This is a genomic window from Rhodococcus sp. NPDC060090, from assembly GCF_042729855.1.
Taxonomy (GTDB): Bacteria; Actinomycetota; Actinomycetes; order Mycobacteriales; family Mycobacteriaceae; genus Rhodococcus.
This window is the reverse complement of the sequence record NZ_JBHWXB010000006.1, coordinates 1-57,671: the sequence shown is the minus strand read 5'-3', so window position 1 is coordinate 57,671 and position 57,671 is coordinate 1. Positions and strand designations below refer to the sequence as shown.

General features: G+C 65.2%; 49 protein-coding genes, 1 tRNA gene and 1 other RNA gene (1 of these 51 running past the window's edge). 28 read left to right on the top strand and 23 right to left on the bottom strand.

What is annotated here, in order from left to right:
• The 6 genes from ACFWCF_RS09950 to aceE all read right to left on the bottom strand — a co-directional run.
• Nucleotides 1-1,209: the 5' portion of an acyl-CoA carboxylase subunit beta gene (locus ACFWCF_RS09950; RefSeq protein ID WP_378560398.1), read on the bottom strand. The gene continues 225 nt to the left of window position 1, outside the view; 1,209 of the gene's 1,434 nt are visible here — the first part of the coding sequence; its start codon is at nt 1,207-1,209; its stop codon lies beyond the left edge, outside the window.
• Between the two features lie 90 nt (nt 1,210-1,299).
• Nucleotides 1,300-2,553, bottom strand: coding sequence for a KasA/KasB family beta-ketoacyl-ACP synthase (locus tag ACFWCF_RS09945; RefSeq protein WP_378560395.1), 1,254 nt, complete (start codon nt 2,551-2,553; stop codon nt 1,300-1,302).
• The gene (gene acpM / locus ACFWCF_RS09940) at nt 2,550-2,828 is read right to left on the bottom strand and encodes a meromycolate extension acyl carrier protein AcpM (protein ID WP_169686267.1); all 279 of its coding nucleotides are present in this window, start codon (nt 2,826-2,828) and stop codon (nt 2,550-2,552) included. The genes ACFWCF_RS09945 and acpM overlap by 4 nt, the downstream gene beginning before the upstream one ends.
• A gap of 128 nt (nt 2,829-2,956) precedes the next feature.
• On the bottom strand, nt 2,957-3,874 hold the full coding sequence (locus tag ACFWCF_RS09935; RefSeq protein WP_378560391.1) for an ACP S-malonyltransferase: 918 nt from the start codon (nt 3,872-3,874) through the stop codon (nt 2,957-2,959).
• Nucleotides 3,875-4,002: 128 nt separating this feature from the next.
• Nucleotides 4,003-5,253 carry a PucR family transcriptional regulator gene (locus ACFWCF_RS09930; protein WP_378560388.1) on the bottom strand — a complete coding sequence of 417 codons (1,251 nt, stop codon included), beginning with the start codon at nt 5,251-5,253 and terminating at the stop codon, nt 4,003-4,005.
• Between the two features lie 132 nt (nt 5,254-5,385).
• Nucleotides 5,386-8,256 carry a pyruvate dehydrogenase (acetyl-transferring), homodimeric type gene (aceE, locus tag ACFWCF_RS09925; RefSeq protein ID WP_378560385.1) on the bottom strand — a complete coding sequence of 957 codons (2,871 nt, stop codon included), beginning with the start codon at nt 8,254-8,256 and terminating at the stop codon, nt 5,386-5,388.
• Between the two features lie 332 nt (nt 8,257-8,588).
• Here aceE and ACFWCF_RS09920 point away from each other — a divergent pair, with 332 nt between their 5' ends.
• From ACFWCF_RS09920 to ACFWCF_RS09910, 3 genes are all read left to right on the top strand, one after another.
• On the top strand, nt 8,589-9,011 hold the full coding sequence (locus ACFWCF_RS09920) for a DUF3052 domain-containing protein (protein ID WP_378489832.1): 423 nt from the start codon (nt 8,589-8,591) through the stop codon (nt 9,009-9,011).
• Between the two features lie 34 nt (nt 9,012-9,045).
• Complete coding sequence (locus ACFWCF_RS09915; RefSeq protein WP_378560382.1) at nt 9,046-9,510, top strand: peroxiredoxin; 465 nt, start codon at nt 9,046-9,048, stop codon at nt 9,508-9,510.
• 33 nt (nt 9,511-9,543) lie between these two features.
• Nucleotides 9,544-9,618: transfer RNA gene (locus ACFWCF_RS09910), tRNA-Val, on the top strand.
• Nucleotides 9,619-9,725: 107 nt separating this feature from the next.
• Here the strand turns inward: ACFWCF_RS09910 and ACFWCF_RS09905 are convergent.
• Nucleotides 9,726-11,063 (bottom strand): tyrosine-type recombinase/integrase, encoded by a 1,338-nt coding sequence (locus ACFWCF_RS09905; RefSeq protein WP_378560379.1) that lies wholly within the window; start codon nt 11,061-11,063, stop codon nt 9,726-9,728.
• 243 nt (nt 11,064-11,306) lie between these two features.
• Here ACFWCF_RS09905 and ACFWCF_RS09900 point away from each other — a divergent pair, with 243 nt between their 5' ends.
• The 6 genes from ACFWCF_RS09900 (at nt 11,307) to ACFWCF_RS09875 (ending at nt 18,679) form a co-directional block, all read left to right on the top strand.
• Complete coding sequence (locus ACFWCF_RS09900) at nt 11,307-11,573, top strand: hypothetical protein (protein ID WP_378560376.1); 267 nt, start codon at nt 11,307-11,309, stop codon at nt 11,571-11,573.
• Between the two features lie 101 nt (nt 11,574-11,674).
• A complete protein-coding gene (locus ACFWCF_RS09895; protein WP_378560373.1) occupies nt 11,675-14,386 on the top strand; it encodes a phage/plasmid primase, P4 family in 2,712 nt (903 codons plus the stop codon).
• 202 nt (nt 14,387-14,588) lie between these two features.
• Nucleotides 14,589-15,356 (top strand): HNH endonuclease signature motif containing protein, encoded by a 768-nt coding sequence (locus ACFWCF_RS09890; RefSeq protein ID WP_378560370.1) that lies wholly within the window; start codon nt 14,589-14,591, stop codon nt 15,354-15,356.
• Nucleotides 15,357-16,464: 1,108 nt separating this feature from the next.
• On the top strand, nt 16,465-16,815 hold the full coding sequence (locus ACFWCF_RS09885; protein WP_378560367.1) for a hypothetical protein: 351 nt from the start codon (nt 16,465-16,467) through the stop codon (nt 16,813-16,815).
• On the top strand, nt 16,812-17,555 hold the full coding sequence (locus tag ACFWCF_RS09880; RefSeq protein ID WP_378560365.1) for a hypothetical protein: 744 nt from the start codon (nt 16,812-16,814) through the stop codon (nt 17,553-17,555). Before ACFWCF_RS09885 ends, ACFWCF_RS09880 begins: the two co-directional genes overlap by 4 nt.
• Nucleotides 17,556-18,106: 551 nt before the next feature.
• On the top strand, nt 18,107-18,679 hold the full coding sequence (locus ACFWCF_RS09875) for a hypothetical protein (protein WP_378560362.1): 573 nt from the start codon (nt 18,107-18,109) through the stop codon (nt 18,677-18,679).
• A 28-nt stretch (nt 18,680-18,707) separates the two neighbouring features.
• Here the strand turns inward: ACFWCF_RS09875 and ACFWCF_RS09870 are convergent, their stop codons facing one another.
• From ACFWCF_RS09870 to ACFWCF_RS09860, 3 genes are all read right to left on the bottom strand, one after another.
• Entirely contained in the window at nt 18,708-19,838 is a 1,131-nt protein-coding gene (locus ACFWCF_RS09870; protein ID WP_378560359.1) for a DUF4238 domain-containing protein, read from the bottom strand.
• Between the two features lie 373 nt (nt 19,839-20,211).
• Nucleotides 20,212-21,072, bottom strand: coding sequence for an ABC transporter permease (locus ACFWCF_RS09865; protein WP_378560356.1), 861 nt, complete (start codon nt 21,070-21,072; stop codon nt 20,212-20,214).
• Nucleotides 21,069-22,034, bottom strand: a complete 966-nt coding sequence (locus tag ACFWCF_RS09860; RefSeq protein ID WP_378560353.1) for an ATP-binding cassette domain-containing protein — start codon at nt 22,032-22,034, stop codon at nt 21,069-21,071. Before ACFWCF_RS09860 ends, ACFWCF_RS09865 begins: the two co-directional genes overlap by 4 nt.
• Nucleotides 22,035-22,141: 107 nt before the next feature.
• On the opposite strand from ACFWCF_RS09860, the gene ACFWCF_RS09855 reads away from it, so the two are divergent.
• Entirely contained in the window at nt 22,142-22,876 is a 735-nt protein-coding gene (locus ACFWCF_RS09855) for a TetR/AcrR family transcriptional regulator (protein WP_378560350.1), read from the top strand.
• 37 nt (nt 22,877-22,913) lie between these two features.
• Here ACFWCF_RS09855 and ACFWCF_RS09850 read toward each other — a convergent pair whose 3' ends face one another.
• From ACFWCF_RS09850 to ACFWCF_RS09840, 3 genes are all read right to left on the bottom strand, one after another.
• Complete coding sequence (locus ACFWCF_RS09850; RefSeq protein WP_378560347.1) at nt 22,914-23,288, bottom strand: DUF5655 domain-containing protein; 375 nt, start codon at nt 23,286-23,288, stop codon at nt 22,914-22,916.
• A gap of 53 nt (nt 23,289-23,341) precedes the next feature.
• Nucleotides 23,342-24,226, bottom strand: coding sequence for an SURF1 family protein (locus tag ACFWCF_RS09845; protein WP_378560344.1), 885 nt, complete (start codon nt 24,224-24,226; stop codon nt 23,342-23,344).
• Nucleotides 24,227-24,384: 158 nt separating this feature from the next.
• Nucleotides 24,385-25,098 (bottom strand): HAD hydrolase-like protein, encoded by a 714-nt coding sequence (locus ACFWCF_RS09840; protein ID WP_378560341.1) that lies wholly within the window; start codon nt 25,096-25,098, stop codon nt 24,385-24,387.
• Nucleotides 25,099-25,187: 89 nt separating this feature from the next.
• Here ACFWCF_RS09840 and ACFWCF_RS09835 point away from each other — a divergent pair, with 89 nt between their 5' ends.
• The 4 genes from ACFWCF_RS09835 to ACFWCF_RS09820 all read left to right on the top strand — a co-directional run bounded on the left by ACFWCF_RS09835 (nt 25,188) and on the right by ACFWCF_RS09820 (nt 28,952).
• The gene (locus tag ACFWCF_RS09835) at nt 25,188-26,327 is read left to right on the top strand and encodes a Nif3-like dinuclear metal center hexameric protein (RefSeq protein WP_378560338.1); all 1,140 of its coding nucleotides are present in this window, start codon (nt 25,188-25,190) and stop codon (nt 26,325-26,327) included.
• An 89-nt stretch (nt 26,328-26,416) separates the two neighbouring features.
• Nucleotides 26,417-27,154 carry a zinc ribbon domain-containing protein gene (locus ACFWCF_RS09830; RefSeq protein WP_378560335.1) on the top strand — a complete coding sequence of 246 codons (738 nt, stop codon included), beginning with the start codon at nt 26,417-26,419 and terminating at the stop codon, nt 27,152-27,154.
• The gene (locus tag ACFWCF_RS09825; protein WP_378560332.1) at nt 27,151-28,230 is read left to right on the top strand and encodes a bifunctional RNase H/acid phosphatase; all 1,080 of its coding nucleotides are present in this window, start codon (nt 27,151-27,153) and stop codon (nt 28,228-28,230) included. Before ACFWCF_RS09830 ends, ACFWCF_RS09825 begins: the two co-directional genes overlap by 4 nt.
• 215 nt (nt 28,231-28,445) lie before the next feature.
• The gene (locus ACFWCF_RS09820) at nt 28,446-28,952 is read left to right on the top strand and encodes a hypothetical protein (protein WP_378560329.1); all 507 of its coding nucleotides are present in this window, start codon (nt 28,446-28,448) and stop codon (nt 28,950-28,952) included.
• Nucleotides 28,953-28,959: 7 nt separating this feature from the next.
• On the opposite strand, the gene ACFWCF_RS09815 is transcribed toward ACFWCF_RS09820, so the two are convergent.
• The gene (locus ACFWCF_RS09815) at nt 28,960-29,481 is read right to left on the bottom strand and encodes a DUF1697 domain-containing protein (protein ID WP_378560326.1); all 522 of its coding nucleotides are present in this window, start codon (nt 29,479-29,481) and stop codon (nt 28,960-28,962) included.
• 57 nt (nt 29,482-29,538) lie between these two features.
• On the opposite strand from ACFWCF_RS09815, the gene rnpB reads away from it, so the two are divergent.
• The 4 genes from rnpB to ACFWCF_RS09795 all read left to right on the top strand — a co-directional run bounded on the left by rnpB (nt 29,539) and on the right by ACFWCF_RS09795 (nt 32,447).
• An RNA gene (gene rnpB, locus ACFWCF_RS09810) (RNase P RNA component class A) lies at nt 29,539-29,960 on the top strand.
• A 257-nt stretch (nt 29,961-30,217) separates the two neighbouring features.
• On the top strand, nt 30,218-30,397 hold the full coding sequence (locus ACFWCF_RS09805) for a hypothetical protein (protein ID WP_054807486.1): 180 nt from the start codon (nt 30,218-30,220) through the stop codon (nt 30,395-30,397).
• Nucleotides 30,398-30,442: 45 nt separating this feature from the next.
• The gene (locus tag ACFWCF_RS09800) at nt 30,443-31,852 is read left to right on the top strand and encodes an RNB domain-containing ribonuclease (protein WP_378560323.1); all 1,410 of its coding nucleotides are present in this window, start codon (nt 30,443-30,445) and stop codon (nt 31,850-31,852) included.
• Entirely contained in the window at nt 31,842-32,447 is a 606-nt protein-coding gene (locus ACFWCF_RS09795; RefSeq protein ID WP_378560320.1) for a CHAP domain-containing protein, read from the top strand. The genes ACFWCF_RS09800 and ACFWCF_RS09795 overlap by 11 nt, the downstream gene beginning before the upstream one ends.
• A 49-nt stretch (nt 32,448-32,496) precedes the next feature.
• On the opposite strand, the gene pip is transcribed toward ACFWCF_RS09795, so the two are convergent.
• The 3 genes from pip to panB form a co-directional block, all read right to left on the bottom strand.
• Entirely contained in the window at nt 32,497-33,459 is a 963-nt protein-coding gene (pip, locus tag ACFWCF_RS09790) for a prolyl aminopeptidase (protein WP_378560317.1), read from the bottom strand.
• A 3-nt stretch (nt 33,460-33,462) separates the two neighbouring features.
• Nucleotides 33,463-33,876 carry a hypothetical protein gene (locus ACFWCF_RS09785; RefSeq protein WP_378560314.1) on the bottom strand — a complete coding sequence of 138 codons (414 nt, stop codon included), beginning with the start codon at nt 33,874-33,876 and terminating at the stop codon, nt 33,463-33,465.
• Between the two features lie 135 nt (nt 33,877-34,011).
• Complete coding sequence (gene panB, locus ACFWCF_RS09780; RefSeq protein WP_378560859.1) at nt 34,012-34,863, bottom strand: 3-methyl-2-oxobutanoate hydroxymethyltransferase; 852 nt, start codon at nt 34,861-34,863, stop codon at nt 34,012-34,014.
• Between the two features lie 153 nt (nt 34,864-35,016).
• On the opposite strand from panB, the gene ACFWCF_RS09775 reads away from it, so the two are divergent.
• The 3 genes from ACFWCF_RS09775 (at nt 35,017) to ACFWCF_RS09765 (ending at nt 41,024) form a co-directional block, all read left to right on the top strand.
• Nucleotides 35,017-36,567: an alpha/beta hydrolase gene (locus tag ACFWCF_RS09775; protein ID WP_378560310.1), complete on the top strand. Its 1,551-nt coding sequence runs from the start codon at nt 35,017-35,019 to the stop codon at nt 36,565-36,567.
• An 84-nt stretch (nt 36,568-36,651) separates the two neighbouring features.
• Nucleotides 36,652-37,989: a glutamine synthetase family protein gene (locus ACFWCF_RS09770; RefSeq protein ID WP_378489848.1), complete on the top strand. Its 1,338-nt coding sequence runs from the start codon at nt 36,652-36,654 to the stop codon at nt 37,987-37,989.
• 5 nt (nt 37,990-37,994) lie between these two features.
• On the top strand, nt 37,995-41,024 hold the full coding sequence (locus ACFWCF_RS09765) for a bifunctional [glutamine synthetase] adenylyltransferase/[glutamine synthetase]-adenylyl-L-tyrosine phosphorylase (protein ID WP_378560307.1): 3,030 nt from the start codon (nt 37,995-37,997) through the stop codon (nt 41,022-41,024).
• An 18-nt stretch (nt 41,025-41,042) separates the two neighbouring features.
• Here the strand turns inward: ACFWCF_RS09765 and ACFWCF_RS09760 are convergent, their stop codons facing one another.
• The gene (locus ACFWCF_RS09760; RefSeq protein WP_378560304.1) at nt 41,043-41,732 is read right to left on the bottom strand and encodes a GntR family transcriptional regulator; all 690 of its coding nucleotides are present in this window, start codon (nt 41,730-41,732) and stop codon (nt 41,043-41,045) included.
• A 91-nt stretch (nt 41,733-41,823) separates the two neighbouring features.
• On the opposite strand from ACFWCF_RS09760, the gene ACFWCF_RS09755 reads away from it, so the two are divergent.
• The 3 genes from ACFWCF_RS09755 (at nt 41,824) to ACFWCF_RS09745 (ending at nt 44,789) form a co-directional block, all read left to right on the top strand.
• Entirely contained in the window at nt 41,824-42,753 is a 930-nt protein-coding gene (locus ACFWCF_RS09755) for a sulfurtransferase (RefSeq protein WP_378560301.1), read from the top strand.
• A 72-nt stretch (nt 42,754-42,825) separates the two neighbouring features.
• Nucleotides 42,826-43,680 (top strand): hydroxyethylthiazole kinase, encoded by an 855-nt coding sequence (thiM, locus tag ACFWCF_RS09750; RefSeq protein ID WP_378560298.1) that lies wholly within the window; start codon nt 42,826-42,828, stop codon nt 43,678-43,680.
• On the top strand, nt 43,680-44,789 hold the full coding sequence (locus ACFWCF_RS09745) for an LLM class flavin-dependent oxidoreductase (RefSeq protein WP_378560295.1): 1,110 nt from the start codon (nt 43,680-43,682) through the stop codon (nt 44,787-44,789). Before thiM ends, ACFWCF_RS09745 begins: the two co-directional genes overlap by 1 nt.
• Nucleotides 44,790-44,858: 69 nt before the next feature.
• Here ACFWCF_RS09745 and ACFWCF_RS09740 read toward each other — a convergent pair whose 3' ends face one another.
• Nucleotides 44,859-45,188, bottom strand: a complete 330-nt coding sequence (locus ACFWCF_RS09740) for a hypothetical protein (protein ID WP_378489854.1) — start codon at nt 45,186-45,188, stop codon at nt 44,859-44,861.
• A gap of 480 nt (nt 45,189-45,668) precedes the next feature.
• On the opposite strand from ACFWCF_RS09740, the gene ACFWCF_RS09735 reads away from it, so the two are divergent.
• Nucleotides 45,669-49,130: an indolepyruvate ferredoxin oxidoreductase family protein gene (locus ACFWCF_RS09735; protein WP_378560292.1), complete on the top strand. Its 3,462-nt coding sequence runs from the start codon at nt 45,669-45,671 to the stop codon at nt 49,128-49,130.
• A 49-nt stretch (nt 49,131-49,179) separates the two neighbouring features.
• Nucleotides 49,180-50,271 (top strand): Glu/Leu/Phe/Val dehydrogenase, encoded by a 1,092-nt coding sequence (locus tag ACFWCF_RS09730; protein ID WP_378560289.1) that lies wholly within the window; start codon nt 49,180-49,182, stop codon nt 50,269-50,271.
• A 64-nt stretch (nt 50,272-50,335) separates the two neighbouring features.
• Here ACFWCF_RS09730 and ACFWCF_RS09725 read toward each other — a convergent pair whose 3' ends face one another.
• The gene (locus tag ACFWCF_RS09725; RefSeq protein WP_378489869.1) at nt 50,336-50,842 is read right to left on the bottom strand and encodes an Lrp/AsnC family transcriptional regulator; all 507 of its coding nucleotides are present in this window, start codon (nt 50,840-50,842) and stop codon (nt 50,336-50,338) included.
• Nucleotides 50,843-51,058: 216 nt separating this feature from the next.
• On the opposite strand from ACFWCF_RS09725, the gene ACFWCF_RS09720 reads away from it, so the two are divergent.
• Nucleotides 51,059-52,594, top strand: coding sequence for an amino acid permease (locus tag ACFWCF_RS09720; protein WP_378560286.1), 1,536 nt, complete (start codon nt 51,059-51,061; stop codon nt 52,592-52,594).
• Between the two features lie 91 nt (nt 52,595-52,685).
• On the opposite strand, the gene ACFWCF_RS09715 is transcribed toward ACFWCF_RS09720, so the two are convergent.
• From ACFWCF_RS09715 to glnA, 3 genes are all read right to left on the bottom strand, one after another.
• Complete coding sequence (locus tag ACFWCF_RS09715) at nt 52,686-53,918, bottom strand: DUF222 domain-containing protein (RefSeq protein WP_378560283.1); 1,233 nt, start codon at nt 53,916-53,918, stop codon at nt 52,686-52,688.
• Between the two features lie 86 nt (nt 53,919-54,004).
• Nucleotides 54,005-55,321, bottom strand: a complete 1,317-nt coding sequence (locus tag ACFWCF_RS09710; RefSeq protein WP_378560280.1) for a ClC family H(+)/Cl(-) exchange transporter — start codon at nt 55,319-55,321, stop codon at nt 54,005-54,007.
• Nucleotides 55,322-55,485: 164 nt separating this feature from the next.
• The gene (gene glnA, locus ACFWCF_RS09705) at nt 55,486-56,922 is read right to left on the bottom strand and encodes a type I glutamate--ammonia ligase (RefSeq protein ID WP_378560277.1); all 1,437 of its coding nucleotides are present in this window, start codon (nt 56,920-56,922) and stop codon (nt 55,486-55,488) included.
• Between the two features lie 213 nt (nt 56,923-57,135).
• On the opposite strand from glnA, the gene ACFWCF_RS09700 reads away from it, so the two are divergent.
• Nucleotides 57,136-57,612 carry an RDD family protein gene (locus ACFWCF_RS09700; protein WP_378560274.1) on the top strand — a complete coding sequence of 159 codons (477 nt, stop codon included), beginning with the start codon at nt 57,136-57,138 and terminating at the stop codon, nt 57,610-57,612.
• The last annotated feature ends 59 nt before the right edge of the window (nt 57,613-57,671 follow it).

Sequence of the window (57,671 nt, the reverse complement as noted above, 5' to 3'; positions counted from 1 at the left end):
GCCCACGGCAGCCTTGGCGCCCATGACAGCCACCTCCGACTCGGGCCACGCGAACACTGCGGTTGCGCCCAGTGCACGCGAGTTCATGGCGATGTAGGCGCCGCCGTAGATCTTGCGGGTCACAAGTGTCACGCGCGGCACCGTGGCCTCGGCGAAAGCGTGCAGAAGTTTGGCACCGCGCCGCACGACTCCGTTCCATTCCTGGCTCACGCCGGGCAGATAACCGGGAACATCGACGACCACCACGAGCGGCACGCCGAACGCATTGCACATGCGCACGAACCGGGCCGACTTCTCGGCGCTCTCGGAATTGAGGCAGCCGCCGAGACGCAGCGGATTGTTGGCGATGACACCGACCGTGCGGCCCCCGAGTCGTCCGAAGCCTGTGACGACGCTGCGCGCCCAGCCGCCCTGGAGTTCTTCGAAACTCGATTCGCCGTCGACATTGTCGAGCAGTTCGTGGACGATCGGACGCACATCGTAGGCGCGACGCGCGGACTCGGGCATCAATGCACGGAGATCGGTGTCGCCGAGTTCGGCGGCAGCAACATCGAACTCGCCCTGCTCCGTGAGCATCGACACCAGGCGGCGCGCGCGATAGAGCGCATCCTCCTGATCGTGTGCCGCTATGTGTGCGACACCGGACTTCTTGGTATGGGTGTCGGGCCCGCCGAGCGACTCCATGTCGACCTGCTCACCGGTGACGCTCCGCACCACGTCGGGACCGGTGACGAACACGCGGCCTTCCGGAGCCATGATGACGATGTCGGTGAGAGCAGGACCGTACGCGGCGCCGCCCGCGGCGAATCCGAGGACGACGGAAATCTGAGGGATGTATCCCGATGCGCGGACCATTGCCTCGAAGACGAGGCCGACCGCGTGGAGCGCCTCGACTCCTTCGGCGAGGCGCGCGCCGCCGGAATGGAACAGGCCGACGATCGGATGTTCGTTGTCGATCGCGTTGTCGATGGCGTCGACGATGTGCCGGCACCCTTCGACGCCCATCGCACCGCCCATGACGGTCGCGTCGGAGCAGTAGGCGACGGTGCGGACACCGTCGATGCGACCGATCGCGGCAAGGACGCCGGAGTTGTCGCGTGGATGGAGCAGCTCCACCGAGCCCGGATCGAACAGCTTCTCGAGGCGGGCCAGCGGATCACGTGGGTCCACTGCGCTGTCGCGCTGCGTGGCCGGATCCAGAATTGTCATCGGGTGCTCCTCGGGCGAAACGCGGTGGTGTGGTGCGGTGGAGGCTCCGAGGGGGAACCTCCACCGCGTGCGCGGCGTAAGCCGGTCGGGTCAGGCCCGACCGAACGCGAGGGCAACGTTGTGCCCACCGAAACCGAACGAGTTGTTCAACGCGAAATCGATCTGTCCATAGCGCGGCTCGCCGTGGACCACATCCAGGTCGATGTCTGGATCCTGGTTCTCGAGGTTCAGCGTGGGGGGGATGACTCCCTCACGCAGGGCCAGGACCGTGAGTGCTGCCTCGAGCGCACCGACAGCGCCGATCGAATGTCCGAGCGCGGACTTCGGTGCGTAGATCGCGGCGTGATTTCCCACCGCTGCGCCGATGGCCTTGGCCTCGGCGACGTCTCCGATCGGGGTAGCCGTCGCATGTGCGTTGACGTGCCCGATGTCGGACTTGGACAACCCGGCGGTTTCGATCGCCCGGGTCATCGCACGGGCAGCGCCCGTACCGTTCGGATCGGGGGCCACGATGTGGAACCCGTCCGAGGTGATACCGGAGCCGAGTACGCGAGCGTGAATCGTCGCGCCCCGGGCCTTCGCGTGCTCCTCCGATTCGAGGACCATCAGTGCGCCGGCTTCGCCGAAGACGAATCCGTCGCGGTCCTTGTCGAAGGGACGGGATGCGCCCTGAGGGTCGTCGTTGCGGGTGCTCAGCGCGCGCATCATCGCGAAGCTGGCGGTGGCAACCGCATCGAGTCGTCCCTCGACGCCGCCGGTGACGACGATGTCGGCGTCGCCCATGGCGATCATCCGGTGGGCGTTCGCGATGGCCTCGGATCCGGACGAGCATGCCGAGACAGGTGTCAGGACCCCTGCACGAGCACCGAGTTCGAGGCCGACCGTGGCCGCCGGGCCATTGGGCATGACCATCTGCACCACGAACGGCGACACCTTGCGGTATCCGCCGTCGCGAAGCTTGTCGACGGCGTCGATGAGGGCATCGCCGCCGCCGAGTCCGGTGCCGATGACGACACCGAGACGGTCCTGGTCGACCTCCGGGCTACCGGCGTTCGACCAGACCGTGCGGGACAGCGTCAGTGCGAGCCGTTCGACGAAACTCATCCGCCGGATCTCGACCCGCGACAGCGACTCGTCGGGGTCGACCTTCAGCGTGCCGCCGATGCGGACGGGAAGGTCGAACTCGTCGACGAATCCACTGAGGGTGCCGATCCCGCTCTCGCCGGCGAGGAGTCCCTTCCATGTGGCATCCACATCACCTGCGATCGACGTCGTGGTCGCGAGAGCCGTGACGACGACGTTTCGTAGAGTCCGAGGAGAAGGGGAGGTCACGGCTGTGCTCATTCGCCGTCGTTGGTGGCCTGAACGCCCTCGGCCTCGAGCTTCTGGATGTACGAGACAGCGTCACCGACGGTGCGCAGGCTGGCGAGATCCTCGTCGGGGATCTTCACGCCGTACTTGTCTTCGGTCTGGACAGCGATCTCGACCATCGAGAGCGAGTCGATGTCGAGGTCGTCAACGAAGGACTTCTCGATGGTCACCTCGGAGGGCTCAATACCGGTGACCTCTTCGATGATCTCAGCGAGACCGGTGATGATTTCTTCCTGGGTGGCGGCCACTGCGTGGCTCCCTTCTGGGGTTTGTCGACTGTGTCGTGTGAAACCGGTCCGTACGGATGTCCGTCCCGGTGCCCGGGATGTCCCGGAGTTCTTGAGGTGCCCGTACTGCGCACGGCGCGCGCAGCAACCTAACCGAGAACCAGCGTTTCGGCCAATGTGTCGATGTCCTCAGGGGTCTTGAGCGCGGTGTTGGGGGTGCCGCGCATCTCGCGCTTGGCGATACCCACCAGCGTTCCTGCCGGAGGCAATTCCACCACGGCGGACACCTGGGCGGACTTCAGGTAGGCAGTGCACAGGTCCCAGCGGACAGGTCGGGTGACCTGTGCTGCGATCCGTTCGAGGGCGTCGGCCCCGGAGGTGGCGAGTGCACCGTCGAAGTTGGACAGCAGAGGGCGCGTCGGATCACTGGGTGTGATCTTCGCCGCTGCTGCGGTGACGGCGTCCTGTGCCGGGGCCATGAACCGTGTGTGGAAGGCACCGGCGACCGGAAGCGACCGGATGCGTGCCTTCGCGGGCGGGTTCGCTGCGAGTTCTTCGAGCGCATCGAGGCGTCCTGCAGCGACGATCTGGCCTGCCGCGTTCATGTTGGCAGGTGTCAGGTCGAGCTCTCCGAGCCGGGCGAGCACCTCGTCCTCGGCGCCGCCGAGGACGGCGGACATCCCGGTCGGTTCGAGAGCGCATGCCTTGGCCATTTCGGCGCCACGGATCGCGGCGAGGGAGACGGCCTCGTCGGCGGTGATGACCCCTGCAACGGCGGCGGCGGCGAGTTCACCGACCGAATGGCCGGCCGAGATCGTGTCCGCAGCGATCAGGCCACGAGCTTCGAGCGCCTCGAATGCCAGCAGCGCCGTGGCAACGACGAGCGGTTGGGTCACGGCGGTGTCGGTGATCTCCTCGGCGGTGGCGGTGGTGCCGAGCCGTTCGAGATCGAGCCCCGACGCTTTCGACCAGAGCTCGATTCGATCACGAGCGCCGGCCTGCTCCAACCACGGAGCCAGCATTCCTGGTGTCTGAGACCCCTGACCCGGGGAAAGCAGCGAAATCACGATGATCAGAGAACACCCTGAAGGCACTCCTCCGAGATGTCGGTGGGAATGAAAGGTGAGAGCAGGATTTGTAGGGTTCCTACAAATTCCCACGTCGGCGTTCTCCATCGGAAGCTCGCCCGTAACCGTTACGTGTCCTGTTCTCGGAATGTGAATCGTGTGACTGGTGGTGTGGGCGATCTTAGTTCGTTATGACTTTGTGCCAGTCGACCTACGGTTGCCGCGACTCGGAGCACGTACGCATCACGCGGATTTGTCGGGTCCCGACCTGTTACCTCGGTGATTCGCCTCAATCTGTACCGGACGGTATTTGGATGAACAAACAGCTTTCGGGAGCAGGACTCGACAGCACCCCCACTGTCGAGGTAGGCGTCCAACGTGTCGGAAAGGGACGAACCGGCGGCGGCGAGGGGTGCCACGACTTCGTCCTCGAGCGCCGTGATCGCCCCCGGATCCCCCAGGAGCGCACGTTCGGGTAGCAACTCGGTCGCGTGCACCGGACGAGGAGCACCCGGCCAGCCGACCACGGCCTCCATTCCAGCCATCGCCTCGACCGCCGACGCGTGTGCCGACGCGAGCGTCGGTGTGGTCGGGCCGATGACGACGGGACGGCCCGAGAAGCTGTACATGAGCTCGTTCCGGAACGCGACGGCCTCCGGACCGCCGTGGAGCTCCCCGCTGACCACCATCACCAGATGCTCGCCCTGCACGACCGCCAATGCCGCGCGGCCGTGTGCCCGGGCGATCGTATGCACCGTCGTCACCGCGGACACGCCTTCCTCGGGCGGGGGAGAGCCGATGAGGACGGTGGCAGGTGCGGTCGCATCCCAGTTGAGGGTGGCGGCACGGGACTGCATGTCGGATCCTGTGTCCCCGCGGACCACCGCGTCGACCACCAGTGCCTCGAGGCGGGTGTCCCAGGCGCCCCGCGACTCCGCGGCGCTCGCGTACACCGAGGCAGCCGCGAACCCCAGCTCACGGCCGTACCGGAGAATTGCCTCGGTCAGGGCGATGAGTTGTTCCTCGTTGCGGGCGAGCGCCGGCAGCCACTGTTCGAAGAACTCCATGGCTGCACGAACCATGTCGACGGTCTGCCGGAAGGTGAGCTTCCGCGCCAGATCCTGCGGAATGGCCTGGAAGGCGTCGAGGCTGAACGTGATGTCGCTGTCGGGGTTGCGCACCCATTCGAGGAAATCGACCACCGACGTCTGGATGATCAACTGAACATTCGAACGCTGCGACGCGTCGAGGTCTGCGAAGAACGGCAACTGTTCCTGCATGACGTGCACGGCCTCGGTGGACATACGCCCCGAGAACTGCTTGACGCGCCGCAACAGAGCATCGGGCAGCGGTGCCGGTTCCGGGCGTTGCGGTGGCATCGGACGTCCAGTGAAGGCGCCCGATGTACGCGTCACCCGGCGCGGTTCCCGCTCGTCGACCATGCGGTGAACCTACCCGGACAGAGTCCGGATAGGTTCACCGATGCTCGAGTGACGGGAAACGAGTGGGCGTCAGGCCACGCCCGGATCCGAGGTCGGCGCCCCAGCGGCCGTGACATCGTCGATCCGGTACTTCGCCGCTGCCTCGACCGCGCGAGCCGCGTCGATCGCACCTTCGCGGCCGAGCGCTGCGAGCACCGCGACGACCGTCGACTCCGCGTCGATGTTGAACACACGACGCGCTGCGGGGCGGGTATCGGAGAACCCGAACCCGTCGGCCCCGAGCACGGTGTAGTCGCCCGGCACCCACTGGCGGATCTGGTCGGGCACCGCACGCATCCAGTCGGACACCGCTATGAACGGGCCTGCCGCGTCGTCGAGCACCCGCTGCACGTACGGGACTGCGGGGTCCTGGCCGGGGTTGAGCAGGGCCTGGCGGTCGCACTCGATACCTTCGCGGCGGAGTTCACCCCACGAGGTCACCGACCACACGTCGGCCGAGACGCCCCACTCGTCGGCGAGGATCTGCTGGGCACGCAGCGCTTCGGGCATGATCACGCCCGAAGTGAGGATCTGCGCCTTCGGGCCCGATTCTGCGCCACGCTGGTAAAGGTAGATGCCCTTGAGCAAGCCCTCGACGTCGAGGTTCTCGGGCTCGGCCGGCTGTGTGTACGGCTCGTTGTAGATGGTGATGTAGTAGAAGATGTTCTCGCCACCGAAGCCCGGCTCGAGCGTTCCGTCAGACGCCATCGTGCCGCCGTACATGCGGCGCAAGCCGTCGCGCATGATGTGGGCGATCTCGTACGAGAACGCAGGGTCGTACGTCACGGCTGCCGGGTTGGTGGAGGCGAGAAGCAGCGAGTGCCCATCGGCGTGCTGCAGGCCTTCACCAGTGAGCGTGGTGCGTCCGGCGGTGGCGCCGAGCACGAACCCGCGAGCCATCTGGTCGGCCGCTGCCCACAGACCGTCGCCGGTGCGCTGGAAGCCGAACATCGAGTAGAAGATGTACACCGGGATCATCGGCTCGCCGTGCGTCGCGTACGAGGTTCCGACCGCGGTGAACGACGCCGTCGATCCGGCCTCGTTGATGCCCTCGTGCAAGATCTGGCCGATCTCGCTCTCCTTGTAGGCGAGCATGAGATCCGCGTCCACAGACGTGTACAGCTGACCGTTGCGGTTGTAGATCTTCAGCGACGGGAACCACGAGTCCATACCGAACGTACGGGCCTCGTCCGGGATGATAGGCACGATGCGCTTGCCGATCTCCTTGTCGCGAAGAAGCTCCTTGAGCACGCGCACGACCGCCATGGTGGTGGCAACCTGCTGCTTGCCGGAGCCCTTGCGGACCACGTCGTACGTCTTGGCTTCGGGCTGCTTCAACGGTGCCGCATTCGTACGTCGCTCGGGGATGAACCCGCCGAGGTTCCGACGACGCTCGAGCATGTACTCGATCTCGGGTGCGTCGAAACCCGGATGGTAATACGGCGGTGCCGTCGGATCCTTCTCCAGTTCCGCGTCGGAAATGGGGATGCGCTGCACGTCGCGGAAGTACTTCAGGTCTTCGAGGGTGAGCTTCTTCATCTGGTGGGTCGCATTGCGGCCCTCGAAGTGCTTGCCGAGCGTGTAGCCCTTGATGGTGTGGGCGAGGATCACCGTCGGCTGACCCTTGTGCTCCAGCGCGGCCTTGTACGCGGCGTGGATCTTGCGGTAGTCGTGCCCGCCGCGCTTGAGGTTCCAGATCTGCTGGTCGCTGAGGTGCTTGACCAGTTCCTTGGTGCGTGGATCGCGCCCGAAGAAGTGCTCGCGGACGAAGGCGCCGTCGTTGGCCTTGTAGGTCTGGTAGTCGCCGTCCGGGGTGACATTCATGAGATTGACCAGCGCGCCGTCCTTGTCGGCATGCAGCAGTGAATCCCACTCGCGGCCCCACACGACCTTGATGACGTTCCAGCCCGCACCGCGGAAGAACGACTCCAGTTCCTGGATGATCTTGCCGTTGCCGCGCACCGGACCGTCGAGACGCTGCAGGTTGCAGTTGACGACGAAGGTGAGATTGTCGAGACCCTCGGTCGCGGCGACATGCGCGAGGCCACGCGATTCGGGTTCGTCCATCTCGCCGTCGCCGAGGAACGCCCACACATGTTGCTTCGAGGTGTCCTTGATGCCGCGATCTTCCAGGTAATGATTGAAACGTGCCTGGTAGATGGCGTTCATCGGGCCGAGGCCCATCGACACCGTCGGGAACTCCCAGAAGTCGGGGAGCAGTCGAGGGTGCGGGTACGACGGCAGGGCGCCGCCCTGGTTCAGGTGGCTGTGCTCCTGACGGAAACCGTCGAGTTGCTCGGCGGGGATACGACCCTCGAGGAAGGCGCGTGCGTAGATGCCGGGCGAGGCGTGGCCCTGGATGAAGATCTGGTCGCCGCCACCGGGGTGGTCCTTGCCGCGGAAGAAGTGGTTGAAACCGACTTCGTACAGGGCGGCGGACGAGGCGTAGGTGGAGATGTGGCCACCGACCCCGATACCGGGGCGCTGCGCGCGGGTCACCATGATCGCGGCGTTCCAGCGAATGTAGGCGCGGAAGCGGCGCTCGACCTCTTCGTCACCGGGGAACCACGGTTCGCTCTCGGTGGGAATGGTGTTGACGTAGTCGGTGGAGGTCAATGCCGGAATCGACACGTGGCGCTCGCCGGCGCGCTCGAGCATGCGCAACATCAGGTAACGGGCCCGCGACGGCCCCGCGGCCTCGAGCATTCCGTCGAAGGACTCGAGCCACTCGGAGGTTTCCGCCGGGTCGATGTCCGGCAGGTAGGAAGCCACGCCCTCGCGGATGACCCGAACCCGGTTCCCTGTGGTGGGCGCCTGGTTTTCGGTCGAGGGGCCCGTACCCGAAACGCCCGGTGTGGCGGCGTTCGCTCGGGCTTCGGGGCCGTGGATCAGGTCTGTCAACGTCAGCTCCTCATCGTGGTGGGGCGCGTAGGTGTAGCGCCCACTCCGTTGGTCGGCTCTTGTGGGAGCCGACTCATCGACATCTGAACATGATGCACCCCTCATCTTCCCCTATCGTGCTCGATGTGGCACTGTTCACCCCTCCGATCGACCTTCATGGCAGCCCGGTGGACTGCTTCGATGGAGGGCGCGTAGCGTCGATCCAGAAGATTCTCGGCGGAATCGCAGCGTTTCGGGTTGCGTTCAGGCGCCCGACCATGTTCGCTTTGATCAATCGAACGTCACACCGGTACGCGGAAGCTCCGCGGCCACAATCTTGAGGAGGACCCACCGTGGTCGCGGCGGCGGATGCCAAGAACAGTGTTTCGAAGCTCGGTATCAAGCACGACCACGTGGTGCAAGAACTCGGCTGGGACGAGGACACCGACGAGGAGTTGCGTGCAGCGATCGAGGAGGTCACCGGTACGGAGCTGCTCGACGAGGACTCCGACGAGGTCGTCGACACCGTGCTGCTGTGGTGGCGAGAGAGCGACGGTGACCTCGTGGACACCTTGATGGACGTCGTGAGCCCGCTCGCGGAGGACGGCGTCGTCTGGGTTCTGACTCCCAAGACGGGACGCCCCGACCACGTCGAGCCCAGTGAGATCGCCGAATCGGCGACCACCGCAGGCCTGACGCAGACCTCGGCGACCAATCTCGGCGACTGGATCGGCAGCCGGCTGGTGCAGCCGAAGACCGGCCGTCCGCGTCGCTGAGCCGACACCTCCTCCGAATAAAGGAAACCCTTCGATGGCGATCGCCGTGGGCGCCGAAGCGCCCGATTTCACTCTGAAGGACCAGAACAATCAGGAAGTGACCCTGTCGAGCTTCCGGGGCGTCAAGAACGTGCTGCTGGTGTTCTACCCACTTGCGTTCACCGGTGTGTGCCAGGGCGAGCTGTGCGCCGTGCGCGACGACCTGCCGACCTTCGAGAACGACGGCACCGCGATCCTCGCCGTGTCGGTGGGTGCATCCCCGACCCACAAGATCTGGTCCGCAGAGCAGGGTTACACCTTCCCGCTGCTGTCGGATTTCTGGCCGCACGGTGAGGTGGCCCAGGCGTACGGCGTGTTCAACGACAAGCTCGGCTTCGCGAACCGCGGAACGTTCGTGATCGACAAGGCGGGCGTCGTGCAGTTCGCAGAGGAAAACGGACCCGGAGAACCCCGTGACCAGCAGGCTTGGGTCCGGGCGCTCGCCGCGCTAAAGTCCTGAGGTGAAATCGGCAGCCTCCGGTTGCCGATTTTCGGGCGTGTAGCTCAGTGGTAGAGCTCTGGTTTTACACACCAGCGGTCGGGGGTTCGAAACCCTCCGCGCCCACCAGTGTTAGTGCAGTTCAAGAAGCTTTTTGAGACCTGTTGTTTGCGTTCCGAGCCCCTCGGGACCGCAGTGAGACCGCAGGGATTCCACTGGGGCTTATTTCTAGGTGTTCAGACCGTAGCTTGTGCGGTCTCGGAAACGTCCGCTGAGGCGTCGACGTCGTCGCTGTCAGCTTGCCCTGTCTCCTCAGCTCTGTCGAGTGCCTCGATCGCTGCGTCGAGCCGGTCGGCTGCCGAGTTGAGGTCCTCTTCGAACAGGTACCCGTAAATGTCGAGAGTGATCGACGGGCGGGCGTGGCCGAGCTGCCGTTGCACGACGTAGACGCTGGCTCCCGCGGAGAGTGTCGATGCGGCGTAGCAGTGCCGTAAGTCGTGGACCGTGAGCGGACGCAGTCCGGCCTTATCGACGGCAGGGGTAAACACTCGTTTGGCCCAGTTCGTGCGTCGGATGGGTTGCGACGTACCGGAGGCGTCGAGGCCACCCTGTGGAAACAGGTAGGCGTCGGTGGGGCGTCCGGCCGCCTGGACATGCAGTCGCTCGGTGAGGGACTTCGGGAAGGTCACTGTGCGGGGTTTACCGGACTTGGGTGAGCCGATATGTAGGTGGCCGTCCACCTCGGTGACATTGCGGGAGATCCGCATGGTGCGTTTGGTGAACTCGATGTCTCCTATGCGGAGTCCGGCCAGCTCCCCGAATCGCAGTCCTACGAGACCGAGCGTGAGAATCATCGTCCCGTTCTGCCCGACTTCCGCGCCTTCTGCTTTGCGAGCGAGGGTTCGTAGGTCAGCGAGGGTGATGATGCGTAGGTCGTTGTGCTCGGCGTGGGTTGTTTTGGGGAGTCGTACATCGGTAGCAGGGTTGCGGAGTAGTCGTCCGTCGCGTGTGGCGACCTTGAGTACTTGATTGAGGACGCCCCAGCATGCGGCGATCGACGAGGGGGACTGTCCGGCCTGCCGCAGTTCGGCGACCCACTGAACGATGGCGGCGTGCTCGACGTCGGCGAGACGCACGTTCCCCCATCGTGGTTCGACGTGGGTGGTCCAGCGGTTGAGGTACCCGGCACGGGTAGAGGGCTTCAGCTGCTCGATGTGCGCTTTCCATGTGGCGGCTACCTCGCCCACTGTCATGGCTTGGCGCTCGCCGTGGATGAACTCGCCGCGTGTCACGTCGGCGGTTTGACTGTCCAACCAGCGTTGCGCGTCCGCTCTCTTGGCGAATGACTTGCCGACCTCACGGCCGTCGCGTGTGACGAAGCGGGCTTGCCAGCGCATGCCTTTGCCGTGTCGCGTAGTGGGGGCGCGTTGTTCGCGGCCGTTGCTGTCGAGGATGGGGTTGCCGGCGGCGTCTTTGAGTGTCAGGTGGGAGTACCACCGGTCGACGATCCCGGATCGGACGTTGCGGCGGGTTGGTTTGCGGGTGTGTGGGGGAGTGGGTTCATATTGGCTCACAGACGGATATTAACCTACTGACCGCTGGACTGACTGCGGTCCAAGACAATTATCAAATAACGTTTCCGCAGGTGGGGCTATAAGTGGTGTGACTGGTTGACCAGGATTAGCGCAAATGCCGTTGACCTGCGGTGTTGTCCATCATTAGCGCAACTTTATGTGGGTGCTTGGGTCGTGTTGACGGACCGTCGAGGGACGTATAGAACTGTGACATCCCGTCGGCAATCAGAAAAGAGAATCAACGTGACCGCTACCCCTGTCGCCCACTCTCATGGCGTCATCACCGACATCGACACCGTCACTCCCGACACCCCCGATGACGCGCTTGTCCACCTCCACGTCGCCGCCCGATACGTCGGGCACACCGTCCCGTACATGCGGAACATGCGCGGCGACGACCGCGGCCCACTCAGCTCGTTACGCGCACGCCGCATCGTTTACCGGCTCGGTGACCTCCGCGACTACAACGAACAGCGCTTCCACAACACCAAGTCCGGCGGCAGCTACTAGACCGTCAGCAACACGCACCACCCACCACGGCACCACCCACCATCGACCCGCACTAGCCGGAGCGGGAAAGGAGACCGATACGACACCTGAAAGGCACACCTGTGACCGATACGACGATCAGTTCCAGCGCCCTCCACCCCGAGAGCGTCAACACCGCCAGCGAAGATCCCGAAGCATCGAACGCCCGGCAGCCCCTACGCATTGACTCCGGACTTACCGCCCCGGACCTCACACTCCTCGACGCAGCGAACCTCCTCTCCGAAGGCGGCTTCCACGTCCTCCCCACCACATCTATCCCGACGCAGAGTGCACCCGCAAAGAACGCGTCGAAGAACCCCGGTGGGCTCCTAGGTAAGAGCTGGCAGACCAAGACCAGCCGCGACCCCGAGAAGCTGCGCAACTGGTTCACCGAACAGAGGACTGGCACCCACACTCTCGGGGACATTGAACTGCGTGCCGACGTCTACCGTGAGGTGCCGTTCCACACCGTAGGGCTCGCTGTACACGCGGGGCCGCGCGCCGTCATCATCGACATCGACACCCCCGAACACGTCCCCGACCACATCTGGGCCGAACTCGACACCGCCCCCTACCAGTCATCGTCGAGCACCGACCCGCGCCGCGGCCACTACTACTTCGAGATACTGCCGGGCCGACGGTTCGGCCACACCTCGGCTATCCCCGTCTCCGACGGCATGACCGGCAGCCCGGGCGAAATCCGGCACGGCACCGCCATCGCCGTCTCCGCTCCGTCGATCCACGAAAAGCACGCCATTGGGCGCCGCTATCAGTGGCAGCGCACAGGAATCGTCCCCGTGATGAGTGCGCAGCTCGCCGACTGGTTGGCCTCCAAAACCGAGACCGCCGACTGGCAGGGCCACAACATCGCCGTCACCGAAGCGACCCTCGACAGCATCGAAGCGTTCCGCGATACCTGCACCGCGGCCAGTCATCCCGAGCTGCTCGATGAGCATCTCGACCACATGGTCGAGCAGGCGAACACTCGGGGTCTGCACCCCGCCTGGCTGCCCGGCCTTATCGACTTGATGAAGTACGCGCTTTGCGGGTTCGTGTCGGCTGCCGAGGCTATGGACCGAGCAGGGGACGCGTTCGTTGCACTGCGCACCGATCCGAGCCGCGCGGCGCTCGGCTGCAACGTCCGGGATGAGGAATCCGCCACTCAGGAATACATCGACCTCCTCAAATGGGCTCTCGGCAAGGTCCACGCCAAACTCGACACCGATCGTGCGGCTATCGAAGCCGAGACATATACGAACGCCCATAGATTTTACGGCGTACCGATGCGACCGACAGCCGCCGCGGCATCCGTCAGCACCCCAACCGAGGGGAGCCGCACCAAGACCAGTTCCGGCGCTCCACTCGAAGACGCTCATGTCGCCCAACGCATCGCCGACGAGCACCTGCACGGCACCTACTGCTGGGCATCGGGTCACGGATGGATGCGCTACGACGGCAAACGCTGGCAGCCCGCCCCCGACGCGACCGTCACCGAAGACGTCCGCAAAGCCGTCATCGAGCTACAGCAGCGCGAAGCCCTCGCCGGGGCTGACGTACATCGCATGCGGCAAGTCGCCGGCCTCCTCGCCGCGAATCGCATCGGTGCCGTCGTCCGCCTTGCGCGCGGCATCCTCCACGTCGACAACAACGTGTTCGATCAGCACCCCGACCTGCTGAACTGCGCCAACGGCGTCGTCGACCTCCGCACCGGCATCCTCCAGCCGCACGACCCTGCACTCAGGCTCACCAAACTCACCAACGTGCCGTACACGCCCGGCGCCACGCATCCCGACTGGGACACCGCACTGGAGGCACTGCCCGCGGATAGTCGCCCGTGGATGCAGTACCGCTTCGGGCAAGCCACCACCGGCCATCCCACGCCCGACGACGTCATGCCGGTCCTGCAAGGCGGCGGCGAGAACGGTAAATCGACACTTCTCGTCGCAGTCGAACGCGCTCTCGGTGAGTACGCCACAAAGGTCCCCGAACGGGTCCTCCTCGCCAACCCGAGCGACCACCCCACCGAACTCATGACGCTGCGGGGCGCGCGGCTCGCCATCATCGAAGAAACCCCCGAGGCGCGGCGGCTGAACGTTGCACGTCTGAAAGCGACCGTCGGCACCGACACCATGACCGCCCGCCTCATCGCGAAAGACTCCGTCACCTGGTCTGTCACGCACTCGCTCATGCTCGCCACGAACTATGTGCCGCGAGTCGACGAAACCGACCACGGCACCTGGCGGCGCCTCGCCCTCGTGCGGTTTCCGTACCGCTACCGCAAACCCGGGCAGGCCCTCACAAGTCCCGACGATCGCGCAGGCGACCCCACCCTCCGCGAACGACTCAAACGGGGCACCGGCGGCCGAGCAGAGGCCGTCCTCGCGTGGCTCATCGCCGGAGCCCACACCTACTACAGCGACGGAGAAAAGCTCCCGCTCGCCCCTACGACCGTCGAGGCCGACACTCACGAATGGCGCGCCTCCACCGACGTCATCCTCAAGTTCGTAGAAGAAAAACTCATCTTCGACCGCGACGGGTTCGTCAGTTCCGCCGACCTATTCGCTGTCTTCAACGCCTGGATGACCGACAACGGCCATGCCGAGTGGTCGGACCAGACATTCGTTGCTCGCCTCAGCGACCACAGCTCACTCGCTGACAGCGGGGTCACGAAGAGACGAACCACCAAGACCGAAGGACTATCTCGCCCCGGCTGGCCGCTTCCGCCGCCACGTGGGAGATACACCGCATGGATCGGTTTCCGGTTCCGCACCTCGACTGACGAGACGAGCGATTAACCGAAACGCCCCGACCTGCATTAACACTCAAGTGGACAGGGGTGACAGGGGTACTCCAAAGCTTCCTCGTGAAACCCAAATATTTCTTCCTTTGGACCACCCCTGTCACCCCTGTCCAGTAGCGCCGACAGACCCCTCGGCGCCCTCACCGTGACACCACCTACTCGTTACTTTCGCTAATGAATGTTGGAAAGGCGCCACTATGAGCCCTGCCCCGCAACGACCCATTCACCCCGTCATCGCCGCGCTCACCCCCACCGAGCGTGCCGCGTTCCTCCACCGCTTCCACTCGAAAGTGCAACCAAACCCCGACACCGGATGCCACGAATGGACAGCCGCCGCCTGCCGACTCGGCTACGGACGATTCGGAATCGACAACCGCACCTACCTCGCCCACCGCATCGCCTGGACGATCGCGCACGGCAAAGACATCCCCGACGGCCTACAAATCGACCACCGGTGCCGCAACCCCCGCTGCGTCAACCCCGACCACCTCGACGCCGCCACGCCTCGCGACAACACCCTCGCCAGCAACGCACCCACCGCGCTGAACGCCGCCAAATTCGCCTGCGACCGCGGACACCTCCTCCTCGGCGCCAACCTCATGACCGGTCGCACAGGCAAACGTCGCTGCCGCATCTGCACCAATGCCAACACGCGCCGCTATCAAGCCCGACGCCGCCTGGCCACCGAAGTGGCCGCCTACAACGCGGCCGTAGTGCGCGGCGAAACCCCCGCCCCCGTCCGCATCCACATCCGGCAGCGAGAAACCTCTACCCATCCCGAACCACTAAGGCGTTCCCGCAACGCGCCTACGAGCCGCACAGCGCCAGAAAGGGCCACACGGTGCGCATCATCGACGAACACCAGTCCCCAGACGCCCGCGCAAACCAACAGCGCATCCACGACGCCCTCGCCGACGGGAAGTGGCACAGCCTCGCCGAGATCCGCCGCCACTTGCCGCACCTGACCAACCGAGAAGTCGGCAATATCCTTGCCGGGGGTGCCCAAAAACGCCCACCCCTATGGCAACGCACCAACCTCGGCGATCGCAGCATGTACGCCGCACTGCCTCCGGAACTGCCACGCCACAGGCAACGGCGTCATCCGAAGTGGCCTCCGATGAACCTGCGGATACTGCCCGAGGAAATCCACCGCCGCGCTCAACAGGTAGCACCACGTCACCTCAGTGACCGCACGCGCGACAAATGGGAACGCATGCAAGCCGCGGACCCCCACTTCATGCCACCGCTCCCGCTGGACACGCCACCGCCCCCGACGCCCCCTCCACCCCTCCGGCTGCCACCGCCCATCCCGCGCACCGCTACGGCCAGGCAGAGTGGCCGACGCACTCGAGCCGCACGACGCGCGCGGCACTACCGCAAACAGGCAGACCGTAACCGCCGCATCCGCTCCGGCGACAGCGACGAACACAGCGGTGACGGCCGCGAACGTCCCGATGTCGCTTAACTTCGGGTTAAAGCTCGAGCGCGCGCCCCTGGCAACACTCGGGTAACCGATGTGAATACCCCAACGCCACAGCAGAGTTGCGCTAAATCCGGTCACATCTAGGCACGCACTCCCGGCACCCCCATGCAGCGGGAGGTACTGAAAGTAGTTGTGCTAGTCGAGGGCACGCGCAGTGATGCCGCAGCTCAGACCCATTTTGTCGACGCTGACAAGAATGCCACCGTCCGATTCGGCACCCGCGAGCTCGCGACCGGCAATTCACCCGCCGCTGGAGCGGTAGCCCACGTGAGCCGAAATCCCGACTTGACCAGCCAGTTTTGCGGGCGCCCGTAACCTGGTCGACAGGACCCGGGGCGGCACGGTCGAGTTGGCAGACATCCACCTGACACGCTTCGCCGCATACCTCGTCGCGATGAACAGCATCACTCGCGCTGACATTCGAACCGGCTACGCCGCCAGCACTCGCCGACGCTATCCGACAGTTCACCGACTGCGCGCCGAACGCAGCCCCTGCCTCATTGCCCCTCAAAACGCCGCGCATGGTGTACATTTCGCGCGCGCCCGGTACGATACAAAATATGGTACAAAAGGTGGAGAGGCGCCCCCGCATGGATCGCATCCCCCACGTACCCACCGCTCAACTCCCGCAGCGCCTGCCGGACGACCACCTTCTCGTATGGCTAGCCCAGGCCGCGGGATCCCGTACCGGCTTCACCACCAGCCAGCAGCAGCTGCTCGAACACCCCAAACTCGCCAAGTTCGTTCCCACACTCGCCCGGCTTCACGCCGCAACACGCCGCATCTACCGACGCCGCGGCCCCCTCGGACACGACCACGCTCAATGGCGCGTCGACGCCGCCCTCGTAGACCTCGCCGACCTCTGCACCGCGCAGGAACGCCGCACGCTCAAAGCACGCAAAGCCACTTCACCTCGCCGACCGAACGGACGCACGCCATGACCCCCACGCAGGCTGACCGCTACACCGCCGAAGACGCCCTCGCCGTTCTCGACAGCCTCCTCGCTGCCTCCAGCATCGAACCGACCAAGACGGTGACCGGGGCGCGACACGACATCGCCACCCTCGTGCAGCAGAAGGCATCCGCACTCGCTGAGCTGGCCGCCACCCAACAGCCGGCCGACGTCGACGCACTCGCCGAATCCATCGCCAACGGCGACCCCGGCGCCGTCCAAACCGTCGCCAAGGCACTCGCCCGCAAGGACGCCAAAGAATACAAACGCCTCGTCAACCGGGTGTCCTGGATCTACGACCGCCGCGCCGACGACCGCCTCCGCAAACTCGGCGACCAGCTCATCGCCGACATCCTCGCCCCGTGGATGGACCGCACCATCACCGAACTGGCGCCGCATGCCAACGTCGTCGTCGAGCACGGGCACCGCTCTACACGCCTCGACTCCGAGCCGCACCAGCCTTCCTACGACGAAGCCGAACGCCTCACCGCCCAGGCGCACACGATCTGGCGGCACGCCGCAATCCTCCGCGGACGGGGAGTGCTGCCAGACGTGACGGGGCAGTCGGATCAACGCTGGCTCGCGTTCGGCGCGCCGCACCGCCTCGCCGACGAGAACAAAGCTCATCGTGAGGCATGGTGGCTGTCCTACGCCGTCACCAACGGTGCCAAGCCCGGTGTCTACGCGAGCTACACCGCGGAAGCGCAGCAGCGGGCAGTGCCCGCTTGAACTGGTCCTGCAGCGTTCGTTCCTATGCCAAACTGCCGTGCATGAACAGCGAAGATCACATCGAGCTCAAGACGTCCGTCAGAGATAAGCATGGCTGGTCCCGTCCTGGAGACGTAGACGTTCTCGTAAACGGAACTCGCGTCGGGGGGCTGTCCTTCGGTGTGTATGACGACGATCGCGTAGTCGAGACGCTGCAGTACTCGCTTCCTGAGGAGTTCCGGGGGCAGGGGCTTGGAATCGCTATGTTTGCGGAGATCCTGAAGGAACTGCCCGAGTACGAGGTCCGCGTCAGCGATTGGGAGCCCACATCGGATAGTGCTCGATTGATCAAGGCCATTCGCGAGGGAAATCCGGCCAAGGGGCGGCCACCTCTCCCGTACCATTTTCCTACTTGTTTTCTGCCTGGCAAAGGATGTGAGTGCCCGCTGGGAGGTCGAACTAGGGCTGAAGGAGCAGGTGGAACCATGGGCTAGGGGCAGCCTCTAGGGAGTGATGCTTTTTGACCCATATGCCGGCGCTGAGTGCAAACCTGGGTGTTGTTTCATCATCCTATGAAGGATGACCTACGGGCGCGCACGGTAGACAAGCTCTCTCCAGGGTCCGTCACTCAAGCTTTGATTCAGGCAGGCGCGCTGCTAACTGGATACGAGCTGGTGAAGTCATCGATCCTTGATGGAGTCCGCGACTTCTTCATCATCGGCTTCGACGAGGCTGGGGTGACGATCTCCCCTGAGTACCAGAAGGTCTTAGCCTTGGAGCCCAGGAACAGGTTCAAGGCTTCGGTTGCATGGTTGATCGAGATGGAAGCTCTGAAGCCGGAACATGCCGAGACGCTAGAGCGCATTCGCGATCATCGAGGTGAAGTCGCTCACGAGTTGGCCCGATTGCTCATCGATCCAGATACCGGCGTCGACGTGAGTTTGCTTAAGGACCTCCGCAACTGCATGCATGCCTTGGACCGCTTTTGGGGCAGCATCGAAGTCGATATCAACCCCGATTTCGACGGTACCGAGGTCGATCTCGACGCGATTCGCAGCGGCAGTGGGCTATTGCTGGACTATCTGTGCGATCTCAGTGGTCTCGACAGTGAATCTTCGGAGAGCAAGACACGAGGTGACTCCTGACGACGGTGCCGGATGCCGCTTCGTACGCTCACCAGTGGACCCAGCGCTGAAATGCCCACTCGGGTCCCTCCTCGGTTACCCATCGTGGTGGGGGAGCCACATACTCTGCGAACGTAGAAGACGTGGATGGTTCGAAGTGTGATCGTTGAGGCACGCGTATCGTCTCGGCGATCCCGCTCCCGGGTCTTTCGAACATGTGCTCTAGGGAAGCTGCAGCGACTTCAAAGTTGATTCGGTTCACGTCGTGCGCTGCGAGGCCAAATGGGCCACTTGGGCGGCAGCGTATGCGGTCTGCAATGGCAATCACATGGTGTGGATCGATCGGAAACAGAATCAGTGGCGCGTTGTCCATCGCGTATGCCCGCGGATCGTTTCGCTTCCGCTTGGAGCCGAGATAGATGACCGGTTCATCACACGTTGCAAGGGGTGCCTCGGTAGAGAGAAGCCACCATGAGCGCCTGGTCGACAGGTAGGGGACTACGGCACCCCGCCATACCTCGATTGAACTGTTAAGGATGCGGGCCGCAGCACCGTTGGAAGCCTCACTGATCCGGGTTCGGCGCGCCAACCTGCGCGCCATTCTGCGAGCGATCTCGTCATGATGAGAAGAGTCGTAACGGACACCTTCTATCAGGCATAGCCGCTGCAGCATGTCCGGTTCGGACACCACTTCAGCCACGCCAAATCTCTCGATGGCGGCGTCGATGTTCACCTCCATCTGTCTGCTCCGACGGGATCGCTGGCTCTGAAGACCGATGAAGACTGCCAAGTCGAGAATCAACTTCTTGTCGTGCAGGCGACCCACACGCCTCTCGCTGACCTTCCGAAGCCACCACGCTGCATCGTTCTCCACCCGCGCCATGTGCTCCTCGAACCACATTGTCGGGGTGGCTACGGGGTCGATGTCATCCGCCGACATCTGGTAAAAATCGGGCTCGTATTCGATGGAGTCAGGATTTCGAGATTCAGCCTCCCGGCTGTCTACGTGCGTCCGAAGGACCCGTTTCCGCTCGGGACCAGATTCCGGACGCCAACGCTTTAGATACATCTGTGGCACCACGTGGTGCCTATGGGGCTGTTGCTCAGCCGCCTTGGCGCGAGCTCGATCCTTGGATCGGTTGATCTCGTCATCCGACAGCCATCTGTGGTCGAGGATCATGCGCACACACTAGCGATCGGCCTTGGGGGCTCGCGCGCGTACATGTGCGCGTGTAGGCGCGCAAGTTGGACGATCGGGACCGCAGGGAGACCGCAGCACCCGGCGTTTCCCAGCTTGATCCGTGTGGACGTGGCACACAGCTAGAGCGCCAAATATGGTGCTCTAGCTGTGTACTTGCGTTGATGAATGTGGATGCACCTACGCCCAGCAAATTGCGAGACCGCACGTTTTACACACCAGCGGTCGGCGGTTCGATACCGTCCACGCCCACCAGTATCAGTGCAGGTGAAGGGCACTTTCCGGGAAACCGGGAGGCGCCCTTCCCCTGTATTTGTGGACACACTCCTCAAGGATTCCCCCACTCGTCGGTGACCTACCGGCTCAGCGCCTTGAACTGGCGGACCGCCAATGGCCCGAAGATCAACATGATCACCACAGGCCAGATGATGGCTGCCGGCAGAGCGTGGCCGTCGATCCAGTAGGCCGGCTCCAGATAGTCGATGCCCGGGGTCTGGAACAGTTCGCGGATCGCTGTCGCTGTCGACGAAACCGGGTTCCACGCCGCGATCGCACCCAACCAGCCGGGCATCATCTCAGGCGGGGTGAAGACCGACGAGATGAATCCCAAGGGAAAGGCCACTGCGAAGAGCATTCCAGCGGTTTCAGTATTGGTGATGCACAGCCCCAGGTAGATGCCCACAAGTATCAAAGCCAGTCTCAGCCAGAGCAGCAGCGCGAAGGCCAGCAACGTTGCTCCGAGACTGCCGCCCGATCGCCAGCCGATCAGCAAAGCCACCCCGGCGATGATCACGAGGTCCAGCGCCGCTCGGATGACATCGGACAGTGCGCGCCCGGTCACAGGCGCGGAAGGGGACATCGGCATCGACCGGAATCGATCCATGAAGCCCTTCTCCTTGTTGTGGGTCACCGCATAGGCAGTGTCCATGAACCCCAGCGCCATCGTCATGGCGAACATTCCGGGCATGGCGAAATCCACATAGCCTTCACCGGCGCCCTGGCCGGTGACGTCCATCGCCGAACCGAAAACGTAGACGAACATCAGGACCATTACCACCGGGAAGCCGATTTGCCAGGCGAACGTGCTGGGCTGGCGGATCAGGTGGGTGAACTCTTGGAGCACAATGGTCCAGCAGTCGCGTGCGGCCCAGATCAGACGTGAACCGGTGGTCTCCGGAGCTGTGGTCTCGGCGAGCGCGGGTGTCGTGGTGGTCATCGCGTCTCCTCGAGAGTGCCTTTTGCGGCGGAAGTCAGGTACAGGAATGCCTCGTCGAGAGTCGGACGGCGCAGTCCGATGTCGGCGATGTCGATGTCTTCGGCCCGGATGGCGGCAGCCACTGATGTCAGCGCGGCGACGCCGTCGGGCACCGGGATGCTCAGGCGCCCCTCGGTCTCCTCCACGTCCGCCGCGGCGTTCAGGACGCGGACGATGACCGTGGCGGCCCTGGCCAGTTCGGTCGGATCGTGGGCAACCAGCTCCAGCCGCTCGTCCCCGATCCGCCGTTTCAGCGCGGCGGGGGTGTCCTCGATGAAGTTCCGGCCCTGGTCGATCACACTGATCCGGTCGCACAGCTTGTCGGCCTCGTCCAGATAGTGGGTTGTCAGCAGCACGGTTGTGCCCGCGTCCGCCAGGTTCCGCACTGCCTCCCACACCTCCCGGCGCCCGGCGGGGTCCAGACCGGTGGTCGGCTCGTCGAGGAACAGGACCTGGGGGGCCAGGATCATCGAGGCTGCGAGGTCGAGTCGGCGACGCATGCCACCGGAGAATTTCTTGGGTGATCGGCCGGCGGCGTCGGTGAGTCCGAAGATATCCAGCAGCTCGTCGGCGCGGCGCTGAGCGTCCGTCTTGTCGAGCCGGAAGAGTCTGCCGAACATGGTGAGGTTCTGGCGCGCCGTCATCAGGTCGTCCACGGCGGTCTGCTGGCCTGTCAACCCAATTCTGCGGCGGACTTCGCGGGGCTGGTTCGACACGTCGAATCCCGCCACGCTGGCGGTACCGCCGTCGGCGTCGGTCAGGGTGGCCAGGATTCGCACCGTCGTGGTCTTGCCCGCGCCATTGGGGCCGAGTAGACCGTGGACTGTTCCACGGGGTACGAGGAGGTCGACTCCATCGAGCGCGACCTTGTCTTTGTACCGTTTGATCAGGCCGGTGGCCTGGACGGCCGGTCCTGAATTCATCTCCGCATCTCCCCTCACTGTTGCGTACGACGTACGCCATACGATGCACGCAGCACGGTAGCGTACGGTGTGCGCAGTAGGCAAGGGGTTCAACGCTAGGAGTGTTCGTGACCGATCTGAATCCGCTGGCCAGGAGCCTTCAACTGTTGTGGGAAGGCCTTCCTGAGCGGGCGAAGGGCCCCAAGTCCCGGCTCACGCTGGGGCAGATCGTCACCGCCGGCATCGAACTCGCGGATACCGACGGAATCGAAGCGCTGTCGATGCGAAAACTGGCACAGAAACTCGACGTGGGCACCATGTCGCTGTATCGCTACGTGCCCTCGAAGGCGGAACTGCTGGACTTGATGCTCGATGCCGTGGTCGGCCCTTCGCAAGCGAGGAGGACCGCCGCTGAGCGGGGGTGGCGGGAGTTCTTGGCCACTACCGCTCGCGAGACACGAAAGCTCTACATCACCCACTCGTGGGCGCTGCAGGCGAACTGGAGCCGACCGGTATTGGGGCCCAACAGTGTCGCGGACCTGAATCTGTTCTTGACCGGAGTGAAGAACTTGTCCTTGAGTGACCAGGAGAAGATGAACCTTGCGACGGTGATCGACTCCTACGTCATCGGCACTGTGCGGCAGGAACTCCTGTGGCTCAACGCATCGTCGGAGTCGGGAATGTCGGACGACGAGTTCTGGACCTACCAGCTGCCTACTTTGAATCGAGTGATGAGCTCGGGACGATTCCCGGCAATGGCAGAGCTGTCCGAGAACACGTTCGATTCCACCTGGGAGGAGAACTTCGAATTCGGGCTCGAGTTGATCCTGGACGGACTCGAGACGCGGCTGGGGCGACCGTAGTAGCGGAGGACGTCGCCGGCGCGCCGGATCTTCCGAACTACCCGGCGGTGATCGAGGCAGTGTTGTATGCCTCTGCCAGCAGAGCGCAGAACCCGTCGTCCAAGTCGTCTGCCGACGAGAGACTCAAGCGATGAGTGGTGACCCTGCCGGTCGTGGGGTACGCCTCACGCAAGGTCGGGTGATGGATGCGCCGCGTGAGGTCGAGTGCTGCTTCGAGCCGAGTGGCATACAGGAAAGCCGCAGCGAACACCCGCGGCCCCGACGAAGACATCCGAGCCCAGGAGATCTCCGAGGTGTGCACCGTCTCTTCGACGTCGTCACCCAGTGCGAGGACCAGAGTGCGGAATCGCCGGAACGCGTCGACGGCCGCGGGGTCCTTGTCGGCCAGGTAGTCGTCGACGGTCGAATACATCGGGAACTCCTCGTGTGGTGAAACACCGGGCAGTGACGTGTCGCAGTACGCGGTCACCGGTGTCCGCCGTAGCGGTCGGCCAGCTTGTCGCTGGTGGTGTGAGACGTCGAGGTGGACCGCACGGATCCCGAACGCACGATTTTCGCGTCGTTCGACGGCGGTGTCGTCTCCGCGGGGGCACCCTCATCGGTGCTCCGTGCCTTCGCCTTCCGACGTTCCCGAATTTCCGCCCACACGAAGTATGCGAGCCCGAGGGGCGCCATGATGCCGAATGCGAGCCACTGCAACCCGTACGACAAGTAGGGGCCGGCATCGAGCTGAGGCAGTGCTTTCGCCTCGAGGACACCGGGTTGCTCCGGGTCGAGCTGAAGGTATCCACCGACCAGGTCGAGCCCGGATGCCGCGGCGATCTGGCCGGAGTCGATGAAGTAGACCTGCAGGTAGCCGGCGTCGGTGAACGGATCCTTGCCCTCGACGGTGCCCTCCGACATACGGATTCGGGCATCGAGCGTCACCGGCCCGGTCGGTGCGGGAGGAATTTCCGGCACCGCGGTGCCCTCGACGGGACGCACGTAACCGCGGTCGATGAGGACGGTGCTCCCGTTGTCGAGGACGAACGGTGTGAGGACCTCGTAGGCAGGTTTGGACTCGGTGCTCCGCAGACGCACCAGGACATCCGAATCGGGGAGGTAACTACCGTCGGCGATCACCCGCCGCCATTCGGTCTCGACGGTGGCGCCGCCGTCCCCGAACAGTTCACCCACCGGCACCGGGTCCTGCGACACGGACTCGGCGATGCGATCGTTGCGCTCATCGGTGCTCGTATTCTTGCCGAGCTGCCACGGCGCCAGCACGGTGAAGCATGCGTAAGCGAAACCACCCACTACCAGAGCGAGAACAAGCCAGCTCGGGCGGAGAAGAAATGACAGTCGGCGCACATGTCCACGGTAGACCGTGATGTGTATCTCACTGCTGCCGCACCCGGTCGAGCAGGCCGGGTACGTATGCCCCGATCTGTTCCCGTACCTGCTCGAATGCGTACCCGGCGCATACCGTCGCTGTCATGTTCCCCGGCGCTGTGTCACTGCCTGCCGGGTTACTGCCTGCCGGGTCGCTGCCTGCCGGTCAGGAGGTGCTGGAGGTCCGCGACGGCGGCGACGGACTTCGCAGCAACGGCACCCTCGGATTCGGTGCCGTATCCCCATTCGACGAACAGCGTGGGGATTCCGAACCGACCGGCTCCGTGGATGTCGTGTTCACGGTCGCCGACCATCACGACATCGGCGGTGCCACCGCGCTCGGCGTCGACGGCATCGACACCGAGCGCAGCGAGGCTGTGCGCGACCACGTCGACCTTCGCGCGCCGGACGCCGTCCTCGCTCGCCCCACCGATGAACTCGAAGTGCTGCGCGACTCCGAAATGTTCGAGAATCCGCACGGCGGCCGCCTCGTTCTTCGAGGTTGCCACTGCAAGGCGGCTGCCGGTGTCGCGGACGGCCGCGAGCATGGTGCCGACGCCGTCGAACAGCGCGTTCTCGGACCAGCCCGTCTCCGTGTAGTACTCGCGATAGGCTGCCAGACCCGCCTCGATCGCGTCATCGCCGAGACCGAAGGAACGCAGGGTGTCGAGCATCGGCGGTCCGAGCAGCCACTCGAGGTTCCCGTCTGGAACGGCGAAACCGACGGTCTCGGCTGCGTGGCGGAAACCATTGATCACTCCCGTCGCGGAATCGGTCAGGGTGCCGTCGAGGTCGAACAACACGACCGGGGCGGGCAGCAACAGCGGGTGCGGATCAGCGAGGAGGGTCACGCGGACATTGTCCCCGGTTCTCGAAGAACCGCAGCGTAGGGTCGTCGGCGATACAGGACTGTGAGCGAGAGATTCGAGTAGGAGGACACGTGACGGCCACGCTTCGTGAGGTGATCGACGTACTCGACACGGCGTATCCGCCGTCGTTGGCGGAATCGTGGGATTCCGTGGGTCTGGTCGCGGGCGATCCCGACGACCCGGTCCGCAAGGTGCTGCTCGCTGTCGACGCCACGTCCGCTGTCGTCGATCAGGCTCTCGAATGGGGTGCCGATCTGCTGCTCGTGCACCACCCGTTGTTGCTCCGCGGCGTCGACACCGTCGGCGCCCACACGCCCAAGGGTGCGCTCATCCACCGGCTGATCCGCGGCGGCTGCGCACTGTTCACTGCACACACCAACGCCGACCGGGCCGATCCCGGCGTATCCGATGCGCTGGCGCAGGCCTTGGGTCTGACCGGATTGCGACCACTCGACCCCAAGCCGGAACCTGCCACCGACAAATGGGTGGTGATGGTGCCTGGCGCCGCGTCCGACGCCGTGCGGGACGCGCTGTTCGAGGCCGGAGCCGGGGCCCTCGGCAACTACCGCGAATGCTGTTGGACGGCATCCGGGACCGGACAGTTCCGTCCCATCGACGGCGCCGACCCGACCATCGGGGCAATCGGGGAACTCGAGCAGGTTGCCGAGGACCGCATCGAAATGATCGCCCCTCGCCGCGCCCGCGCCGCGGTGTTTGCGGCGCTGCGCAGCGCTCACCCCTACGAGGAACCTGCGTTCGACGTGTTCGAGCTCGCCGAACTGCCGAGCAGCCGCGGGCTCGGCCGCGTGGGCGAGTTGCCTCACACACAGACACTGCGCGAGTTCACCGAGACCGTCGCTGCGGCGCTGCCCCCCACCGAGTGGGGCGTGCGCGGTGCGGGCGACCCCGAACGCTCTATCCGGACGGTGGCGGTGTGCGGAGGATCGGGCGACTCGTTCCTCGGAAAGGTCTCCGCTCTGGGAGTCGACGCGTATGTGACGGCCGACCTGCGGCATCACCCCGCGGACGAACATCTGCGGACCGGTGGGCCGGCGCTCGTCGACGTCGCACACTGGGCCAGCGAACAGCCATGGTGCGCGCAGGCGAGCGCGATCCTGGACGAGGCGTTCGGTGAGCGCGAAGCCTGGCAGTCCCGCGTGAGTGACCTACGCACCGATCCCTGGACGACAGCGGCACGCGCGGTACGGTAATCAGCTACGAGACCGTCGTCGCGGCTCGGCCGCGACCAGGGCCGTCGCGGCCTTTCCCGAGCGAGAACCCGAAAGCAGGAACCACCCGAGTGAACGTCGAACCCGCAGTGCAGGCAAAGCTCCTCTCCATCGCCTCAGTGGACAACGAGCTCAATCGTCTCGCGCACCGTCGCCGCACCTTGCCGGAACAGCAGGAGGTGGATCGGCTCCAGACCGAGCGGGCGTCCCGGAAGGACGCGGCCGTTGCCGTCGAAATCGTGCTCGACGACCTCGACCGTGACATCCGCAAGATCGAGGGCGAGATCGAGGCCGTGCGACAGCGCGCGCAGCGCGACCGCGCTCTGCTCGAGGGCGGCACCATCGGTTCGAAGCAGCTCACCGAGCTGCAGCATGAGCTCGGCAGTCTCGAACGCCGCCAGGCGGCGCTCGAGGACGACCAGCTCGACGTCATGGAGCGGCGCGAGGCATCGAAGTCCGACCACGATCACGCCGGAGCGCAGGTGTCGCAGATCGACGACGAGCTCGGCGATGCGACCCGTGCCCGCGACGAGGCACTCGCCGATATCGAGGTTGCCGAAGGTCGCTGCCGTAGCGACCGGGAGACCTTGGTTGCGGCATTGCCCACCGAGCTGGTGACGGTCTACGAGAAGCAGCGTGAGCGGTCGGGCATCGGCGCGGCACTGCTGCAGGCCCGCCGTTGCGGCGCATGCCGCATCGAGTTGGACCGCGGCGAGATCGCCCGCATCAAGGCCGCGCCTGCCGACGCGGTCGTCCACTGCCCGGAGTGCAACGCGATCATGGTTCGTACCAAGGAATCAGGTCTGTGAGTCGGGTCGTCGTCGAGGCCGATGGCGGTTCTCGCGGGAATCCGGGTCCCGCCGGTTACGGTGCGGTCGTCTTCGGCTCGGATCACCGGACGGTACTCGCTGAACGCAACGCGAGCATCGGTCGTGCCACCAACAACGTGGCCGAATACCGAGGATTGATCGCAGGGCTGACTGCGGCCGCGGAGCTCGGTGCCGACGACGTCGAGGTCCGGATGGATTCGAAGCTCGTCGTCGAGCAGATGTCGGGGCGCTGGAAGGTCAAGCATCCCGACATGATTCCCCTCGTTGCCCAGGCACAGGAGTGGGGGTCGAAGTTCTCGCGCGTGAACTACACCTGGGTGCCGCGCGCGGAGAACGGATACGCCGACAGGCTCGCGAACGAAGCGATGGATGCGGCCGAGAACCCGGCCGCGACCGCCGATAAGGCGGAGACCCCGAAGGCTCCGGGATGGACCGGCGCGACCGGCACACCAACACGGATGCTGCTGTTGCGTCACGGCCAGACCCCGCTGTCGGTGGAACGTCGTTACTCGGGGCGCGGGAACCCTGAGCTCACCGAGCTGGGTCGTGGCCAGGCCGCCGCGGCCGCACAGATGGTGGCGGGGCGCGGCGGGATTGCCGCGGTGGTGTCGTCGCCGCTGGGGCGGGCGCGGGACACCGCGGCCGCGGCCGCCGACGCGTTGAATCTTCCGGTCGTCGTCCACGACGGACTGATCGAGACGGACTTCGGCGGGTGGGAGGGTCTCACCTTCGCCGAAGCTGCCGAGCGTGACGTCGATCTGCACAGACGGTGGCTCGGCGACACGTCGGTGCGACCGCCCGGCGGGGAGAGCTTCGACGACGTGCGCATGCGTATCGCGGGTGTCCGCGACGACCTGACGACGGACTATCCGGGTGCGACGGTACTCGTGGTCTCGCACGTGACACCGATCAAGACGCTGCTGCAGTTCGCGCTGGATTCCGGTCCGTCGCTGCTGTATCGCCTGCATCTGGATCTGGCGTCGCTGAGTATCGCCGAGTTCTATCCGGACGGCGGGTCGTCGGTGCGCTTGGTCAACGACACGTCGTATCTGTAAGGCCCCAGCACAAACGAAAAGTGGCCGCGCAGACATGTCGGGGGTGTGCCTGCGCGGCCACTCACAAGGTCTATCGGGTGTGCGCCTTGCTCGTTACACACATTCGGAAAGTCCTTTTCGGAAAGTTCCCGTTTCGGCTTACGACCGCATCGTGGTGGCAGAAGGTGTGCGCGTTCTGTCAAGATGGTGTCATCCCGCGAGCAGGAGGTACGGCGATGAACGGCCACCAGGTTCATGCGTATGCCACCGGCCCTGCTGCTCCGGCACCCTTTGCTGTCGTGCCCGCCCCGGACTTCGTCGAGGACCGGCGACCGTGGTGGCGGCGACATCCGATTCTCACCACCGTCGGAGTGCTGTGGTTGATCGGTTTCGCTCAGGAGGAACCGGCGGGCGCGGCGGTGATGCTCCTGCTTGTACTCGCTGTGGCCGGGGTGGGAATCCGCCGGCGCTCCCTCGCCGAGCGTCGCCGCGAGGAAGCCGCGATCGCCGCTCGCGCCGATGCGCAGCACCAGGCGTACCTCAACGGTGACCCTGTCGGCATCTACGGGTTCCCGGCCGCGCCCGCGCCGCTCCCTCAGCCGATTCCGTACTACCGTCCCGCAGCCCGGACCTGGACCGCGCCGTACACCCAACAGCCGTACACCCAGCAGCCGTACACCCAGCACACCCAGCAGTGGGTGGCGCACGCGCACTACGGGCAGCACCGGATGTATCACCGCTAGCGGAGATTCACACCAGTTTGCGTACTGTCCGCAGATTGCGGTTGGTGGTCACCGCCTTGAACCGGGACGCGCCGATCTTCTTGCCGAACACGCTGCCGATCGTCTCTCCTTTCTCGACCTCCCAGTACACGACACCGTCACCGACCGCGATCCTCTCGACCGCCGGATCGAGCGTGTCGGTGAGGGCAGCCAGTTCGCCGAACACCGACTCGTCAGCGACGAACAGCACATACGCGTGCCGACCGTCGACGTGCTCATCGAATGGATAGGCGTCGGCAACAGCCGAGAGGTACGACTGCGGATGGACGAACACGTACGCGTCGTATCCGAACCGGTCGGTCAGCGCGCGCTCGATCGAGCGTTTCAGGTCGACGGCGGTGTCGTCCGCGTCGAACAACACATTCCCCGACGCGAGGACGGTGCGGACGTTGCCGAATCCGAGGTCGGTGAAGAGTGCGGCCAGATCGGCCATCTTGATCCTGACGCCGCCGACATTGATTCCGCGCAGTAGCGCCACGTATCGAGTCATGCTCGAAGACCGTAGTTCGCATCGGTGACATCCGGGGCGCTACTCTGTTCGAGCGGATGAGTCGGCCGGGCGACCGCGGAGCAGGGAACCGGCACCGAATGGTGCGAGGCCCTGAATCGAGGAAAGTCCGGACTCCACAGAGCAGGGCGGTTGCTAACGGCAACCCGAGGTGACTCGCGGGACAGTGCCACAGAGAACAGACTGCCTGCCCTTCGGGGCAGGTGAGGGTGAAACGGTGCGGTAAGAGCGCACCAGCACCCCGGGTGACCGGGGTGGCTAGGTAAACCCCGCCCGGAGCAAGGTTGAAGGCCGCACCGGATCCCTTCGGGGAACCGGTGCGGCTGCGCAGGTGTTCGAGGGCTGCTCGCCCGAGCCTGCGGGTGGACCGCTCGAGGCACCCGGCAACGGTGTGTCCAGATGGATGGTCGCCACCCCGTCTCGACGGGGGACAGGATCCGGCTTACAGGCCGGCTCGTCCGCTCTGTCCCTGTGCCGTCTACCAGGGCTTGTTTTCGGCCCAGCGCTACTCGTCGATCACAGAGGTCCGACGACCAGCAGATGCGCCCAGTGTGAGGCAGCTTCCGGCCCGATGTACGGAAGAAGGGTGTCGAAGAGAATGTACGACATGTATGCGGCTCCTCATTGATGGCGGTCTGTGATGCCGGGCCGACGGTACCAGCCACGCCGAAGGCCGTGTAGCGGGAAAAAGTCGACCTTGTTCGGGCACACTTGAACCATGAGCGACGAGGGCTGGTACTACGACGTGAGCACAGGCAAGGTCAGTCAGGGCAAGGATCCCGGTGCCCTCAACCGCATGGGACCTTATCCCGACAAAGACACCGCCGAACGCGCGCTGCAGATCGCTGCCGAGCGAACCAAGGCGGCCGACAAGGCCGACGACGAGTGGAACAACTGACCGAGTGGAACAACGGACACTGCGGTACGCAGGAGAGCTGAAGCAGTGGTGACAGCACCTTTCGTCGTCGCACCCGCGATCGACTTCGGCTCCGTGCGCTCCGAGTTCGGTCTCGAGGACGGATATCCGGCGGATGCACTCGCGGAAGCCCGCGCGTTCTCGGACCGGTTCGCCGGCGACAGGGACGACCGCACCGACCTCGCGCTGGTGACCATCGATCCGCCCGGCTCGATGGATCTGGACCAGGCGCTCCACCTCGTCCGCACGGAGGACGGCTTCGTCCTGCACTACGCGATCGCCGACGTGTATGCCGTCGTGGAACCCGGTGGTGCTCTCGAAACGGAAACCCATCGCCGGGGACAGACCTTCTACCTGCCCGACGGGTCGGTCCCGCTGCACCCGCGAGAGTTGTCGGAGAATGCGGCGAGTCTGCTCCCCGAGTCGGTCCGCCCGGTGGCGCTGTGGCGGATCGAAATGGACGACCGCGGCGAACCAGTCGACGTCACCGTTCGGCGTGCGCTGGTCCGTTCGGTGGCACGACTCGATTACGCCGGTGTGCAACGTGACGCCGACGCGGGGACGCTGCACCCGTCGATCGCGGCGCTGCCTGAGTTCGGGCGGCTGCGGGCGGCGGCAGCCCTCGAACGTGGCGCCATCGAGTTGCGTCTACCCGAGCAGGACGTGACGCCCGAGAAAGACGGCTGGAGGTTGACGGTGCAGCCCCGCACCGACGCCGACGACTGGAATTCACACGTATCGCTTCTCACCGGAATGTGCGCGGCACGGACGATGCTCGACGCGAAGGTCGGGTTGCTGCGAACCCTGCCGCAGGCGGACTCGGATGCTGTTGCGGCACTGCGTCGTACCGCGAAGGCTCTGGGAGTGCCGTGGGTCGACGATCTGGAGGTCGGCGCGTTCCTGGCGGGTCTCGATGCGAACGAACCGTCGACGCTCGTGCTCATGAGCGAGGCCCCGGCCTTGCTGCGCGGCGCATCGTATGCGGCGTTCGACGGGGAACTCCCCGAGATGAGTCTGCACGGCGCGATTGCGGCGCCCTACGCGCACGTGACCGCTCCGCTGCGGCGGTTGTCGGACAGGTACGCCACCGAGGTGTGTCTGGCGGTATCGGCCGGCGTCGAGATTTCGTCGCATGTCCGCGACACCCTGCCGGGTCTACCGAAGATCATGTCGTCGTCGGACTCTCTGTCGGGGAAGATCGGACGCGCGTGCGTCGACCTGACCGAGGCGGTGGTGCTCTCGTCGCGCATCGGTGAGGAATTCGAGGCTACCGTGACCAAGGACGCCACCGACCGACGCGACGCCGAGGTGTTCGTCGAATCCGAGACCGTCATCGCGCCGTGTGCGGGGAAGCCGCGGGAGGGCGAGCACGTCACTGTCCGGCTGACCCGTGCAGACCCCGCGACCCGAATGGTGGAGTTCGCATATGAGCACTGACCTCCGGCGCACCGGTCGCAGGCGGCGAATCGCCACGAGGGTCGCCGCCGTTCTCGCCGCGATCGTGGTGATGCTGGGTGCGGTCGTGTGGTGGTGGGCGCCGAGTCGGTACCTGCCGTGGGACACCGCGACATTCCCCGTCGTCGACGCCGCTGCCTTGTCGGCGGAGCAGGCGGCGGTCGTCCGCCTACTCGAGGACGAACACCGGACCCAACGTCCCGGCACCTTCTACTCGGAGGGCGTCGAGGAACAGTGGTGCGCCGACTTCGTCAGCTGGATCATGAGGGAGGCCGGTATGCCACTGACGAATCCGCACTCCGGACACTGGAGGATCCCCGGCGTATACACCCTGCAGGAGTACTACGAGCAGCACGATCGATACGAACCCGTGGATTCCGGCTACCGGCCCGAAGTGGGCGACGTCGTCCTGTACGAGAACACCGCCGGGTTCGGCCAGCACACCAACATCATCGTCGCGGTCGACGGTGATGAGGCGATCACCGTGGGCGGCAACGAATTCGGTCGAATCCGCGTCCACACGCTCGAATGGTCGGACGACTCGGCTGTGGTGGGGTTCGGCCGGCTCCCGCAGTGACACCGAGAACTACGGCGTGATGCCGATGACAACCTGCGCCTGGCCGGTGCTATCGGAACAGATCTGTCGCTTCCAGCAGATGGTGGGTGATACCGGGCTCGTGCGCAGAATGCCCGGCGTCATCGACGATGTGCAACGCCGAGTCGGGCCAGGCGCGATGGAGATCCCACGCGCTCGTCGCGGGGCACACCACGTCGTAACGGCCCTGCACGATCACGCCGGGGATTCCGTCGAGGAGGTGCGCGTCCCGCAACAACTGCCCTTCGTCGAGGAACCCGCGATGGTAGAAGTAGTGGTTCTCGATACGGGCGAAGGCGAGTGCGAAGCGGGGCTCCGCGGTGTCGGCGACATGTCCGGGTTGCGGCAGCAGCGAACTCGTTCCGCCCTCCCAGGTCGACCATGCGACCGCTGCGCGCAACGCGACGTCCGGGTCGGGGGAGTGCAGCAGCCGGTGATAGGTGTCGACCGGATGCTCGCCGGCGACCGCGCCGGTCAGCGGTGCGAGGAACCCTTCCCACAGATCCGGGAAGACCGCCCCGGCACCCCCGTTGTAGTACCAGTCGATCTCGGCGCGGCGCAGTAGGAAGATTCCGCGCAGCACCAATTCGGTGACCCGGTCGCGATGACGTTGCGCATAGGCCAGCGCGAGTGTGGATCCCCACGATCCGCCGAACACCATCCACCGCTCGATGTTCAGGAAAATGCGCAGCCGTTCGATGTCGGCGAGGAGATGGTCGGTCGTGTTGGCCGACAGGTCGGCCCCGTCCGCGACATGCGGCCGCGAACGACCGCACCCGCGCTGGTCGAACATCACGATCCGGTAGGCCTCGGGGTCGAAGAACCTGCGCTGCTCGGGTGAGATACCACCCCCCGGCCCGCCGTGGAGAAACACCACGGGCTTGCCGTCCGGGTTTCCGCTGACCTCCCAGTACACCTGTTGTTCGTCGCCGACAGGGAGGTAGCCGTGCTCGTACGGTTCGATCGCGGGGTACGGCTCGCGACGTTCGGTCATCGCCTAGAACCCGACGAGGGCCGACGCGAGATCCGGAATCTGCAGGGAGGACAACGTCTCGTCGCGCACCTGGGAGCACTGTTCGGAGGTGATGGTGTCGACGCGCGCGCGATCGCCGGCCAGCGCGATCAGATCGACACCGTTCGCCGCACCCCATTCACCGACGAGGATGTTCAGACCACCCTTGCCGACGGACGGCGTGTAAGTACGCCAGCTCTGCAGTTGGCCCTCCATGCGGGCGCACAGGTCGGCGGCCTGGGCTTCGGTGACACCGCCGGGCCCCTGCGCCGGTTCGGAGGCCGGCGGTGTGTTCGACGTCGTGGGATCCGCGGTGGTTCCGGGGGCGCATGCGCCGAGGAGGCCGATCATGGCTGCAGCTGCGGCAGCAGCGACGGGAACGCGTCGGAATCGGGTCATGGGGAGTGCGCACCTCACGGTTCGGTGGTCGTGGTCGCGGTCGAGTGTGCCACCCGACCCTGAAGAATCGGTGAGCGCATCCGGCAACGGCACCGCACCCGAATTCGGGTGCGGTGCCGTTGCCGTAGAACGATCTCAGAAGGAGTGTTCGGGGCCGGGGAAGGCTCCGCTCGCGACCTCGGTCGCATACTGCGCTGCCGCACTGCGCAAGTCGTCGCCGATCGACCCGAACTTCTTGACGAACTTCGCCGTCTTGCCGCTCGTGTATCCGGCCATGTCCTGCCAGACGAGTACCTGCGCGTCGCATTCGTTGCCTGCGCCGATGCCGACCGTGGGAATGGTCAGCTTGCGGGTGACCTGGCCTGCGATCTCGGCGGGAACCATCTCCATCACGACGGAGAATGCGCCGGCTTCCTGCACTGCGATGGCGTCTGTGATGAGTTGTTCCGCGCCGTCGCCACGGCCCTGCACCCGGAACCCGCCGAGGGTGTTGACGGACTGCGGTGTGAAGCCGATGTGTGCCTGCACGGGGATGCCGGCAGCGGTGAGCGCAGCGATCTGGGGTGCGATGCGTTCGCCGCCCTCGAGCTTGACGGCGTGCGCGCCGCCTTCCTTCATGAACCGGATGGCGGTGGCGAGGGCCTGCTCGGGGGACGCCTCGTAGGTACCGAACGGCAGGTCGGCGATCACGAGGGCGTGCGGGGCTCCGCGGACGACGCCGCGGACCAGCGGGAGAAGTTCGTCGACGGTCACCGGCACCGTGGTGTCGTAGCCGTAGACGACGTTGGCGGCGGAGTCGCCGACGAGGAGCACCGGAATTCCGGCCTCTTCGAAGATGCGGGCAGTGGAGTAGTCGTACGCGGTCAACTCTGCCCAGCGGGCGCCTTCGGCCTTCATCGCTTGCAGGTGGTGGACTCGCGTCTTGCGCTTGGGGGTGTCTGCCGGGGCGGGGCCGCCACCGTACACGGACGTCACATTTTCCGACATCATTGTCTCTTTCTTCCTCGAGGCCCTACTGAGGGTCCCCGGGCGGGTGATGACAGTCTCAGTCTGCCACCGGTGAAGGCAAGGGCTAAGACTTCGAGTCGGTGCGTTTGGTCACACGGTGGGATGCAGTCGTGAACATGGCACGATCCGAGGGTGCCGGTTTCTGCGCGTGTGCGCTCACGTCGTCTGTCCGTTGTCCTCGTCGCAGTGGGTGCACTGGTGCTGGCCGGATGCGCGGATACCGCGACAGAGGAGCGAGTGCCGTCCACGGTCGCGGTGCCCGAGGAACTGGCGCACTTCTACCAGCAGAACGTCGAGTGGGAGGGCTGCGGTGGTTACGGCATCGACGGCCCGGTTCTTGCTCGGAGCGGCGCCCAGTGCGGCCGGATCTCGGTGCCGCTCGATTACGCCGATCCGAACGGGCAGACCGTGATGCTCGCGGTCTCGCGGATCGAGGCGGACGGCGATCGGATCGGTTCCATCCTGGTCAACCCCGGAGGGCCCGGGGCATCGGGGTTGTCCACCGTGCTCGCTGCGACAGGTACCGAACTGACCGGACAGTTCGACATCGTCGGATTCGATCCGCGCGGCATCGGTTCGTCCGACCCTCAGATCCGATGCCTCACCGCCGCGGAGACCGATGCCGATCGCGCCGTCGACGACGGTGATCGCAGTCCCGCAGGGATCGAGGCGGCCGAGAAACGCAACCGCGAGTACGCGCAGTTGTGCGCGGAACGCACCGGCGAGGATCTGCTCGCCCATGTCGGCACCGCGGACGTGGTGCGCGACATGGATGTGATCCGAGGTGTGCTCGGCGACGACTCCTTGAACTTTCTCGGGTATTCGTACGGAACCCGGCTCGGCACGGTCTACGCGGAAACCTTCCCCGATCGGGTGCGCGCGATGGTCCTCGACGGCGCGATCGACCCGGAGCAGGACCCGGTCGAGGAGATCGTGTTGCAGGCAGAAGGGTTCCAGAAGGCATTCGACGAGTTCGCTGCCGACTGCGCGGATCTGGGCGACTGCCCGCTGGGCAACGATCCGGCACAGGCGTCGACACGGTTCCATCAACTCGTCGGGCCGCTGATCGCGGCGCCTGCTCGCACTACAGACCCGCGGGGGCTGAGCTATCGCGACGCGATCACCGGAGTTCAGCAGGGCCTGTACTCGTCCGCTCTTTGGGGGTCGCTGCGCGCCGGCCTGAGCGCCGTCGCCGACGGCACCGGCGACACGCTCCTCCGTCTCGCTGATCTGTATGAAGGGCGACAGGACGACGGCACCTACAGCAACATCAACGACGCGTTCAACGCGGTCCGGTGCGTCGACGACCAGCCGGTGACCGATCGGGCGATCGCGGGTGAACTCGACATGCGTTTCCGGCAGGCGGCGCCCTTCCTCGACGACGGACGCGGAACCGGGGAGGCGCCCCTCGACGTGTGCGCATTCTGGCCCGTTCCGGCGACGGGGGAACCGCACACCCCGGACGTGCCCGGGTTGCCTCCCGTGCTCGTGGTCTCGACGACCGGCGATCCTGCCACCCCGTACCAGGCCGGGGTGGACCTGGCCCGTCAGCTCGGGGGCGCATTGGTGAGCTTCGACGGAAACCAGCACACCGCTGTGTTCGACGGTAACGACTGTGTCGATGACGCTGTGATCAGCTATTTCGTCGACCTCGAGGTACCCGGGACCGACCCGCACTGCTGACCCGGCGCGAGTGTGAGCGACACGCCACGAATGGGAATGGGCGATGTAACACGGAATTAACGGATCATGCCTACGCTCGCCGATATGGATCGCCAGAAGGAGTTCGTGCTCCGCACCCTCGAAGAGCGCGACATTCGGTTCGTGCGTCTGTGGTTCACCGACGTTGTCGGGACCCTCAAATCCGTGGCGATCGCCCCGGCCGAACTCGAGGGTGCCTTCGAAGAAGGCATCGGCTTCGACGGCTCGGCCATCGAGGGCTTCTCCCGCATCTCCGAGGCCGACATGGTCGCGCGCCCCGATGCCACGACCTTCCAGGTGCTGCCCTGGATGGACGACCGCGGCCACCAGTACTCGGCGCGGATGTTCTGCGACATCACCATGCCGGGTGGCACCCCGAGTTGGGCAGACCCACGGCACGTGTTGCGTCGTCAGCTCAACAAGGCGAGCGATCTGGGTTTCAGCTGCTACGTGCACCCCGAGATCGAGTTCTTCCTCGTCGAGAACGGCGAACCCGGCGCTCCGCCGGTCCCGGCCGACGACGGCGGCTACTTCGACCAGTCGGTGCACCGTTCGGCACCACACTTTCGTCGCCACGCCATCGACGCACTCGAATCGATGGGGATCTCCGTGGAGTTCAGCCATCACGAGACCGCGCCCGGTCAGCAGGAGATCGACCTGCGGTACGCCGATGCGCTGTCGATGGCCGACAACGTGATGACCTTCCGCTACGTGGTCAAAGAGATCGCGATGGCAGAGGGCGTGCGAGCCACATTCATGCCCAAGCCTTTCCAGCAGTACGCGGGCTCGGCGATGCACACCCACATGTCGTTGTTCGAGGGCGAGACCAACGCATTCCACGACCCGGACGATCCGCTGCAGCTCTCGGCGACGGGCAAGGCGTTCATCGCAGGCATCCTCGAGCACGCGCCCGAGATCAGCGCGGTGACCAATCAGTGGGTCAACTCGTACAAGCGCATCGTGCACGGCGGTGAAGCCCCCACCGCTGCATGCTGGGGGCCGTCCAACCGATCGGCGCTCGTCCGCGTACCGATGTACACGCCGAACAAGGCATCGTCGCGCCGAGTCGAGATCCGTACCCCGGACTCGGCCTGCAACCCGTACCTTGCGTTCGCAGTGCTGGTCGCGGCCGGCTTGCGGGGCATCGAGAAGGGTTACACCCTCGCGCCCGAGGCAGAGGACGACGTGTGGGCACTGACGGCCGCCGAACGCCGGGCGATGGGTTACAAGGAGCTGCCCACCGACCTCGACATCGCGTTGCGCGAGATGGAGAACTCGGAACTGGTCGCCGAAACCCTCGGTGAACACGTGTTCGACTATTTCCTGCGTAACAAATGGCGGGAATGGGAGAACTATCGGAGTCAGGTGACCCCGTTCGAGCTCGAGCAGTACCTGGGGCTGTAGACGCCATGGTGAAGCCGCCGCCTGCGCGCTCCGCCATCCCAGGGCCCGGACGGCTCGGACTCGTCGAACGCACCGCGGCCGACGAGCTGGCGCAACTGGGGTGGACGGACGTCGGGAGCATCGAACTGATGTGGGCGCTGTCCCGGGCGCCCAACGCAGACCTCGCGCTGCGGACCCTGAGCCGCCTCGCCGACGTACTCGGCGAGCGCGGATGGGCCGAGCTCGACGAAGCGTTGCGTATCGACAAGAGCCTTCGGGGACGATTGCTCGCCCTCTTCGGTTCCTCTGCGGCGTTCGGCGACCACGTCGTCGCACACCCCGACCGGTGGCGCATGCTCACCGGCACTCTCGAACTACCCGACCGGCACACGTTCACCGTCCGGATGCTCGACTGCGTCGCGTCGGTCCCAGAAACCGGTGGGCGGTCCGACCGACTGATCCACCGTGCAGGCATCACAGGTCCGGACGCCGTTGCGGCATTGCGGACGACGTACCGTGATCAACTCATGCTCATCGCCGCAGCCGATCTTGCTGCGACGGTCGAGAACGAACCGGTCGTGCCCTACCTCGAAGTGGGCGAACGGCTCTCCGATCTCGCCGACGCCGCACTGACCGCGGCGCTCGCAGTGGCGTTGGCCACCGTCATCCCCGATGAGCCGTGCCCCCATGACATCGCAGTCGTTGCGATGGGTAAATGCGGTGCGCGCGAACTCAATTACGTCAGTGACGTCGACGTGATCTTTGTCGCCGAGCCCGCCGATGCGCGGGCGAGCCGTATCGCGGGCGAAATGATGCGCATCGGAACGTCGGCGTTCTTCGAAGTCGACGCCGCGCTCCGCCCCGAAGGGAAACGCGGCGAATTGGTGCGCACCCTCGAATCCCACGTGGCGTACTACAACCGGTGGGCCAAGACGTGGGAATTCCAGGCACTGCTCAAGGCCAGACCGATGACCGGCGACCTCGACCTGGGGCGTCGCTACATCGAAGCGCTGAGCCCGTTGGTGTGGACGGCCTCGGAACGCGAAGCGTTCGTGCCGGAGGTGCAGGCAATGCGTCGCCGGGTCGAAGAACTCGTCCCGGAGGATCTGCGGGAACGCGAACTCAAGCTCGGAAAAGGCAGTCTGCGCGATGTCGAGTTCGCGGTGCAGTTACTGCAGATGGTGCACGGCCGCACCGATGAGTCGTTGCGTGTGTCCAACACCGTTGAAGCGTTGTCCGCGCTCGCGGACGGCGGATACGTCGGGCGTGACGACGCCGCGAATCTGCGCGCGTCGTACGAGTTCCTCCGGTTGCTCGAACACCGTCTGCAGCTTCAACGACTCAAGCGCACCCATACCCTTCCGTCTCCGGACGACCGCGAGAACCTGCGTTGGCTCGCGCGCGCGGCGCACATGCGACCGGACGGACGCAACGATTCGCTCGGCGTCCTTCAGTCGGAGATCAAACGCAACTCCGCGCGAATCCGTCGGCTCCACGCGCGCTTGTTCTACCGTCCACTCCTCGAATCGGTGACCCGGCTCGAGAAGGACGCGGTGCGTCTGTCGCCGGACGCTGCCGTCCGGCAGCTCGCGGCGCTCGGCTACACCGCACCGTGGCATGCCCTCGAACACCTCGCTGCGCTGTCCGGGGGAGCATCCCGTAAGGCGCGGATCCAGGCCCTGTTGCTTCCCCAGTTGCTCGAATCCCTCGGCGAAACAGTCGATCCCGACGGTGGTTTGCTCGCGTATCGTCGACTGTCCGACGCGTTGTACGACACGGTATGGTTCCTTCGGGTGCTGCGCGACGAGCCTTCGGTCGCGGAACGCTTGATGAAGGTGCTGGGAACCTCGGCGTACGTGCCCGAACTCCTCATCAAGTCACCGGACGTCATCCGGCTCTATGCCGCTGCCTCCACAGGGCCGCGCCTGCTCGAAGCGAAACCTGCCGAGGTGTGGAAGGCGATTGTCACGTCGTCGTCGCGCTACGACGACCCTGCGCGGGCGATCGCGGCGTCGCGTTCACTGCGCCGGGCGGAACTCGCGCGGATCGCGAGCGCGGATCTCCTCGGGATGCTCTCGGTGCCCGAAGTGTGCGAAGCGCTCTCGTCCGTATGGTCGGCGGTTCTGGAAGCTGCGCTGGCCGCGGTGATCCGGGGGTCCGAACGTACGAAGGGTCCGGCGCCTGCGCGTATCGCAGTGATCGGCATGGGCCGGCTCGGTGGTGCCGAACTCGGTTACGGATCCGATGCCGACGTGCTGTTCGTGTGCGAACCGCTGCCCGGCGCCGACGAGACCGTCGCCCTGAAGTGGGCGGTGTCCGTCGCCGAGCAGGTCCGCTCACTTCTGGGAGCGCCGAGCACCGACCCCCCGCTCGAAGTCGATCTCGACCTGCGCCCCGAGGGACGCAGCGGTGCACTGGTGCGCACCCTCGAGTCGTACGAGGCGTATTACACGCAGTGGGCAGAGGCGTGGGAGATCCAGGCGTTGCTACGTGCCCACACCGTCGCGGGCAACCCCGAGCTCGGGCTCCGCTTCCTTCACATGATCGACCGCGTGCGCTACCCCGAAGGCGGGGTCACGCAGGATGCGGTGCGGGAGATTCGCCGGATCAAGGCTCGGATGGACTCCGAAAGGCTGCCACGCGGCGCCGATCCGGCGACTCACACGAAACTGGGTCGCGGCGGACTGTCCGACGTCGAATGGACCGTGCAATTGCTGCAACTCCAGCACGCGCACGAGATCGAGTCGCTGCGCAACACGTCGACCCTCGAGACGCTCGACGCGATCGGTGCCGCCGAACTCATCAGTGCGGCCGACGTCGAGTTGCTCCGTGACGCGTGGATCACCGCCACCCGTGCGCGTAATGCCCTCGTCCTGGTGCGGGGAAAGCCGAGTGATCAGCTTCCAGGTCCGGGTCGGCAGCTCGCGGCTGTGGCGAGCGCCGCGGGCGGAGACGGCGATGATGCGTCCGAGTTCCTCGACAACTACCTGCGGGTGACGCGTCGTGCGAGGGCAGTGGTCGAGCGGGTATTCGGCGGAGAAGTGAACGGGCACTGAAGCATTCGTTCTCCGAACTCAGCCTCCGGCGAACATCTTGATGCGCAGTTCGCGGCTGCGTTCGAGGTGCGCACGCATGTGTTCGCGGGCGGCCGACTCGTTGCGTGCACGCAGTGCAGTCAAGATCAGGTCGTGTTCGTCGTTGAGTACGTCGGGCTCGCCGTAGGTCGACGGCGGGCCCGAGTCGTAGATCCGGAGCTGTGTGGTCAACCGGATGAGGAGTGCGGTGATGGTGGCGTTGTGGGCGGCCTGCCACAGTGCTTCGTGGAAGCGGAAGTTCCCGGCGCGGACGTCGGTGTCGTCGGAGGCCGAGCAGCAGAAGGTGTGGAGCTGCTCGAGCCGGGCGAGGTCGAGTTCGGTGTGGCGGATTGCTGCGGCTCCGGCGGCTTCGGATTCGAGGGCCACTCGCGCGGCGTAGATCTCGATGACATCCTCGGGAGTTCCCGACCGGACCCGGAATCCCCGTGTGGCGCGCTCGAGCAGGCCGTCGTGGGCAAGCCAGTTCAGGGCTTCCCGAATGGGGGTGCGTGAGGCTCCGTAGGTCTCGCTGAGCTGAGTCTCGTGCAGAGCCGCGCCGCGGGGGAACTTGCCCGCGAGGACGTCGGCGCGCAGCCTCAGGTATTGCTTCGAGGTCTGATCGTCGCGTCCGGTGGGAAGCTCTCCGAGTAATGAGCCGGTCAGGTCGGCCGTGGTATCCCGGTCGGTCATTGCTCCCCTTTCGCAGGTGTATGCGGAGATTATGCCATCGACGACAATCGGATACTTGCGTATACGTTATTCGTCGTTTAGCGTCGCAGAGGTGATCGAGGAGAAGCCGAGGGCTGTACGGGGCGACGATTCCCGTGGTGACGACGATTCCCGTGGTGACAATGTGCTGGTCGCCGCCGAGGATCTTGCGCGCGACCTTGCGGCGTTCGTCGTTATCGACGCCTCCGTCTCGTTTCCGAAGCCGCGGTTCGATGGAGACTACCGCCCAGAATCGGGGCTCTCGGCCTGGTCGGATGCGCATATCCCCGGCTCCGTGCACGTCGATCTGCTCGGCGAGTTCAGTGCGCCCGACGCGCCGCTGCATTTCACACGGCCCGAACCCGAACATCTGGCGGCCGCACTGGCCAGCATCGGCTCCGGGCCCGGCACCGACATCGTGGTGTACGACGCGGGAGAGATGACCTGGGCGTCGCGGGTGTGGTGGATGCTGCGCAACATCGGCATCGCGGCGCGAGTCCTCGACGGTGGGCTGGCCCGCTGGACCGAACTCGGCCTTCCGGTCTCCTCGGAACCGTCCGAACCGCGGGCAGGGATCGAACCGGCGGATGTCACCGACCACGGCCTGTGGCGCGACCGGGACGACGTCCTTGCCGTCAGTGCGGGTACGGCCCCGGGGACGCTGCTGTGTGCACTCGACCCCGAACACTTCGCCGGCACCGCGACCACGAGATACGCGCGTCGCGGCCGCATCCCCGGCAGCCGGAACCTACCTGCCAAGAGCCTCCTCGATGTGGGAGTCCTGCGCACTCGCTCGGAGCTCGCAGCGCAGGTCGAATCCGCACTGGCCGCCGCTGCGCGTCCACTTGTCGTCTACTGCGGTGGCGGGGTGTCCGCATGTCTGGTCGCGCTCGCCTTGGTTCGGATCGGTCACGACGACATCGCGGTCTACGACGGCTCCCTCGCGGAGTGGGCTGAGGATCCGACGCTGCCGATGATCTCGGACGACAGGAGAGCGGTATGACGCGATGTACGGGGCACCGTGTGTGCCGACTCCTCGCCCCAGCCAGACCCGACGCCCTGTGACAGGAACCCCATGACCCCCACGACGAACGCGCCGACGATCGACGATCTCGCCGCCGCTCTCGACGAGTTGCGCTCCCGCACTCCGCTGGTGCAGTCGTTGACCAACATTGTGTCGGCGAACTTCCTGACCAATGTTCTGCTCGCGGCAGGTGCCAGCAACGCCCACATCGACAACGCCCACGAGGCGGGCGGTTTCGCGCGCATCGCCGGTGGGGTTCTCGTCAACCTCGGGACACCTGACGACGGCACCGCCGCCGCATTCACTGCAGCCGCCGAATCTGCACACGACGCGGGAACCCCGTGGGTCCTCGACCCGGTCGGTGTCGGGGGGCTGCCGTGGCGTACCGGACTCGCCGCAGACCTGCTCGCCCACCGGCCCACTGCGATCCGTGGCAACGCCTCCGAGATCATCGCGCTGGCGGGGCTGGGCGGCGACACACGCGGCGTCGACAGTGCCGACGAGGCGGCGGCGGCGATCCCGGCAGCGCTCGCCCTGCTCGACCATTCCGATGCGGTGTCCGCATCAGGACCGGTCGATTACCTCGTGGGCCGCGACCGTGACGGTGCGGTCACCGGGCTGCGCATCGCAGGCGGCAGCGCCATGCTTCCCCGGGTGACTTCTACCGGATGCTCGCTCGGCGGGCTTGTCGCCGCCTACCTTGCGGTCGCCCCGACCGCGTTGATCGGACTGGCGGCTGCGCACACGCACGTCGCGGTCGCGGCCGAGATCGCCGAGCAGAACTCGTCCGGCCCGGGTTCGTTCGCGGTGGCCTACCTCGATGCGCTCTACGCGGTCGACGCCGACACCCTGCGCACCCGCGCCCGCATCGAGGCAATCGAACTGCCGAAGAAGGACGAAAACTGATGGGCATCAAGACTTTCTGGTATCTCACACAGGCCGATGGCGACTACCCGTGGAGCCCCGACGGGCTGTATCCCGTCGACGGTCGACGGCAGATCGAGCTTGCCGAAACCATCGATGAGGGTGGTTTCGACGGGGCGCTCGTCGCGACCTGGCCGAACGATCCATTCATCTCCGCGACCTGGGCTGCGGCACACACCAGTCGGATGAAGTTCCTCGTCGCGGTGTATGCCAACATGACACCGGCCCGGTTGCTTGCGGAGAAGGCGCTCACCTTCGACGCATTCAGTGGCGGCCGACTGATGATCAACTCGGTCAACGGGCGCGAGAACATCCTCACGAAGTACGACATGAACGTCGAGCACGACCGACGTTACGAACTCGGTGAACAGTACTGGGCCGACTTCCACCGCATCTACGCCGAGGGTACGGAATCGAACTTCCCGAACACGCCCCTGCGCATCGATCCGCCCTCCGGTGGTCATTCGGTACCGCTGTGGGGTACCGGCGATTCACCTGCCGGGCTGCAGAACGCAGGTAAAGTTCTCGACGCCTACCTGATCATGCTGCGCGACACGGCTTTCGTCGAAGCCAAGTTCGCCGCGGCGCGAGAGTCGGCGGCCGCTGAAGGGCGCGAATACACCGATTTCGGCGCGCTGTCGGGCGTCATCGTGCGGCCGACGCAGGCGGAGGCGCTCGACCGGTTCCGGTCGTTGTTCGAGGACGCCGGTGTCGACCGGATCCGCGAGGTGCTCGACAATGCGGTCCGGCGTCGCACCCATGGAGAACAGGATCTGAAGACCTTCACCGCCCGCGATGCGCAGCGTCAGGGCTGGGTCGACACGATCAACGCGGGAAAGCTTCCCGAGCCCGAGGATCTGTACCTCGGTGACGGGCTCTACGCGGGCATCACGGCATGGTCGCCGCTGGACATCTTCGCGACCGGATCGTCGGCGGTGTACTACGCGGGTACACCCGACGAGATCACCGGACACGTGCGGACACTACGCGACAGGACGGGGCTGACCTCGCTGATCCTGGCCGGCTGGCCGCTCATCGACGAGGCGAAGCATGTCGCCGAACATCTGATTCCGAGATTCCGCGAACTCTGAGTCCTCGGACTCCGCTGCCGACGGCCCCGTGCGTGTTCCCCTTCGAACATGCATGGGGCCGTGTCGCTCTCAGTTGCAGAAGATGATCAGTCCGACTCCTCGCCATACGTCGACTTCCACGGTTTTCCATTCCTCTTTGTCGTAGTCCCATTCCTGTTCGGTCTCGGTGTCGTAGCCGAGGTCGCGTTGCTCGGTCACTGTGCAGTCCTGAAGTGTGCTGCCTGCCCGACTGATGATGTGCCAGGGCGCGCCCGAATCGTTCAATACCCTGGTTGCTTGCTCTTGCGACATCCCCACGGTGTTCGGTGCATTCTGGGCTGTTGCAATCCCCGCCGCCAGAGGGCTCAGAAGCAGGGCGCCGGCGGCTGCGCATGCTGCGGCCGAAATAGTCGTACGCATGACGGCCTCCTTTCGGAGACAGGTCGGTATTCAGTGCTCTGCCCGGGCGTGCCCCGTGATCAGCGTGCCCGGTGTCCAGATCGGCAGAGCGATGCTGCGGCCTGCCGACCGAATGCGCGGATTCCCCACCTCACATGAAAGCGCCGACCCCCTCGGTCGCAAGAAGCGCGGTGCATAGCGCATCCCCGACACTTCTGCCAGGAATTCCGGCAAAATGTGTCGTACCTCATCAATTGTACGCGCGTGTGCAAGTGACTTTGCTGTCCGCCGAGACGTCGAACGCGGGAGTCACGCCGATGCGGGACTGATCACACTGCGCACCTATTTGTATGTGCGTCAGGTCACATGAGATCAAAATGACTCGCTGAAAAGTTTTTCATTGACACTTTCGGGCATATATCGCGAGCATTACTGAACCAAATGATGTGATCGAAGCGGCGCGATGAATCGAGTGCCGCGCCGAACGAACGGTGGTGCGCGATGACGGAAACCACGATCCGCGAAAGTGAACGACATCCCTACGACCTGGACGACAGGTATCGATCCGGTTCGGGCACGGTCCTGCTCACCGGCGTGCAGGCAATTGCGCGGCAGCTCGTCGAACAACATGTGCGAGACATCCGCGACGGCCGCCGGGTCGCGACGTTCATTTCCGGCTATCAGGGCAGTCCACTCGGTGGCCTCGACAAGATGCTGCACGGCATGCCGAAGGTGCTCGCCGAGCACGACATCACCTTCACCCCCGGTCTCAACGAGGAGCTCGCAGCGACCTCGGTGTGGGGGAGTCAAGGACAGCTCGGGGCAGGCACTCCGACCCACGACGGTGTGGTCGGCGTCTGGTACGGGAAGGGGCCCGGCCTCGACCGCGCCACCGACGCGCTGCGGCACGCCAACATGTACGGCGTCGACCCGCACGGCGGCATGCTGCTGATGGTCGGCGACGACCCGGCGTCGAAATCCTCCACCGTGCCCGCAGTGAGTGAACGGTCCCTCGCGGCACTGGGCATCCCCGTGCTGTACCCGCGCAACGCTGCCGAGATCGTCACAATGGGCCTGCACGGTGTCGCTTTGTCACGCGCGTCCGGGTGTGTGGTTGCGCTCAAGATCGTCGCCGACGTTGCCGACGGGGCCTGGTCGATCGACGGGTCGGTGTCGGATCTGTCCATCATCGTCCCCGAGATCGAATGGGAAGGGCGGCCGTTCACGTACCGCCAGCGGCCGATGGCGGCCCCGGGCGACAGCGTGCTCGCCGAGGCCGACCTGTACGGGCCGCGCTGGAAGACCGTCCTGGCCTATGGCAAGGCCAACGCACTCGACGTCGTCGAGGTCGATCCGACGCACGCCCGGATCGGCCTGGCGGCCACCGGAACCACCTTCGACGCGCTGCGGCAGGCGCTGCTCGACCTCGGCGTCGCCGACGCGGACCTGCATCGCGCGGGAATTCGGTTGCTGCGCATAGGAATGCCGTACCCCCTCGGGCCGGACCTCGTCCGGGATTTTGCGCGCGGACTCGACGAACTGATCGTGGTCGAGGACAAGACGGCCTTCGTCGAAACCCAGATCCGAGAGATCCTCTACGGGACGGATTCCGCGCCGCGCATCCTCGGCAAGAAGGATGCGGATGGGCGTCCGCTCGTGCCTTTCGACGGTGAACTGACCGCCGGCCGGATCCGCGGGCCGCTCCGCCGCGTGCTGCGCGAGTACATCGAACTCGGTCCTGGCCCCCTGCCGCAGTTGCCACTCGAAGTTCTCTCCACCTCGCGCACCCCGTACTTCTGCAGCGGCTGCCCCCACAACCGCTCCACCGCCCTGCCCGAGGGTTCGATCGGCGGCGGCGGAATCGGCTGCCACACCCTGGTCACTCTGTCCGGTCGCACCGACAGTGCCGTGACGGGCCTGACCCAGATGGGTGGGGAGGGTGCTCAATGGATCGGGCAGGCACCGTTCACCGACATCGGGCACATGTTCCAGAACGTCGGCGACGGAACCTTCTTCCATTCCGGTCAGCTCGCCGTCCAGGCATGTGTCGCGGCCGGCGTGAACATCACCTACAAGCTGCTCTACAACGACGTTGTTGCGATGACCGGCGCGCAGGATGCCGAAGGCGCCCTGAAGATCCCCGCCCTGACTCACAAACTCACCACCGAGGGCGTCCGCAAGATCATCATCTGTTCTGACGAACCCGCGCGGCACCGCAAGCGGACCCTCGCGCGAGGCACTGTGGTCTGGCACCGTGACCGGCTCGACGAAGCACAGAAACTGCTGCGGGAGGTTCCGGGCGTCACCGTACTCATCTACGACCAGCACTGCGCCGCCGACGCGCGTCGTCAGCGCAAGCGCGGCACTCTGCCCGCCCGCACCACCCGAGTGGTCGTCAACGAAGCGGTCTGTGAGGGGTGCGGAGACTGCGGTGTCAAGAGCAACTGCCTGTCGGTCCAGCCTGTCGACACCGAATTCGGCCCCAAGACGCGGATCGACCAGACGTCGTGCAACACCGACTACTCGTGCCTCGACGGGGACTGCCCGTCGTTCGTGACGGTCGAAACCACACCGGATCGCAAGCTCGAGCCGCGCACCGCGCCGATACCGCCCGCCGTGCCGGACGCCACCGTCGACGTTCCGACAGGGACCAGCAATGTCTTCCTCGCCGGAATCGGCGGCACCGGCATCGTCACCGTCAACCAGGTGCTCGCCACCGCGGCGCTACGTGCCGGATTCGAGGTCGAATCGCTCGACCAGATCGGGATGAGTCAGAAGGCCGGTCCGGTGGTCTCCCATCTGCGCTTTGCCGTGGGCGACCTCGAACCGGGCAACCGCGTCGGCACAGGTGGGGCATCGTGCCTGCTCGCGCTCGATCTGCTCACCGCCACCGAGCCGAAGAACCTCGCCTACGCGAACACCGCCGCAACCGTCGCGGTCGCGTCGACGAGCCGCACACCCACCGGAGACATGGTGTACGACCGGTCGATCCGTCACCCCGACGAGGACGGTCTGCTCGCGCGGCTCGAGGCGACCACTCGCGAACTGGCCTCGTTCGACGCGCTCGCTGCGTCGGAGGCGCTGTTCGGTGAGACCGCCGCCGCGAACTTCCTGATCGTGGGCGCCGCGCACCAACTCGGAGGACTGCAGATCCCGGCAGCCGCGATCGAGGAAGCGATCGAGATCAACGGTGTCGCGGCGGCGACCAACATCGCTGCATTCCGGTGGGGGCGCGCGGCGATCGCCGACCCCGATGCGTTCCGCGAGGCCACCGAACCGGCACGCCGCGACCGTGCCGTGACGATCGCGCCGGACCGGTTGTTCGACGGCACCGCTTTCGATGGTGAAGTGCAGCGACTGGTGAAGATCCGCGCTGCCGCTCTCATCGATTTCCAGGACGAGGCGCTCGCTGCGCAATACATCGAACGGGTGCACTCCGTGTGGGCCACCGAACGTCGTCTCACCGACCGCACCGACCTCAGTGAGGCCGTGGCCCGAGGCCTGTTCAAATTCACGGCCTACAAGGACGAGTACGAGGTCGCACGTATGCTCGTCGACCCCGCCTTCGTCGACGACGTGCAGGCTCAGGTGCCCGGCGGACACCAGCTCACCTACCGCCTGCATCCGCCCGTGCTGCGGGCGCTCGGCCGCAGCAAGAAGGTCGGATTCGGACCGAAGTCGCATTCGACCCTGCGGATGCTCGCCAAAGCGAAGCGCCTGCGCGGAACCCGGTTCGATCCGTTCGGTTACGCCCACGTCCGGCGGACCGAACGTGCACTGCTCGCGCACTACACCGCCGTGATCGAGCAGATCGTCGCCGATCTGAACACCGACTCGTACGACCGTGCCGTCCGGATCGCGGAACTTCCGGACATGGTGCGCGGTTACGAGGACATCAAACTGCGCTCCGTCGAGCAGTACCGCGCCCGGCTCAAAGAGTTCGGCGTCGATGCCGAGTTCTGAGTTGTCCTCTCCTGCCATCCGATTCGCATCCTCCGAAGGGAACCCGCACGTGACCACCTCCACTGTCGTCCGCCCGACCGTCACCGATCCCGCTCTCGGCGTCTTCGGCCGCTCTCGATGCCTGACCGACCGGCCGCACGAACAGGTCGTCTTCCACGAGGACGCCGCCACCGGTCTGCGCGCGATCATCGCGATTCACTCGACGACCCTCGGACCGGCTCTCGGCGGCACCCGCTTCTATCCCTACGCCGACGAGGCGACAGCACTCGAGGACGTGCTGCGACTGTCGTGGGGCATGACATACAAGGCGGCGGTGTCGGGAGTGAACCTCGGTGGCGGCAAAGCCGTCATCCTGGGTGATCCGGCCACCGACAAGAGCGACGAGCTGCTCGCCGCATACGGGAGGTTCGTCGAGTCGCTCGGCGGCCGGTACATCACCGCCGCGGATGTCGGTACCCACGCCGGCGACCTCGACGTGGTCGGCGCGCACACCGCTCATGCGGTGGGACGGACCACGGCGGCGGGAGGCTCCGGCGACAGCTCGCCGTTGACCGCGCTCGGTGTCTTTCAGGCGATGAGGGCGGGTGCCCGAACCGTCTGGGGGAGGGACACTCTCGCTGGTCGCAGAGTGGGCGTAGAAGGGCTGGGGAAGGTCGGCTACCAGCTTGTCGAACTGCTCGCCCGCGATGGCGCCGACATCGTCGTGTCCGACGTGAACCCGGTAGCGCTGGCGCGGGTCGCAGTGGACTTCCCATCGGTGCAGGTGGCCGACGGAGTGCTCACGTCGTCGCTGGATGTATACGCCCCGTGTGCTCTCGGTGGCACACTGACGGCGGCGACCGGGGGAGTGCTCGATGCATCCTTGGTGTGTGGCGCAGCCAACAATCAACTGGCCGACCCGGGCGTCGAAAAGGTGCTGCGCGGTCGCGGTATCACCTGGGTTCCCGACTATGTGGCGAATGCGGGAGGCCTGATCCAGGTCGCCGGTGAGGTGGACGGCTCCGACGCTGTTGCCGTCCGCGGCCGGGTGGAGGAGATCTTCGATCGCACCGTCGAGATCTTCGATGTGTCGCGGGAGCTGGACATCATGCCCGGCGCCGCCGCGAACCGAATTGCGGAGCAGCGCATCGATTCTGCCTGACACGCGTTGATCGTGAGAGGGAGTCGCCCATGGGCGACTCCCTCCTCGTCGTGGTGACGGGCTGTCAGGGTCGACCGGTGGAAGCGGAGCGTCCGTGCCCCGCGTCTCGGGTGAGATGTTCGAGCAGCGGCTGCGTGCGATACGCCACCGGGGTGGTGAGCGCCAGCGTCGTCGTGGTGTGCGCGACCCCTTCGATGCTGTGGATGCGCTCGAGGACCTGCAGCAGGTCTTCCTGCGACTGGGCGGCCATTCTGATCAGGAGATCTTCGCGTCCTGTCGTCGCGTGCACTTCGAGGACCTCGGGGAACCGCTCGAGTTCGGCGATCACGTGGCCCATCCGTGCCTGGACGAGTTCGGCGCCGATGAATGCCTGGAGGGGCAGCCCCAGCGTGGGGAGGTCGACCACCGGGCGATACCCGGTGACCGCGCCGGATTCTTCGAGTTTCTTGATCCGCGATTGGACGGTGTTGCGTGCCACGCCGAGCTTCGCCGAGAGATCGACGATGCCCGCCCTGGGGTTGTGTGTGAGCTCCGCAAGGAGAGCTGTGTCGAGCCGGTCGAGACTGAACACCATGACACCCTTTCTGTTGTGATGCGTATCACCATTTGATCATACTGATCAGCTGATTCGAAAGTTCTTGACACGGATGGCTGTAGTGCCATGATTGCTGCATTGAAATGCTCATGCGATGCAGCTTGCTATACCGCGGCACGCATCCCCTGAGCTGTTGCCCACCGATCGTCCACAGGGCTCGGCGGGCACCACAACCCACCCGAGGAGCACACCATGCCCGGAGTCGGCATATGGCGCACCAAATCAGTCGAACAATCGATCGCAGACACCGACGAACCCAGCTCGCGACTACGAAAAGAGCTGACCGCCAAGGATCTGACGGTATTCGGTGTCGCTGTCGTCGTCGGTGCCGGGATCTTCACCCTCACCGCGCGCACCGCGGGTAACGTTGCCGGACCGTCCATCTCGTTGGCATTCGTTCTCGCTGCGATCGCCTGTGGGCTCGCCGCGCTGTGCTACGCGGAATTCGCGTCGGCCGTGCCCGTCGCGGGTAGTGCATACACCTTCTCCTACGCCACCTTCGGTGAATTCGTCGCGTGGATCATCGGATGGGACCTGATCCTCGAATTCGCGTTGGCCTCCGCGGTTGTCGCCAAGGGGTGGTCGCTCTACCTCGGTGGCATGTTCGGCGGAAGTGCCGCGATCGATCTGGGGCCGCTCTCCGTCGACTGGGGTGCACTGCTCATCGTCGGTGCGATCACGATCGTTCTCGCGATCGGCACGAAGGTGTCGTCGCGGGTGTCGGCGGTCGTCACTGCGATCAAGGTGGCTGTGGTGCTGCTCGTCATCGTCGTCGGCATCTTCTACATCGACAAGAGCAACTACTCGCCGTACATTCCGCCGGCCGAAGAGTCCCAGGACGTCGCGCACGGCGTGCATCAGTCCCTGTTCTCCGCGCTCACGGGAGCCGATGGCAGCAGTTACGGCTGGTACGGCCTTCTCGCCGCGTCGAGCCTCGTCTTCTTCGCCTTCATCGGATTCGACGTGGTCGCTACGACCGCTGAGGAGACGAAGAACCCGCAGAAAGCACTGCCGCGAGGAATTCTCGGATCTCTCGCAATCGTCACAGTGCTCTACGTCGGTGTCACTCTCGTGCTGACCGGCATGGTCAAGTACACCGATCTGCGGACGGGAAGCCCGCTGGTCGGGGATGGAAGTGCCACCCTCGCCACCGCATTCGAGGCGCACGGTATCGGCTGGGCGCAGATGGTCATCAACATCGGCGGTCTCGCCGGACTCACCACGGTGGTCATGGTGATGATGCTCGGCCAGACCCGGGTGCTGTTCGCGATGTCGCGGGACGGGCTGGTGACGCGCAAGCTGGCCACAACGAACCGCAAGGGTGTTCCCGTGCGCATCACGTTGATCGTCGGTGGTGTCGTCGCGGTGCTCGCAGCGGTGTTCCCGATGGGGGTGCTCGAAGAGATGGTCAACATCGGCACCCTGTTCGCCTTCGTCCTTGTGTGCATCGGTGTGATGGTGCTTCGACGTACCCGTCCTGACCTGCCGCGCGGGTTCCGGGTGCCGCTCATGCCGTGGGTCCCGATCCTCGCGGTGGTCGCGTGTGGGTGGCTCATGCTGAACCTGTCGGTCGAGACGTGGATCCGGTTCGCGGTGTGGATGGCGCTGGGCGTGGTTGTGTACTTCGCCTATGGTCGCCGCAAGTCGGTGCTGGGACGGCGCCTCGCAGCGGAAGCCGGTGAGCGGGCCGCGGCAGAGGGGAAGGCCAGGGAACCTGAGCCTGTGTAGTCGGGCGCAGCAACTTCACGGCTGAAGCCACCGCCGCCAGGGCACACGGGTGCCCTGGCAACGGTGGCTGTTGTCGTGTTCTGTTGTGGAGCTAGGCGACCAACTCCGGTCTGTTCCCCGGGATCGGCGTGCGGAACACATCGACACTCGAGGGAGGGATGAACTGCGGCCGACGCTCGTCGGTGATTTCCACGTGCCAGTCTGTGTGGTGTATCAACCGATGATGATGACCACATAACAACACCAAATTGTCGAGGTCGGTATCACCACCGTCCACCCAATGGGTCAGGTGATGGGCATCGGCCCACGCCGGGGGCGTTGAACACCCGGGGAAGGCGCATCCGCCATCTCGGACCGCCAGCGCTCGACGTTGCGCCGTCGTCGCAGTCCGGTGCGTCCGCCCGTGTGCGAGCGGTACGCCGTGTTCGTCGAGCAGGATCCGGGTGACCTGACAATCGCAGGCGAGCATCCGGGCGGCATCGATCGACAATGGGCCCGCCCAGGGTTCGGTCGCATACCCGTGCTCAGGACTGTGGGTGAACAGTTCTTTCACGGCGGTGTTCTTGGTCAGATCTTTGATGGAGGCGGTGACCGTCACGTGCGGCTTCACTCCGCCCTCGACCGGGACGAGGCCGGCGGCTTCGACGAACTGCAACAGTTGATCGAAGGCATCGGCGGTGCGTTTCGATGCCGGTCGATCGTCTTTGACGCCGTTGACTTCAGGCTTCGGCGCGGAAAGTGGGGAGAGGAGATGCCGCAGGCGGGCACCGGTGATGGCGTCGAACTCGCCTGTGATGACGACTCGGCCGTGCCAGGTGGTGGAGATGAACAGTTCGTTGCGTGAGGAGTCTTCGCCCGGTGGTGGTCCGTCGCCGGTGTTGTAGAGATGTTCGAGTCGGCGGATCACGGCCCGGACGGTCGCTTTCGTGGCGACCCGCTCGGAGGCGTGCTCGATCAGGATGCTGCGGGCTTCCTCGAAGTCGCAGGGGTTCATGGTGCGGGGGTAGTGCTGGCAGAAGTAGGCGATCTGCCGAGCTTTCTCCGCATCCAGCAGACCGGATGAATACGCTTCGCGCACTTCCGGTTCCAGCCGCAGTAGCCGTGCCAGCGATTCGATGCGGTGGCATTCGCCGAGTTCGAGGTTGGTGGCGGCGCACAGCCAGTGGGCTGGGCTGCGGTAGCCGTGTTCTTTGACGGTGTCGCGTTCGACCATTTCGATCATCAGGTCGACGCGGTGTACCTGCCAGGTGTGGATTTCGGCGGAGATGGCGAGCGTCTCGGCCATGAGTTGTGTGTTGTCGAGTTTCCAGAGGTCCCCACCCATGATCGAATTGTATAGAACACACTTGCGATCTACAAGACCGAGTGGAATATATGTTCGATTGATGCGGTGGCTGAAGTGCGCGTGGTTCATTCCGCAGGTGGCGCGGGGGAAGCGAGCAGCCGCGTGCGCAGACTGTCGTAGATCGGAGCGACCCCTGCGAGATGTGCGACGACCACCGCTCCTGCCGACGCGATCAGCATGGGCACAGTAACGCTCGTCGTGGCGGTCATCTCGACGACAAGAACGATTCCCGTGAGCGGTGCCCTCACGGACGCGCTGAAAAGTGCAGACATCCCTACTATCGCCATCGGTAGCGCGATCGATGAATCGACCGCAGGGACAACCGCTTCCACGATGCGTGCATACAGAATTCCCCATAGCGCACCGAGCGCGAGAAGTGGTGCGAACAGTCCGCCCGGGGTCCCGGCCGCGTACGACAACGGGCCGGCAATGAACCGCATCACGACGTACCAACAGATGAGGGGGAGAGTGAGTGCACCCCCGGCAAGCACGTGCTGTGAGACCGTATCGCCTCCGCCTGCGGCGAGGGGCGCGAGTGAGGCCAGCAAGCCGATTCCGCCACCGATCAGTGCGGCCTTCGCTGCGGGTGGCAGCGCGTGGACCGCATCGACGAGTTCGAGAGAGCCGATGATCAGCCAGTTGTAGGCCGCACCGAGGAGCCCCGTCAGGAGCCCGAAAACCAAGAACACCGGCAGCAATGTGATGGAGGGTGTGTCGATCCTCTCCACGACAAAATCCGGCCGATTACCGAGGATCACACGCGAGCAGGCGACTCCGGCGCCCACTGAAAGGAGGACAGGGACGACCGTTCGGAATCGAAAGTCCCGGGTCACCTCCTCGAAGACGAACAATGCGCCGCCGACCGGGGCATTGAAGGCGACGGCCAATCCGGCACCCGCCACCGCGTTGTGCATCGAGCGGACGTGATTGTCGTCCATGCGCGCCCGTCGCGCCGTCTCGGAGCCGATTGCCGCACCCATATGCACGATCGGACCCTCGCGCCCGAGAACGAGACCGGAACCGATCGAGAGCACGCCCCCGATGAATCTTGCAGGTACAACCCGAAGCGGAGGTGGCGCGGCTTCGTCTCGGGCGACTGCTTCCACATGCTGGATACCACTTCCGGCGGCGAGGGGCACCCGCCCGACGATCAGTGCCGCAGTCGCGGCGCACAGTCCGGTGAACGCCATGGGAATCAGCCAATTCGGCCCGGGCAGCGAATGTGCCCACTCGAGAACATCGGCACGCCATGCGTCCGCGACGTGCAAGCACCACCGGAAAGCACCTCCGACGAAACCGATGACTGCGCCGGCGATAGTCGCCAATACGCAGATCACGAGCAACTCGCGGCTCGTCACGGATCGGGTCTCAGGGTTCTCCATTGGGAACCATTCAAACGGATCTGCGAGAGTTTCCTTCCGAAACACGGGTTTCCGTTGGTTGTGTTCGTGGGGAAACCCGTGCGAAGGGTGGAAGGTTTCGAAACGCCACTGGCCCGCTCGCGTGAATCAGAGCGAGCGGGCCAGTGCCGAAGCAGTTACTCGACTCAGCAGTCGAAGTACAGCTGGAACTCGTAGGGGTGCGGACGCAGGTTGACCGGAGCGATCTCCTGCTCACGCTTGAGCGAGATCCAGGTCTCGATCAGGTCGGTGGTGAACACGCCACCCTCGGTGAGGTACTCGTGATCGGCCTCGAGACGGTCGATGACCGCGGGGAGCGACGTCGGGGCCTGCGGGATGTTCTTGGCCTCCTCCGGCGGAAGCTCGTAGAGATCCTTGTCGACCGGAGCCAGCGGCTCGATCTTGTTCTTGATGCCGTCGAGGCCCGCCATCATCTGAGCGGCGAAGTTCAGGTACGGGTTGCCCGAGGAGTCCGGTGCGCGGAACTCGAGGCGCTTGGCCTTCGGGTTGTTGCCCGTGATCGGGATACGGACCGCAGCCGAACGGTTGCGCTGGCTGTACACCAGATTGATCGGAGCCTCGTAGCCCGGCACGAGGCGGTGGTACGAGTTGATCGTCGGGTTGGTGAAGGCGAGCAGCGACGGCGCGTGATGCAGGATGCCACCGATGTACCAGCGAGCGAGATCCGACAGGCCCGCATAACCGGCCTCGTCGTGGAACAGTGGCTTGCCGTCCTTCCACAGCGACTGGTGGACGTGCATACCCGAGCCGTTGTCGCCGAAGAGCGGCTTCGGCATGAAGGTCGCGGTTTTGCCGTGCTGCCACGCGGTGTTCTTGACGATGTACTTGAACAGCTGCAGGTCGTCGGCTGCCGAGAGCAGCGTGTTGAACTTGTAGTTGATCTCGGCCTGGCCGCCGGTGCCGACCTCGTGGTGGCCGCGCTCGAGCTCGAACCCGGCGTTGGACAGGTTGGTGGAGATCGCGTCGCGGAGATCGACGTAGTGGTCGTACGGCGCGACGGGGAAGTAGCCACCCTTCGCGCGGACCTTGTAGCCGAGGTTGGGGGAGCCGTCAGCGTTGCGCGCGGCACCCGTGTTCCAGCTGCCCGAGATCGAGTCGACCTCGTAGAACGCACCGTTCATGGCGGAGTCGTAACGGACCGAGTCGAAGATGTAGAACTCGGCCTCGGCACCGAAGAACGCGGTGTCGGCGATGCCGGTGCTGGCGAGGTACTCCTCGGCCTTCCTGGCAACGTTGCGCGGGTCGCGGCTGTAGGACTCGCGAGTGAACGGGTCGTGGACGAAGAAGCTGACGTTCAGCGTCTTGGCTGCGCGGAAGGGGTCCAGGCGTGCGGTGGTCACGTCGGGAAGGAGCAGCATGTCGGACTCGTGGATCGACTGGAATCCGCGGACGGAGGATCCGTCGAATGCCAAGCCGTCTTCGAAGACATCCTGGTTGAACGTCTTCGCGGGGATGGAGAAGTGCTGTTCGATGCCGGGCAGGTCAGTGAAGCGGACGTCGACGTATTCGACATTTTCGTCCGCAATGAACTTGATGACCTCTTCGGCCGTGGTGAACGCCACGCTTGTGCTCCTTCAGTCGGTGCGCGCCATTTGGTGCTGGGCGCCTGCGTCGGATCAGACCGTATTGACCCGGTGTTGCCCGGTCGTCAAACCTATGTTTCGCCGGTGTTACACATCAGGTTGCCCTGCTGTGAGACCCGAAGAACGTGGTAGAGGTCACCGCCGGGTGCACGGGTCTGCCCTGGTCCGCACGTACCAGACTATCCTGGTGCCATGGCGCGGATGACGGGTAGTTGGCTATCGGGTCCCTCGGCGGCCCTTCCTCAGGGGCAGGGCGGGGAACAGAAGTATCCCGGGGAGTGGCTCGGACTTCCGGAACACGGCCCGGGTGCGCTCGTCTCTTCGGGGAAGCGGGTTCTCGCGCTGGTCATCGACTGGTTCTCGTCGATTGCGATCGCGATGGCGCTGGTGGGAGACAATCCGCTCGAGAGCCCCTTGCTGTCGGCATACACGCTTCTTGTCTGGTGCGGTGTAGGGATCGTCACAGTGACGTTGTTCTCCTTCACACCGGGGCAGTTCATCGCCGGGCTTCAGGTGGTTCGCGTGGACGGACCTGTCCGCGTCGGACTGATCCGTGCCCTTGGACGGCAGATCTTGCTCGTCTTCATCGCTCCGGCTCTGGTCACCGACATCGACGGCAGGGGCCTACATGACCGGGCGACGGGCACTGCGCTCGTGCGTTCGCGCTGATATCTTCCTGCAACGGCTGATACCTGCCAATGGCTGAGGGCCGCCGTCCCGATCGGGAC

Bases quoted from the DNA above. Each gene is read 5' to 3' on its own strand.
- ACFWCF_RS09885 (WP_378560367.1), top strand. From the start codon at position 16,465: ATGGATCGCATCCCCCACGTACCCACCGCTCAACTCCCGCAGCGCCTG.
- ACFWCF_RS09890 (WP_378560370.1), top strand. From the start codon at position 14,589: ATGAGCCCTGCCCCGCAACGACCCATTCACCCCGTCATCGCCGCGCTC.
- ACFWCF_RS09760 (WP_378560304.1), bottom strand. From the start codon at position 41,732: ATGACCGACCGGGATACCACGGCCGACCTGACCGGCTCATTACTCGGA.
- ACFWCF_RS09700 (WP_378560274.1), top strand. From the start codon at position 57,136: ATGGCGCGGATGACGGGTAGTTGGCTATCGGGTCCCTCGGCGGCCCTT.
- ACFWCF_RS09945 (WP_378560395.1), bottom strand. From the start codon at position 2,553: ATGAGCACAGCCGTGACCTCCCCTTCTCCTCGGACTCTACGAAACGTC.
- ACFWCF_RS09870 (WP_378560359.1), bottom strand. From the start codon at position 19,838: ATGATCCTCGACCACAGATGGCTGTCGGATGACGAGATCAACCGATCC.
- ACFWCF_RS09710 (WP_378560280.1), bottom strand. From the start codon at position 55,321: ATGGAGAACCCTGAGACCCGATCCGTGACGAGCCGCGAGTTGCTCGTG.
- ACFWCF_RS09930 (WP_378560388.1), bottom strand. From the start codon at position 5,253: ATGCCACCGCAACGCCCGGAACCGGCACCGCTGCCCGATGCTCTGTTG.
- ACFWCF_RS09770 (WP_378489848.1), top strand. From the start codon at position 36,652: ATGGATCGCCAGAAGGAGTTCGTGCTCCGCACCCTCGAAGAGCGCGAC.
- thiM (WP_378560298.1), top strand. From the start codon at position 42,826: ATGACCCCCACGACGAACGCGCCGACGATCGACGATCTCGCCGCCGCT.
- ACFWCF_RS09915 (WP_378560382.1), top strand. From the start codon at position 9,046: ATGGCGATCGCCGTGGGCGCCGAAGCGCCCGATTTCACTCTGAAGGAC.
- ACFWCF_RS09720 (WP_378560286.1), top strand. From the start codon at position 51,059: ATGCCCGGAGTCGGCATATGGCGCACCAAATCAGTCGAACAATCGATC.
- pip (WP_378560317.1), bottom strand. From the start codon at position 33,459: ATGACCGAACGTCGCGAGCCGTACCCCGCGATCGAACCGTACGAGCAC.
- ACFWCF_RS09880 (WP_378560365.1), top strand. From the start codon at position 16,812: ATGACCCCCACGCAGGCTGACCGCTACACCGCCGAAGACGCCCTCGCC.
- ACFWCF_RS09805 (WP_054807486.1), top strand. From the start codon at position 30,218: ATGAGCGACGAGGGCTGGTACTACGACGTGAGCACAGGCAAGGTCAGT.
- ACFWCF_RS09745 (WP_378560295.1), top strand. From the start codon at position 43,680: ATGGGCATCAAGACTTTCTGGTATCTCACACAGGCCGATGGCGACTAC.
- ACFWCF_RS09735 (WP_378560292.1), top strand. From the start codon at position 45,669: ATGACGGAAACCACGATCCGCGAAAGTGAACGACATCCCTACGACCTG.
- ACFWCF_RS09850 (WP_378560347.1), bottom strand. From the start codon at position 23,288: ATGTATTCGACCGTCGACGACTACCTGGCCGACAAGGACCCCGCGGCC.
- panB (WP_378560859.1), bottom strand. From the start codon at position 34,863: ATGTCGGAAAATGTGACGTCCGTGTACGGTGGCGGCCCCGCCCCGGCA.
- ACFWCF_RS09765 (WP_378560307.1), top strand. From the start codon at position 37,995: ATGGTGAAGCCGCCGCCTGCGCGCTCCGCCATCCCAGGGCCCGGACGG.
- ACFWCF_RS09795 (WP_378560320.1), top strand. From the start codon at position 31,842: ATGAGCACTGACCTCCGGCGCACCGGTCGCAGGCGGCGAATCGCCACG.
- ACFWCF_RS09875 (WP_378560362.1), top strand. From the start codon at position 18,107: ATGAAGGATGACCTACGGGCGCGCACGGTAGACAAGCTCTCTCCAGGG.
- ACFWCF_RS09740 (WP_378489854.1), bottom strand. From the start codon at position 45,188: ATGCGTACGACTATTTCGGCCGCAGCATGCGCAGCCGCCGGCGCCCTG.
- ACFWCF_RS09785 (WP_378560314.1), bottom strand. From the start codon at position 33,876: ATGACCCGATTCCGACGCGTTCCCGTCGCTGCTGCCGCAGCTGCAGCC.
- ACFWCF_RS09860 (WP_378560353.1), bottom strand. From the start codon at position 22,034: ATGAATTCAGGACCGGCCGTCCAGGCCACCGGCCTGATCAAACGGTAC.
- ACFWCF_RS09715 (WP_378560283.1), bottom strand. From the start codon at position 53,918: ATGGGTGGGGACCTCTGGAAACTCGACAACACACAACTCATGGCCGAG.
- ACFWCF_RS09820 (WP_378560329.1), top strand. From the start codon at position 28,446: ATGAACGGCCACCAGGTTCATGCGTATGCCACCGGCCCTGCTGCTCCG.
- ACFWCF_RS09815 (WP_378560326.1), bottom strand. From the start codon at position 29,481: ATGACTCGATACGTGGCGCTACTGCGCGGAATCAATGTCGGCGGCGTC.
- ACFWCF_RS09865 (WP_378560356.1), bottom strand. From the start codon at position 21,072: ATGACCACCACGACACCCGCGCTCGCCGAGACCACAGCTCCGGAGACC.